This is a genomic window from Streptomyces sp. NPDC019937 (assembly GCF_040631655.1).
In the GTDB taxonomy this organism is placed as follows: domain Bacteria; phylum Actinomycetota; class Actinomycetes; order Streptomycetales; family Streptomycetaceae; genus Streptomyces.
In genome coordinates, this window is record NZ_JBEYAL010000020.1 from 57,672 (window position 1) to 115,342 (window position 57,671).

Genomic DNA, 57,671 nt, shown 5'->3' on the forward strand with positions numbered 1-57,671 from the left:
CCCTGCGCCGGGCCAGCAGCGCCTGGCGGCGCTCGTCGAACTTGGTGGCCTGGTCGTCCAGTCCGCCCATGTAGAGGCCCAGTTCCTCCTGCGCCTTGAGTCCTTCCGGACCCAGCCCGCCGATCTGCAGCACCTTCAGGAAGCGCAGCACCGGCTGGAGGACGTCGTCGTGGTGGATGCGCAGGTTGTAAATGCCGCCGATCGCTATCTGCGCGGCGGCTCGCTCGAAGCCGGGCATGCCGTGGCCGGGCATGCGGAAGCCGACGACGACATCGCGGACGGCGCACATGGTCTGGTCCGGCGCCAGCTCGAACGCCTTCGCGAGCAGGTTCCGGTAGAAGATCATGTGCAGGTTCTCGTCGGTGGCGATGCGCGCCAGCATCCGGTCGCAGACCGGGTCGCCGGAGTGGTGGCCGGTGTTGCGGTGCGAGATGCGGGTGGCCAGCTCCTGGAAGGCGACGTAGGCCACGGTGTGCAGCATGCTGTGGTTGTTGTCGGACTCGAAGCCCTCACCCATGTGCGTCATGCGGAACCGCTCCAGCTGCACCGGGTCGACGGCGCGGCTGGTGAGCAGGTAGTCGCGCATGACGATGCCGTGCCGCCCCTCCTCCGCCGTCCAGCGGTGCACCCAGGTGCCCCAGGCGCCGTCCCGGCCGAAGAGGGTCGCGATCTCGTGGTGGTAGCTGGGGAGGTTGTCCTCGGTGAGGAGGTTCACCACGAGCGCGATCCGGCCGACGTCGCTGACCTTGGACTGGTCGGGCGCCCAGGCCTCGCCGCCCATCACGCCGTCGAAGTTGCGGCCGTCGCTCCACGGCACGTACTCGTGCGGCATCCATTCCTTGGCGACCTTCAGGTGCCGGTTCAGCTCGGTCTCGACGACCTCTTCGAGCGCGTAAAGGAGCTGGGCGTCGCTCCACACGGCCTGACCGTTGCGGCTGGAGGGGGCGAGGGTCACTACGAAGCTCCTGGGGACGGGGACGGGGACGGGTACAACGAGCTTTACCTACGGCTCCGTAGGTTACGACACCGTAGGTTAAAGCGAAAATAAACGGGCCCGGTTCCGCGTGTGGCGGCCGCGGATATGGGACGGATACGCGCATACGACGAGGGCGCCCCCGGCCGGTTCGGCCAGGGGCGCCCTCGCAGCGCCGTTCAGCGCTTTCGTCTTTCGCTCGTCCGTCGTCAGTCGGCCTGGTGACGGGACTTCTTGTCACCCAGCATGACGAGGCCCGCGATCACCAGGAACAGAAGGATCGGGGCGACGACGAAGAGGCCCAGCGTCTCGGCGACGCTCAGGCCCGGACCCGGGTCGTCACCGTCGTCGCGGGTGAGCGCGAACGCGGGGGACGACATCAGCTGCATCACCGTCGTCGCGGCGATGACGGCACCGGCGCGCACGGCGTTCTTTTTGACCTTGTTGCTCACACGCTCAAGCTATCGGACGTCCGTACGGGGTGCGTGCGCGGGGTGCCCCTTAAGGCCGTTCCGCCCCGTGGGCGGCCTGACCTTGGGGTTTCTGCGCCCGGTGGACGGTCACCGGCAGCAGCCGGGGCGTCGCGCGGGACTCCTGGACCCGCACCCGCACCGCGTCGGCGGTCACGGCCGCGGGCAGCGCCAGGATGCGACGCGCGCCGATGGTGGTGCCGGAGGCGATGTCCCGCCAGGCCCCCGCCGTCCGCGCCTGCACGGTGAACGCCTCGACGCGCTGCCCGTACCGGATGTCCTCGCCGAGCCTCACCCGGTCGAACGTCACGGGCCCGCCGCCGGTCGACAGGCCGGGGCCGTAGGTCTTCGTCACGGCCGCGCCGAAGGCGGTCAGCGAGGCGACGTCGGCGTCGTCGATCCGGCCGTTCCTCGCGGGCGGGACGTTGAGCAGCAGCGAGGCGTTGCGGCCCACGCTGCGCTCGTACAGCGACATCAGCTCCGCGGCCGTCTTGGGTCGCTCGGCGGAGTGGTGGAACCAGCCGGGGCGCAGCGAGACGTCCGCCTCGGCCGGGTACCACTGCAGGTACTTCACGCCGGGGGCGGTCAGCTTCGCCCGGGAGCCGATGTCGGCGTCGGTCGAGTCGTTGGGCAGCCCTCCGCCGATCACGGTCCAGGGATCGACCGCGGACGGGGTCACCGACCACTCCGTCTCGCGGGCCACGCCGCCCTCGTTGCCGACCCAGCGCACGCCCTGGGCGCCCTGGAAGACGACGGTGTCCGGGGAGAGGTCCTGGATCAGCCGGAACCAGTTGGTGACGTTGTACTTCTGCGTGACCCCGGCGCCCGACCAGGGGTTCGCGCCGTCCAGCCAGAACTCGTCGACCGGGCCGTACTGGGTGAGGATCTCGTAGATCTGGTTGAGGTAGTACGCGTCGTAGTCGTCGGCGGTGAAGCGGAAGCTGGGCAGCTTGCCGGAGGCGACGTCGGCAGCGCGGTCGTCGCCGGGCACGAGGGTGGGGATTGTGCGCTCGGTGGGCGTGCTGCCGTTGCCGTACCTGCCCTGCCCGGCGGGCGCGCGGCCCGCGTCCTCCAGCGCCATGCGCTCCGGCAGCGACAGCTGCTCGCCGTTCGCCTGCTTCTGTCTGACCTTCTCGACCCACTGGGCGTGCCAGGCGTGCGGCAGCTCGGCCCCGTCGGCGGGCGAGAGGTACACCCCGACCTTGAGCCCCGCCGCCCTCGCCGCCTTCACGTACGCGCCGAGCACGTCCCCGTCGGGGTTCTGGCCCCCGGGGCCGCGGGTCCACCAGGGGCTGGCGGCCACGTCGTGGTCCGTGTAGCGGCTGGGGTAGAGCACGAAGCCGTCGTGATGCTTGGCGGTGAGCATGACCTGCCGGGCGCCGGCCGCCTTGTACGCGCGCATCCACTGGCCGAAGTCGAGCGCGGCGGGGTCGAACAGCTTCTCGTCCTCGGTGCCGGAGCCCCATTCGCGGTCGGTGAAGGTGTTCATGCCGAAGTGGGTGAAGGCGGTGACCTCCCGCTGCTGCCAGGCGAGCTGGCCGGGGGTGGGGACGGTGTGGACGGCCTTGTCGATGATGCGGGCGGGGGTGTCGCAGGCCTCGATGACGTGCTGTGACGCGTTGGCGATGGGGGCGTCGCAGCCGTCCTGGGCGGCGGCGCCGCCCATGGGTATCAGCGTGGCTGCGGCCGCCATGGCGGCGAGGGCGAGGGTGCGGAGTCGTCCGGGCATGGGTCCCCTCTGCGGTCGCGGCTGTGTCCATGACAGCAATCCCCCACCCCGCCCCTCCCCAACCGGGGCCACAGGCCGCCCACGAACCGGCGCCAAGGGCGAAGCCCCGCGGTCGGGGGTCCGGGGGCTAGTGCCGCGTCAGTCAAGGTGTGCTAGCGAGGCGTCCTGGTGCGGTCGGATGCAAGGCGCCGGATCGGCCTCGCGGCCGCACCTCCCGGACGGAGTCCGGGGGCGGGCCTACTCGGTCGATCCGGCAACGCCACAGATGGCCGTGCCAGGGCGGCGAGCGGGGTGAACCTTGGCTGACGCGGCGCTAGGCGCGCTCGGTGAGGGTGGCCATCAGGGCCCGCAGGCGGGGCGAGGACGCCAGGGCCTCCAGGGTCATCGGCCGCCCCGCCGCGTCGGCGATCGGCAGCCGCCAGTTCGGGTACTGATCCCACGTGCCCGGCAGGTTCTGCGGTCGCCGGTCCCCCACCGCGTCCGGGAGCCACACCCCCACCATCCGCGCGGGCGTCCGCAGCAGGAAGCGGTGGACGGCCCTGATCGCGGCCTCCTCGTCGCCCGGGCCCTCCGGCAGCAGGCCGAGCCGCCCCAGCAGCTCCGTCCACTCGGCGACCTCGGCCGCCTCGGCGGCCCGCTCGGCGTCGAGCGGGCGGGTGAGCAGGCCCAGCCGGTGGCGCAGGGCGACGTGGTCGCCCGTGAGCCGGGCCGCGGTGCTGGGGAGGTCGTGCGTGGTGGCCGTGGCCAGGCAGTCGGCGCGCCACTCCTCGGGGGCGAGCGGACGGGCCGGGCCGTCGCCGTTCCAGTCGCGCTCGAACCACAGCACCGACGTCCCGAGCACGCCCCGCCCGGCCAGGGTTTCCCGTACGCCGGGCTCGACGGTCCCCAGGTCCTCCCCTATGACCGCGGCCCCCGCCCGGTGCGCCTCCAGGGCGAGCACGCCGAGCATCGCGTCCGCGTCGTACCGCACGTACGTGCCCTCGGTCGGCGGGCGGCCCTCCGGGACCCACCACAGCCGGAACAGCCCCATCACGTGGTCGATGCGCAGCGCGCCCGCGTGCCGCAGCAGGCCGCGCAGCAGCTCGCGGTACGGGGCGTAGCCGGTGGTGGCGAGGGCGTCGGGGCGCCAGGGCGGGAGGCCCCAGTCCTGGCCTCGGGAGTTGAAGGCGTCGGGGGGCGCGCCGACGGACATGCCGGAGGCGAAGACGTCCTGCAGGGCCCAGGCGTCGGCGCCCGAGGGGTGCACCCCGACGGCCAGGTCGTGCACCAGCCCGATGCCCATGCCCGCGTCGAGGGCCGCGCGCTGGGCGGCGGCGAGCTGGTCGTCGGTGAGCCAGGCGAGCCAGGAGTGGAAGTCGGCGCGGTCCAGGTGCTCGTCCCGGGCGCGGGCGGTGCGGGCGGAGCGCGGGTCGGCCAGGCCGTCGGGCCAGCCGCGCCAGTCGGGGCCGTAGGTCTCGGCCAGGGCGCACCACAGGGCGTGGTCCTCCAGGGCCCGGCCGCGCTCGGCGAGGAAGCCGCGGTAGGCGGCGTGGCGGCCGGGGCTCAGGGGGACGGCCCGGACCAGCTCCAGGGCCTCGCGCTTGAGGGCCCAGACCGCGTCCCGGTCGATCAGGGCGCCGTCGCGCAGGACGGACGTACGCAGCGCGGCCGCGGCCTCCAGCAGCCGGTCGGCCCGCGCGCGGGCGGCGCCGCCGAGGTGGGTGTATTCGGGCACGTTCTCGACCCGCAGGTGGACGGGGTCGGGGAAGCGGCGCGAGGAGGGCCGGTACGGGGAGGGGTCGGTGGGGGCGGCCGGGGTGCCGGGCACCGCCGAGTGCAGCGGGTTGAGCTGGATGAACCCGGTGCCGAAGGCGCGCCCGGACCAGGAGGCGAGGTCGGCCAGGTCACCGAGGTCGCCCATGCCCCAGGAGCGGGCGGACAGCAGCGAGTAGAGCTGGACGAGGAAGCCGTGGGTGCGGGCCGGGGGCGAGGGCATCCGGTCGGGGGCCACGATGAGGGCGGCGGTGGCGGTGCGCCCGTCGGGGGCGTACGCGGTGAGGGTATGCGTGCCCAGGGGCAGTTCGGTGCCCGGAGGGAGTCCCGTACGCAGGGACAGTTCCGCGCCCGGAGGGGGTTCCGCGCCCGGGCGCGCGTCAGGGGGTAATAACGGGCGCTCGGCGGCCGCCGGTCCCCACCCCCCGCGTGGCGCGCCGTCCTCGGTGCGCACGCGCAGCTCCGTGCCGTCGGGCAGGGCCTCGGCCAGGCCGTCGGGCAGGGCCTGGCGCGGCGTTCCGCCGGGGCGCAGGACCACGCAGGGGGGCAGCAGCCGGTCGCGCTGTCGGCGTTCGTGCCGGTCCAGCGCGTCGTTCACTGATCGGGGGGTGGAGGCGTCCACGCCCAGCGCGGCGAGTACGGCCACGACGGTGTCCTCGGGCACCTGGACGGTGCGGCCCGGTGCGGGCTCGTAAGAGGTGGCGACACCGTGCAGCTCGGCGAGCCGCGCTCTGCCCATCAGTACTCCATCGGCTCCATGGCCGCGCCCGCGCCGGTCCCGGCGGCGGTCGGCTCACTGGTCAGAGGCAGTTCGGTGGCGAGCGGGGGCTCGCTGGTCAGGGGGATGTTGTCGGCGAGTGGGGGTTCGCTGGTGAGGGGCGCCTCGGTGGCGACACCCGACCCGAAGCCGTCCAGGCCGCACAGACCGCAGTCGGGGTCGGAGACCCCGGCGAACGGGTCCGGCTCGCGCACGACGACCTCGGGCACGGGTTTGGACAGGGCGGTGGGGAGAAGAGCTGACGCGGCCACACGGACCTCCGTGGGGTGTCGGCAGTGTGTCAATGACGAGGCCTACCCACTCAATCCGGCCGCAGACGTAAACGATGCCTGGACGTGCCGTACGTCACACCCCCGGGACAGGCGATTTCGCGGCTGGGAGGGGTCGGGAACACAGAGCTTACGGACAGAGGCCGCCTTCATCCGTCAGACTTGCGGGGGCGACACGACGGCGCGCAGGGGGGGCGGGCCGCAGGGGGCGCACAACCGTCGGCACCACCGCGGTCACGGCAATGCCGACAGTTCGGTCATGCGCGTTGACACCCTCACCGGCGTACTGGTGGGCTCGTCGCCGATTGGCGCCATTTGTGGCCGATGCGACGGGGCCAGCTATCTGAATCGAGGAGACGCCCGTGCACTTCCGGGGGAAGAAGCCGAGGGCAGTGGGGGCGACGGCCATGGCCGCCGCGGTCATCGGCGGATTGCTCGGCGGCGCCCAGGGGGCGAGCGCCGCACCCGTGGATCAACCCGGTACCGCCGGGACCTCCACACCGGACCGGAACGGCGCCGGAGCCGTGCCGCCGGTCTGGCCGCGGCCCCAGTCGCTGCGCGCGCAGGGGACGGATGTGGCGATATCCGGCGAGGCCACGCTGATAGCCGACGGCGACGCCGATCCGTACGCGCTGGACGCGCTGCGCTCCCTGCTGCACGACGCGGGGGTGCGTACGGTCACCGAAGCCACCCCTGGGGGGACGCCCCCGGCGCGCGGGCTCGTGGTGCACGCCGGAGGCAAGGGCGCGCAGACCGCGTTGCGCGCGCTGCGGGCGCCGGAGCGCGGCGATCTCCCGTCCGGCGGCTACCGGCTGGCCACCGGCCGGGTGGACGGTCGGGCCACGGTCGCGCTGGACGGCGTCGGGCCGGACGGCCTCTTCCACGCCGTCCAGACGCTGCGCCAGCTGCTCGTCCAGCGGAAGGGCGACCAGGACGCCAAGGCGTTCGCCGGGGTCACCGTCCGCGACTGGCCCGGTACGGCGGTCCGGGGCACCACCGAGGGCTTCTACGGCTCCCCCTGGTCGCACCGGGACCGGCTGGCCCAGCTCGACTTCATGGGCCGCACCAAGCAGAACCGCTACCTGTACGCGCCCGGTGACGACCCGTACCGCCAGGCCCGCTGGCGCGATCCGTACCCGGCCGAGCGGCGGGAGGAGTTCCGCGAGCTGGCCACCCGCGCCCGCGCCAACCATGTGACGCTCGGCTGGGCGGTCTCCCCCGGCCAGGAGATGTGCTTCTCCTCCGACAGCGATCTGAAGGCGCTGCTGAAGAAGGTCGACGCCATGTGGGCGCTGGGGGTGCGCTCCTTCCAGCTCCAGTTCCAGGACGTCAGCTACAGCGAGTGGCACTGCGGCAAGGACGCCGACACCTTCGGCTCCGGCCCCGAGGCGGCGGCGAAGGCGCAGGCCAGGATGGCCAACGCGGTCGCCCGCCACCTGGCCGGGCGGCACCCGGACGCGGCGCCGCTCTCGCTGATGCCGACCGAGTACTACCAGGACGGCGACACCGACTTCCGGCGCGCGCTGGCCGCCGATCTCGACACCGCCGTCGAGGTGGCCTGGACCGGCGTCGGGGTGGTGCCCAGGACGATCACCGGCGGTGAGCTGGCCGGCGCCCGGGCCGCCTTCGGGCACCGGCTGGTCACCATGGACAACTACCCGGTCAACGACTACGCCCAGGACCGGATCTTCCTGGGCCCCTACACCGGCCGGGACCCGGCCGTGGCCACCCAGTCCGCCGCCTTACTGGCCAACGCCATGGAGCAGCCGACCGCGTCCCGCATCCCGCTGTTCACGGCGGCCGACTTCGCCTGGAACCCGCGCGGCTACCGCCCCCAGGAGTCCTGGCAGGCGGCCATCGACGACCTGGCCGGGCCGGACGGCAAGACCCGCGCGGCGCTGCACGCGCTCGCCGGGAACGACGCGTCCTCGGTGCTCGGCGGCGACGAGTCCGCCTATCTGCGCCCCCTGACCGACGCCTTCTGGTCGGCGGTCGGCCGTACGGACGTGGGGCGGCTGGACCGGGCGGCGGACCGGCTGCGCGCGGCGTTCCGCACCATGCGGGACGCCCCCGACCGGCTGTCCGGGACGCTGGGCGACGACGTACGGCCCTGGCTCGACCAGCTCGGGCGCTACGGCGATGCGGGCGTGCAGGCGGTGGACATGCTCACCGCCCAGGCGCACGGCGACGGCGACAAGGCCTGGACGGCGCGGCTGGCGGTGGAGGGGCTGCGCGAGAAGATCGCGGACAGCCGGGTCACGGTCGGCAAGGACGTGCTGGACCCCTTCCTGAAGAAGGCCCTGGCCCAGGCGGACGACTGGTCCGGCGTGAAACGGTCCGGCAAGGAGAAGCTCCGTACGCGCGAGGCCGATCAAGCGGCCGCGGACGGCAAGGCGACCACCACGGTGGCCTCCCCGGGCAGACCGGTCACCGTGCGCTTCGGCCGCACCCGCCCGCTGTCGTCGGTCTCCGCGCTCACCGGACGGCCGGCGGAGGGCTCGGGCACCGTCGAGGCCCATGTGCCGGGCGAGGGCTGGCACCGGCTCGGCGCGCTGGCAGCGGACGGCTTCACGCAGGTCGGCGGCAAGGGCATACGCGCCGACGCGGTCCGGCTGAGCTGGGCGGCGGGCACCACGCCGCCCACCGTGCACGAGATCACCCCCTGGTTCGCCGACACCCCGGCCGTCGAGCTGCGGCTGTCGCGGGAATCCGTGGACGCCGAGGTCGGCGGCCGGTCCGCGACCCTCAAGGCCGAGCTGACCTCGCTGCGCCCGGGCGATGTGAACGACGACCTGACGCTGCGCACCCCGCGCGGCATCACGGCCCGGGCCCCCGAGGGAGTGACGGCCCCGCGCGGGGCCACGGCGACCGCCCGGATCGAGATTTCCGTCGACAAGGACACCAAGTCGGGCACGTACGCCGTCCCGGTCCGCTTCGGGTCGGAGCAGCGCATGCTGACCGTCCGGGCCCTGCCCCGCACCAGCGGCCCCGACCTGGCCCGCGCGAAGGGTACGAAGGCGACCTCGTCCGGCGACGAGACCCCCGACTTCCCGGCCTCCGCGGCCGTCGACGGCGACCCCGGGACCCGCTGGTCCTCCCCTGCCGAGGACGGCGCCTGGCTCCAGCTCGAACTGGCCCGCCCGACCCACCTCGGGCGGCTCGATCTGCGCTGGCAGGACGCGTACGCCTCGCGCTACCGGGTCCAGGTCTCGGCGGACGGACGCACCTGGCGCACGGCGGCGACCGTCACCGACGGCAAGGGCGGCCTGGAGATGGTGGGAGTGGACGCCCCGGACACCCGGTTCGTCCGGATCCAGGGCATCGAGCGCGGCACCCGCTTCGGCTACTCGCTCTGGTCGGTAGCGGCGTACGCGGCGGAGAAACCGGGGAAACCGAAGAGGTAGGTCCCATCGCCGGGCGGTGCCCCCACCTCAACGGTCGGGGGCACCTGCCGGCGGAACCCGGTCCCCAAAAACCCGGTCCCCAAAAAAGGCGAGCCCGGTATCTCAGGCGGATTTGCCGTCGATCCGGGCCATCGCGTCGTCCGCGCCGAATGCCTCCAGGTATGGCAGCCAGCGCGGGTCCCTATGGCCGGTGCCGATGATGCGCCAGGCGAGGCCGGACGGCGGCGCGGGTTGATGGCGCAGCCGCCAGCCGATCTCGGCGACGTGTCGGTCGGCTTTGACGTGGTTGCACCTGCGGCAGGCGGCGACCACGTTTTCCCAGGTGTGCTGCCCGCCACGGCTGCGCGGGATGACGTGATCGACGCTGGTTGCGACGCCACCACAGTAGGCGCATCTGCCGCCGTCGCGGGCGAACAGGGCGCGGCGGGTGAGCGGGACGGGCCCGCGAAAGGGCACCCGCACGAAGCGCTTCAGCCTGACGACGCTGGGAGCGGGGATCGCACGGGTTGCGCTGTGCATCAGGGCGCCTGAGTCCTCGAGGCTGATGGCCTTGTCGTTGAGGACGAGAATGAGCGCGCGGCGGAGCGGTACGACGCCGAGCGGCTCGTACGACGCGTTGAGGACCAGGACATGCGGCACGGATGCCTCCTTGTACGCCGGCGGCGCGTGGCTCGCGCCGGGACGATCTCCCCCAGTTTCCCCTGAACCCTGGCCGGAACGCCACTATCACCGGGTTAACGGTTGAGAGGCATTTCCGCGTACCGCGCGTATACGACCCGCCCACGACCCATCCACACTGCACACGAGGCTCACTAGAGCTTCGCTGGAGTGGCAAGAATCACGGCCCCGGGCGACCTCCGGGGCACCCGGCGGACGACCGGGCCCCGGGCGGCGGCGGAAACCGCGAGCTGAGGCCGTTCCCCCTGCCTTCGTGCGCCCCCCGGGCGCGCTCGCGCGCTCTCGAACACAGGAACGGCACTTTCCCGCGCCCGGCTACTGTGTGAAGGAATTGCGCGTGCGCCATCCGCGCGGGCATGCCGTAGACGAAGGGTTTCCGCTGTGTTCTGGTCCGCTGCTCTGGCCGCTGACTCGACGCCTCGTCCCACGACCCCGACTCTGGACGATGCGCACAGGAGCGCCACCAACGCCGCGGGCTGGGTGGAGGAGAACTGGTCCACCTGGCTCAGCGTCGGGCTGCGCATAGCCCTGATCCTGGTGATCGCGTTCGTCCTACGGTCCGCCGTGCGGCGGGGGATCACCAAGCTGATCGAGCGCATGAACCGCACGGCCCAGGCCGTGAACGGCACCGCGCTCGGCGGGCTGCTGGTCAATGTCGAACGGCGGCGGCAGCGGTCCGCGGCCATCGGCTCGGTGCTGCGCTCCGTCGCCTCGTTCGCGATCATGGGGACCGCGGGGCTGATGATCCTCTCCGCCCTGCAGATCAATCTGGCGCCGCTGCTCGCGAGCGCCGGTGTGGCGGGTGTGGCGATCGGTTTCGGCGCCCGCAACCTGGTCACCGACTTCCTCTCCGGCGTCTTCATGATCCTTGAGGACCAGTACGGGGTGGGCGACTCGATCGACGCGGGGGTGGCCTCCGGCGAGGTGATCGAGGTCGGTCTGCGGGTCACCAAGCTGCGCGGGGACAGCGGGGAGATCTGGTACGTCCGCAATGGCGAGGTCAAGCGGATCGGCAACCTCAGCCAGGGCTGGGCGACGGCCGGGGTCGACGTCCAGATACGCGCCGACGAGGACCTGGACCGGGTCCGCGAGGTGATCAACCAGGTCGGTGTGGACATGGCCAAGGACGAGCCGTGGAACGAGCGGCTGTGGGAGCCGATAGAGGTGCTGGGGCTCACCGCGGTCTACCTGGACTCCATGATCGTCCGGGTCTCGGCCAGGACCATGCCGGGCAAGTCCCTCGACGTCGAGCGTGAGCTGCGCTGGCGGATCAAGAAGGCGCTGAACGAGGCGGGCATCCAGCTGGTCGGCCGCCCGGCCGAGGGCGATCCGGCGGGCGAGGCGGCCGACCCGACTGCCTCCATGACCGCGCCGTCCGCGCTGGCCAACCCCGAGTCGCCGCAGTCCGCCGCGGCCAGCCCCCTCGCGCCGCCCACGACGACCCCGTCCGCCCCCTCGAAGTGAACCGCCCGTCCCCTCGAGGCGAGGGGACGGGCGGCACGGCGGGCGCAGGGTGTGGATCAGCGGCGGATCAGCGGCGGTGCGCGCCGAAGGACGCCAGGTATCCGGCGGCCGGGGTGCCCACCCCGGTCACGTCGTCGTAGCCGACGACCGCGCTGAGCGAGCTGTCGCGGCCGAGGCTGCGCAGCGAGGTGACCAGGCCGTCCGAGGCGTCATGGCTGTTGACGTAGTCGACCCGGACCACGCCCAGCGAGACCCCGGCGCCCAGCGGATGGTCGGTCACATCGTGGTACGAGGCGGTGCCGTACCGGCCGTACAGCGACGGGTTGGCGAAGCCGAGCGGCCGTCCGCCGCCCGCCTGCTGGGCCAGCGCCTGGACGCCGGCGATCACCGGGGCGGCCAGCGAGGTGCCGCCGATGCGGTATTCGCCGTACTGGAGCGATCCGTCGGGGAAGGTCTGGGTCTGCCCCACCAGGAAGCCGGTGTTGGGGTCGGCGACGGCCGCGACGTCCGGGGTGACGCGCTGCTTGGCGGTTCCGCCGTTCGCCCGGGCGAGCGCGTCGGGCACCACACCGCGCTGGTAGAACGGCTGCGGCACGGTCTTGCTGGTGCCGCCTCCGGCGCCCGAGGTGTACGCGCCGGGCAGCGAGTCCCAGTTGCTGCCGTCCGCCGTGAGGGTGGTCTTGGTGGTGCCCCAGCCGGTCTCCCACTGATACGTGTTCTTCTTGCCGACGGCCAGTGAGGTGCCGCCGACGGCCGTCACCCACGCCGAGTTGGCGGGGGTGTCGACCTGCTTGGTGCCGGTGGAGGCGACGTTGTCGCCGTTGTCGCCGGAGGAGAAGTAGAAGCCGATGCCCTCGACCGCGCCCTGCTGGAAGATCTGGTCGTAGGCGAGCGCCAGGTCCGGGGTCTGGTTGGCCTCCACATCGCCCCAGGAGTTGGAGACGATGTCGGCCAGCCGGTTGTCGACGACCTTGGCGAGCGCGTCCAGCAGGTCGTCGTCGGTGCAGGACGCGCCGCCGACGTAGACGACGTCGGACGCGGGGGCCAGCGCGTGCACGGCCTCGACGTCGAGGGTCTCCTCGCCGTACCAGCCGCTCGCGTCGCAGTCCTCGGTGTGCCGGTACTCGGCGGGCAGCACCTGCGTCAGCTGGCCCTTGCGGTAGCCGGGGTCGCCGTTGCGCTTCGCGTAGCGGGCGGCGTCGGCGGCGATGGTCGGCGAGGCGAAGGCGTCGGTGATGGCGACCGTCACGCCCTTGCCGGTGTTGCGGGACGTGGCGCCGTAGGCCGCGCGCAGCTGCTTGCCGGTGTAGCCCTTGATGGCGTACGGCTGCTTGGCGCCGTACGCGGAGGGCAGGCTCGTGTCGGTCCGGGAGCCGTAGTAGCTGGAGAAGGGCCCGGCGTTCTTGAAGACCGCTCCGGGTGGCGGCAGCGTCTCCCCCTGGGTGGCCATGTGCCTGGCCCGCTTGGGCGCGTTGTCCAGGCCGACGACGGTGAGGACGGCGCCGTTCAGCGAGGCGGGCACGGTGGCGGCCTTGGCCGGGGCCCGGTAGACCTGTCCGTCCTTGGTGTAGTTGTGCAGCTGGGTGCCGAACGCCTTCTCCGCGGCGGCCACCTGACCGGTCACCGAGACGTAGTGCTCGTTGCGGCCGGTGACGGTGAGTCCGGCGCCGCGCAGCCAGTCGGTCACGGCGTCGGTCTGCTGCCGGGTCGGCCCGAACCGCTCCCGGGTCTGCCGGGCCGTCAAGTACTTGCCGTGGGCGGACGAGGAGGGGTCGGACACGGCGGCGGCGTAGTCCGCGAGCCCCTTGGCGTCCCGCCCGGCGAGGTAGACGCGCGCGGCGACCTTACCGCTGTCGGCGGCGGCCCCCCGGTCCGAACTCGCGGTCGCCCAGGCGGGCTTGGTCGCGCTCAGGGTGTCCCGTCCGGACGGTGCGGAGTCGGCCTGAGCGACGGGTATGCCCACCGTGAGCGGCAGTGCCGTCGCCACCACCAAGGCCGCGCGCATGCGGAAGGAAGACGACCTGAAAGAAGACGATCTCACCTGACCCCCTGTGAGTGATCCATATGGTCGATAGGCCACTCTCTCGGTGACTTGTCCATGCCAGGTCCATGGCTTCGCCAAGAAGACACCAAATCCGGACGCTCACACCCATTGACGTCGCCCCGGAAGCGTCTTACCTTCCTCTTCATCAATAGGAAAGTTTCTTAACAGAGTGAGGCGGGGCACCACCATGGCCGCACCACCCCCCGGCAACACCCCCAACGGCACGCCCGGGACCCCCCGGGTCCTGCGCGCCATGAACGACCGGGCCGCGCTGGACCTGCTGGCCGCGCACGGCCCGCTGACCCGCACCCGGCTCGGGGAGCTGACCGGGCTGTCCAAACCGACCGCCTCACAACTGCTGACCCGCCTGGAGTCCGCCGGGCTGGTCCGCCCGACCGGCAACGTGACCGGGCGGCCCGGACCCAACGCCCAGCTGTACGAGATCAACCCGGCCGCCGCCCATGTCGCGGCGCTCGCCGTCGACCAGGAGGGCATCACCGCCGCCGTCGCCGACATCACCGGCCAGGTGGTCGGCGAGCACCGGGTGACCGCCCCCACCACCGACGAGTCCCTGACCGGCCGCACCGCGGAGCTGGTGGCCGAGGCCGTCGACGGCGCCCTGGCCGCGGCCGGGCTCGACCGGTCCGATCTGCACGGGACCGTCATCGGCACCCCCGGCGCCCTCGACCCGCGCACCGGGAAGCTGCGCTACGCGCCGCATCTGCCCGGCTGGCAGTCGCGCGCCCTGCGGGACGAGCTGGCCGAGGTGCTGCACACGCCGATCGTCATCGAGAACGACGTCAACCTGGCGGCCGTCGCCGAACAACACCACGGCACCGCCCAGGACTTCGACGACTTCGCCCTCGTCTGGGCCGACGAGGGGGTCGGCGCGGCCATCGTGCTCGGCGGCACGCTGCTGCGCGGGGCCACCGGCGGAGCCGGGGAGATCGGCTACATGCCGCTGCCGGGCGCGCCGCTCGCCCGCGGCGGACCGGACGCGGCGGCCGCGCCGGACGGAGGCGGCGGGTTCCAGAAGCTGGTCGGCTCCCCCGCCGTCGTGGAGCTGGCCCGGGAGCACGGCATCGAGGCGCCCACGGCCACCAAGGCCCTCGCCACCGCGCTGCGTACCCCGGGGGCGGGCGATCAGGTGCTGACCGAGCTGGCCCGGCGGCTGGCCACCGGGCTCGCCTCCGTCGTCGCGGTGGTCGACCCGGAGCTGGTGGTGCTGTCGGGGGAGGTCGCGCAGGCCGGTGGGGAGCGGCTGCGCGAGCTGGTCGAGACCGAGCTGACGGGGCTGGCACTGCCCCGGCCGGAATTGCGGATCAGCGATATCGAGGGGGATCCGATACTCATCGGCGCGCTGCGTCAGGCGGTCGCCGATGCGCGTAACACCGTTTTCGACACCGCCTGAGAATCACCGCCTGAGACACCGCCTCAGAGCGCCTGAGAATCACCGCCTGAAATTCACTATCCATCCGGCGCCCGTACCGCCGCTTCCCCTGCCGTCCCCCGCAGTAAAGGAAGTACCCCCATGCCCCGAATGCCGGCCGTCCTCGTCCCGGTACTGAGCGCCGGTGCCCTGCTGCTGACCGGTTGCGCCAATCCCAGCACCGGCAGCGCGACCGACGATCCGTCCAAACCCGTCACACTGAAGTTCTGGCACGGCTGGTCGGACAAGAACGAGGTCAAGGCGATCGACGCCGGCATCGCCCGGTTCGAGAAGCTCCACCCCAACATCAAGGTGAAGGCGACCGGCAATGTCACCGACGCCACCTTGAACCAGGCGCTGCGGGCCGGCGGGGACGACGCTCCGGACGTGGCCTCGTCGTTCACCACCAACAACGTCGGACAGTACTGCTCGTCCGGGATGTGGGTGAATCTCGACCCGTTCATGAAGAAGACCGGCCTGGACAAGAACAAGGTCTTCCCCAAGACGCTGCTGGACTACACCAGCTATGACGGCGACCAGTGCGCCCTGCCGCTGCTCGCCGACGCGTACGGGATGTACTACAACAAGGACGCGTTCCGGGAAGCCGGGATCTCCCGCCCGCCGCGCACGATGTCGGAGCTGAAGCGGGACGCCGTCAAGCTGACCAAGCGCACCAAGAACGGCGGTTACGAGCGGGTCGGCTTCATGCCGAACTTCCGGCTCTACCAGAACAGCCCGGACCGGCTTTTCGCCCAGTGGGGGCCGACCTACTTCGGCAAGGACGGAAAGGCGCGACTGGCGAAGGGCGGCGCCGCCAAAAACTTCTTCGCCACCACGCGGGATCTGGTGCGGCGCCAGGGCGGCTACCGTCCGCTGGAGAAGTTCCGTACCACCTTCGGCGACGAGATGTCCTCGCAGAACGCCTTCCTCACCGGCAAGCTGGCCATGCACATGGACGGCGAATGGCGCGGCCTGTTCATGAAGGGCGCGAAATTCAAATGGGGCACGGCTCCCCTGCCGGTGCCCGACGACAAGCCCGAGACCTACGGCCGGGGCTATCTCACCGGAACGGTGATCGGCATAGGGCACAGCAGCAAGCACCAGAACGCGGCATGGGAACTGGTGAAGTTCCTGACCGCCGACACCGACCAGGTCGTCTCCTTCGCCAACGCCATCCACAACGTACCGTCCACCAAGGCGGCGCTCACCTCCCCCAAGCTCGACCCGGACCCCACCTTCCGCGCCTTCCTGGACATCGCGCAGAACCGATACAGCACCGCGCTGCCCGCCTCGATCAACGGCGGACAGTACGTGGTCTCCCTCCAGGACTTCTCCTACGGCGTCGAGGGGGGCAAGGTGCACGACCTGGACAAGGGGCTGAAGGAACTCGACGAGGAAATCGACGCCGACAACCTCCAGGCCCAGAACTGACGGAGCGCGACATGGCCACAGTGATGAACTCCCCCGCCCTGCGCCGTAAGGCCGTGCGCCGGCGGCTGCGCACCCTCGGTTTCCTCTCCCCCTGGCTGGTCGGATTCACCGTCTTCTTCGGCTATCCGCTGATCGCCACCGTCTATTTCTCCTTCATGCACTACAACCAGATCGAGGCCCCGACCTTCGTGGGCCTGCGGAACTGGCGGTACGTATTCGAGCAGATGCCGCTGTTCGGCCCGGCGCTGTGGAACACGCTCTGGCTGGTCGCGGTGATGGTCGCGCTGCGCGTCGTCTTCGGTCTCGGGATCGGCCTTCTGGTGACCAAGGTCAAGGCGGGGGTCGGCTTCTTCCGCACCGCGTTCTACCTTCCCTATCTGGCTCCCCCGGTGGCGGCCACGGTCGCCTTCGTCTTTCTGCTCAACCCCGGCACCGGCCCGGTGAACGACATCCTCGGAAGCGTCGGGATCTCCGCCCCCAACTGGTTCAACGACCCGGCATGGGCCAAGCCCTCGCTCGTCCTGCTGTCCCTGTGGGGCATCGGCGACCTCATGGTCATCTTCATGGCGGCGCTGCTGGACGTGCCGAAGGACCAGTACGAGGCGGCCGAGCTGGACGGCGCCGGGGCGCTGCACAAGTTCCGCTATGTGACCTGGCCGTCGATCACCCCGATCGTGATGTTCGCGGTCGTGACGGGCGTCGTCCAGACCATGCAGTACTACACCCAGGCGCTGGTGGCCGGAAAGCTCGCCTCCGGCGTCACCATCGGGCCCGGTTCGGTCATCCAGCCCGGCTATCCCGACCACTCCACCCTCACCGTGCCGCAGCTCGTCTACTCGCTCGGCTTCCAGAACTTCAACACCGGAGCCGCCTGCGTGCTCTCGCTCGTGCTCTTCGCGATCGCCATGGCAGTGACGACGCTGCTGATGCGCCGGCGCGCCGGCCTGCTGTCGGCCGAGGACTGAGAGGACCGTCCGCCATGACCGCGACCACCACCACTCTCACGGCGCCCTCCGCGCCCGTCCGCCCCGGGACCCGGCGCTCCCCCGCCCCGGCCGCCCGCCGCCGCGCGGCGCTCCACTGGATCGCCGTGCACACCGTCGCCATCGCCGCGGCGCTCTTCTTCCTGCTGCCGTTCGTCTTCGTCTTCCTGACCGCCGTGATGAGCGACAGCCAGGCGATGAGCGGCGCCCTGTGGCCCACCGAATGGCACTGGTCGAATTACGCCGAGGTCTTCCGGACCCCCGGGTTCCTCGACTGGTGGCGCAATTCGCTGATGTACGCGGTGCTCGGCACCCTGTTCACGCTCTGCTCGTCCATTCCGGTCGCGTACGCGCTCGCCAAGTTCCGCTTCCGCGGCCGCCGTACCGCCATGCTGCTCGTCATCTCGACGATGATGCTGCCGCCGCAGGTCGTCGTGGTGCCCATGTATCTGGTGTGGGCCCAGCAGTTCCATCTGTCGGGCTCGCTGTGGCCCCTGATCATCCCGATGGCGTTCGGGGACGCGTACTCCATCTTCCTGCTGCGCCAGTTCCTGCTGACGATTCCGAAGGAATACCTGGAGTCGGCGAGGGTCGACGGCTGCGGTGAGTTCCGTACCCTGCTGCGCATCATCGTTCCGATGGCCAAGCCGGGCATCGCGGCCGTCGCGCTCTTCCAGTTCTTCTACTGCTGGAACGACTACTTCGGCCCGCAGATCTACGCCGCGCAGAATCCGGGCGCCTGGACGCTCAGTTACGGGCTGGAGAGCTTCAAGAGCGCGCACAGCGTCAACTGGAATCTGACGATGGCCGCGACGCTGCTGGTCATGGCCCCCGTCATCATCGTCTTCTTCTTCGCCCAGAAAGCCTTCGTCGAAGGCGTCACACTGACAGGAGTCAAGGGTTGAAACTCGCAGTCGTGGGGGGCGGGTCCACCTACACCCCCGAACTCATCGACGGGTTCGCCCGGTTGCGGAACGCGCTCCCGATGGAGGAGCTGGTCCTGGTCGACCCGGCCGCGGACCGGCTGGAGCTGGTCGGCGGGCTCGCCCGCCGGATCTTCGCCAAGCAGGGCCACCCCGGGAAGATCTCCTGGACCGACGACCTGGACGCGGGCGTGGACGGCGCCGACGCGGTGCTGCTCCAGCTGCGCGTCGGCGGCCAGGCCGCGCGCGAGCAGGACGAGACCTGGCCGCTGGAGTGCGGCTGCGTCGGCCAGGAGACCACCGGCGCGGGCGGGCTCGCCAAGGCGCTGCGTACCGTACCCGTCGTGCTGGACATCGCGGAGCGGGTGCGCCGCCGCAATCCGGACGCGTGGATCGTGGACTTCACCAACCCGGTCGGCATCGTGACCCGGGCGCTGCTGACGGCCGGGCACCGGGCCGTCGGCCTGTGCAACGTCGCCATCGGCTTCCAGCGCAAGTTCGCGAAGCTGCTGGGCGTGGCGCCCGGGGAGGTGACGCTGGAGCACGTCGGCCTCAACCACCTCACCTGGGAGCGGGCGGTGCGCGTCGGCGGACCCGACGGGGAGGACGTGCTGCCCAAGCTGCTCGCCGAGCACGGTGCGGCGATCGCGGACGACCTGCGGATGCCGCGCGACCTGGTGGACCGGCTGGGCGTCGTCCCGTCCTACTACCTGCGCTACTACTACCAGCACGACGCGGTCGTACGGGAGCTGCGCACCAAGCCGTCACGTGCGGCGGAGGTCGCGGCGATCGAGCGCGAGCTGCTGGAGATGTACGGCGACCCCGCGCTGGAGGAGAAGCCGGAGCTGCTGAGCCGGCGCGGCGGGGCGTTCTACTCGGAGGCGGCGGTCGATCTGACGTCGTCGCTGCTGCGCGACAGCGGGGAAGTGCGCATCGTCAACGCCTTCAATGACGGCACCCTGCCCTTCCTGCCCGACGACGCGGTGATCGAGGTCCCGGCGACCGTGGACGCGCGGGGCGCGAAGCCCCTTCCGGTGCGCCCCCTGGAGCCGCTGTACGCCGGGCTGGTCTCCCATGTCACGGCGTATGAACACCTGGCGCTGGAGGCAGCGTTGAAGGGCGGGCGGGAGCGTGTCTTCCAGGCGCTGCTCTCCCACCCCCTCATCGGCCAGATCGACTACGCCGAGAAGCTGACCGACGACCTGATCGCGCACAACCGGGAGCACCTGGCGTGGGCCTGACGCAGTCCGAACCGGCCGGTTCCGCACCGGCCTCCACCGCCTCCGCACCGGCCTCCTCCGCCGTGCCGGGGCCGTCCGTGCTGGCGATCGACGCGGGCAACAGCAAGACCGACGTCGCGCTCGTCGGCCCGGACGGCACCGTGCTCGGCACGGCCCGCGGCGGCGGCTTCCGGCCGCCCGTCGTGGGCACCGAGCGGGCTGTCGGCGGGCTGGCGCGGCTGGTGGAGGAGGCGGCACGGCAGGCCGGCGGCTCCGGTCCGCCGCGGGTCGGGCACGTCTCCGCGTGCCTGGCCAACGCCGATCTGCCGAGCGAGGAGGAGGAGCTGACGGAGGCGCTGACCGGCCACGGCTGGGGCGACACCGTCACGGTCGCCAACGACATCTTCGCGCTGCTGCGGGCCGGGGTCGCGGACGACGGCGAGCCGACCGGCGTCGCCGTCGTCTGCGGCGCGGGTATCAACTGCGCCGGTCTGGGCCACGGCGGGCGCACCGCCCGCTTCCCCGCCATAGGGCGGCTCTCCGGCGACTGGGGCGGCGGGGGCTTCCTGTCGGAGGAGGCGCTGTGGTGGGCGGCCCGCGCGGAGGACGGCCGGGGCGAGCCGACCGAGCTGGCCCGAGCCCTCCCCGCGCACTTCGGCCTGAGCACGATGTACGAGCTGATCGAGGCCGTCCACCTGGGGCGGCTGGAGCCGTCCCACCGCTATGCGCTGACCCCGGTGCTGTTCGCGGTGGCCGCGGGCGGCGACGAGGTCGCGCGCGCGATCGTCGACCGCCAGGCGGAGGAGGTGGTCACGATGGCCACGGTCGCGCTGGCCCGGCTGGACCTGCTGGCCGAGGAGACGCCGGTGATCCTGGGCGGCGGGGTGCTGGCGGCCCGGCATCCGCAGCTGGACGACCGGGTCCGCGCGCTCCTCGCGGAGCGCGCCCCGAAGGCCGCGCCCCGGGTCGTCACGGCCCCGCCCGTGCTCGGCGCGGCGCTGCTCGGCCTGGACCGCACCGGCGCGCCACCGGCGGCGTACGCCCGGCTGCGCGCGCACTACGACGGGGCCGAGGGAGCGGCAGCGCAGGCGGCAACGCAGCGTGCGCGAAAGGGTGTCACGGAAACTGACGGTGACGAAAGGGGAACCGGAAGTCCCTCCCGAGCGTAGTCAGAGTGGGAGGGGAGATCGCGATCCGAGCAAGATCCAGGCACGACCGGTGACCTGGTCGGGGGGCGCGGTCCATACTTCTGCGGACAGTGACCGTGGGGTCCGGACCAAGGGGGAGGTCTTGTGTCACATCTGTCGGCCATCGGCAGACCCGCACCGCCGCCCGCGCCCGCGGCCCCGCCGCCGCGGACAGCGTGGCGGGAGGGCCTGGACCGGGCGCGGACCGCGGCCACGACGGAGCCCGGGCGGCTGCGGATCATCGGAGCCGTGCTGGCCGCGCTGGTGGTGGCGTTCGGGGCGGTGACGGCCTGGCAGGTCTCCGACCGCGAGACCGCGGCCGACGCGGTGGCCGAGCACAGCCAGCCGCTGAGCGCGGACGCCGCGCGGATCTACCGTTCGCTGGCCGACGCCGACACCACGGCGGCGAGCGGCTTCCTGGCGGGCGGCCAGGAGCCCGCCGCGGTGCAGCGGCGGTATGAGCGGGATATCGGCACCGCGTCCGAGCTGCTGGTGCGGGCCGCGGCCAACACCGACGGTTCGGCGTCGGCGCGCGCCGAGATACGGAAGATCAGCCAACTGCTGCCCGTCTATACGGGCCTGGTCGAGTCCGCGCGCGCCAACAACCGCCAGGGCCTGCCGCTGGGCGGCGCGTATCTGCGGTATGCGAACGACACGATGCGCACCCGGCTGCTGCCCGCCGCCGACCGGCTGTACGAGGTGGAGACCGCCCGGCTCGGCGAGGACTACGGGGACGCGAAGTCCTGGCCCTGGGTGGCGATAGGGGTGGGGGTGGCCGCGCTGGCCGCCCTGGGCTGGGCCCAGCGCCGCAACTACCGGCGGACCAACCGGGTGTTCAACCACGGTCTGCTGGGGGCGTCCGCCGCCGCCGCGGTGGTGCTGGTGTGGCTGGTGGCCGGCCATGCCATCGCCCGCGCCGATCTGGACGAGTCCGACGACCACGGGGCGAAGTCCGTGCGAGTGCTCAACGAGGCGCGGATCGCCTCGCTTCGCGCCCGCGCCGACGAGAACCTGACGCTGGTCGCGCGCGGCGCGGTCGTCGTCGACAAGGACGGCGCCGACAAGGGCAAGGACGCCTACGAGGTCAGCTACGCCTCCCGGATGGCCGGGCTCGTCGGCCGCGAGCCCGGCGGCCGTCCCGCCAAGGGCAGCCTGCTGGGCCGGGCGCGGCAGCTCGCGGACGACGGCGGGGGCCGGGAGCCGGTGGAGGCGGCCGCCACGGCGGTCCGCGCGTGGCAGGCCCGCCACAAGGCGGCGCGCGGCGCCGACGACGCGGGCGACTACAAGGGCGCGCTGGAGAAGGTCATCGGCGCCAAGGACAGCACGGGCGAGTCCTTCGACCGGGTCGACGACGAGCTGGCGAAGGCGCTGGACCATGAGCAGCGGCAGTTCCGGCAGGCCGCCGACAGCGGGCGCGGGACGTTCACCGGGATGGCGGCCGGGGCCGGGACGCTGGCGGTGCTGGGCGCGGCGGGCGCGGTCCTGGGCATAGGCCGCAGGCTGTCGGAGTACCGGTGACGGCGATGGGGGGCGGAGACATGCGACCGGCACGGCTGCGATGGACACGACCGCGATCGACACGGCTGCGCTCGGGCCTCGCCGCGGTGGTGTGCGCCCTCGGGGTGACCACGGCCATCGTGGGGCCCGCGCTGGTGGACGGCGGGGGTGACACCCGGCAGTCCCGGCCGTCCGACCGCTCCCGCCTGGGGCCGCACACCCTGGGCGCCGGTTCCGAGACGGCGGCGGAGGACTGTGAGAAGCCGGAGGCGAGCCTGCGGCCGTCGAGCGCGAGCGGTAAGGCCATCGAGCGGATCAAGGACCGGAGGATCCATGGGCACAAGGTCGGCAAGCTGATCGCGGGCGTCGACCAGAACAGCTACCGCTGGGGCTATCGCGACCCGGCCACCGGCGAGCTGACCGGGTTCGACATCGACCTCGTGCGCGCGATCGCCAAGGACATCTTCGGCGATCCGGACGCCGTCATCTACCGGACCATCCCGACCAGCCAGCGCATCAAGGCCCTCCAGCAGAACAAGGTGGACATCGTGGTGCGCACCATGACCATCAACTGCGACCGGATCAAGGACGTGGCGTTCTCCACCGCCTACTTCCAGGCCGGACAGCAGGTGCTGGTCCCCGATGGCTCGTCCATCACCGGCTACAACACGACCCTGCGCGGCAAGAGGGTCTGCACGGCGCAGGGTTCGACCGCCGAGGGCGTGCTGGACGACCCGGAAAAGGGCGCCAAGGCGCTCGGGGCGATCAAGGTGAAGCCCGTTCCCAACCAGCTGGACTGCCTGGTCAGACTGCAGATGGGACAGGTGGACGCGGTGATCACGGACAACGCTCTGGCGGCGGGCCAGGCCGCCCAGGACCCCTCCGTCAAGCTGGTCGGCCCCCGATTCACCGACGAGCTGTACGGCGTGGCGATGAACAAGAAGGACGACGACCTGGTACGCCGGGTCAACAAGGTCCTGGAGGACTACCGCAGAGGTGGCTCCGACAGCCCCTGGCAGCGCGCCTACCGCACCTGGCTCGCGGAGGATTTCGGCAGGACACAGCGGAACCCGGCACCTCCGGATCCCCTGTACAAGGATTGAGGGCCAAGGATGGAGAGCCAAGGACCGGCGGCCTGGTGAGGAGGGCCAGGAGTTGAGGGACCGGCAAGGATTAGCGCCCGGTCCCCACGCGTAGGGATGTCGGCAGCAGACGGATCACGCCTGACGGATACGGACACGGACTCGGAGAGGTGATCGATGGGGGTCCCGGGACCCTTCCCCGGCTCCACGGGGACACCCGAGGGGCCGGCCATGGGCCGCGAAGAGGTGGACCGTGCGCTGGCGAGGCTCGGCGCCGAGCACGAGGCGATCGAGACGTCGCTGCTCGCCCTCCAGGACCACGCGGGCAGAAGGCTGCTCGAGGGCGCCGAGCTGACCGGCGTCACCAAGGACCGATGGGCCACCACCGAACAGGCCATCTCCCTGCTGTGGAGCTATTTCGACGCCTACACGGACGCCCTCCAGCGGGCCCGCGAGGTGCGCTCCCGGCACCGCTGGTCCACCCCTGGCGAGCTGGCCGAGCTGACCGAGCTGCTGCGCGGCCCCGGTATCACCCTGCCCAGCACCGCCACGCTCACCGGCACGCCGCTGCTCAGCGAGCAGTTGAGCCTGGAGCAGCTGACCGACCGGATGAACCGCTGGTATGCCGAGGCGCTGGACGTCATCGTCACGGCCGACGCCGTGTGGTCCGCGTTGCCCGCCCGGATCGACATGCTCTCCGCCGAGCTGCACCGCACTCGTTCGCTCGCCCACTCGGTCGGGGTGCGGCCCGGGGAGCACCCCTCGGGCGACGATCTGGAGCAGATCACCGCCGAGCTGACCGCGCTGCGCGCCGAGGTGGTCTCCGATCCGCTCGCCTTCTGGAAACCGGCCGCCGGAAGTTCGGCGCCCGGCGGCGGCAGCCCCGACACCGTCCGCTACGACCGCGCCGCCCGCGCCCTGGACGACGTGCGGCGCGAGATCGAGGCCGTCCTGGACGTCCGGCAGGACGCCGAGCGGCGTCTGATGCGGCTGCGCGATGTGCTCTCCCGCGCCGATCGCACCCTCGCGGAGGCCCGGCAGGCGCGCGGTGAGGTGCTGGCGAAGATCGCGGCGTCCGAGGTGCCCGCGGTCAGCGGCCCGCCGACCGCGCTGCACGAGCAGCTGGTCGCGGCCGCCGACTACCGCCGCCGCTCCCAGTGGCACCGGCTCTCCCCGCTGCTGGACAGCCTGGAGCAGCGCGCCGACGACGAACTGCTGCGCGCCCGCGAGTCGTTGACGGCGGTGACGGCGCCACTCGCGGTCCGCGCAGAGCTGCGCGGCCGGCTGGACGCGTACAAGGCGAAGGTCGACCGGCACGGTATGGCGGAGGATCCGCTGCTGGTGGAGCGGTATGACATGGCGCGCCGGATGCTGTGGAGCGCCCCGTGCGATCTGCGCGCCGCCGAGCAGGCGGTCCTGCGCTATCAGCGGGCGGCCGCCGAGGCGTTCGCGCCCCGGCAGCAGGACCCCGCCGATCGCAGCACCGCCGATCACGGCGGCGAGGGGGAGCGCTATGAGTGACATCGTCACCTGCCAGCGGCGCGAGTGCGGCGGGTCGTACGAGGACGTGGGCGGCGGCGAGCTGTACTGCGACATCTGTGGGATGGCCCCGGTGGTCTCCCCGCGGGGCATGGTGAGTTCGCCGCCCACCGGCGTCGCGGGCGGCGGGGGCGGCGGGGGCCGTGGCTCCTCGTCGTCCCGCTCCTCGGGCGCGTCCCGGCCGTCGCGGTCCTCGTCGTCCCGGCGCTCGGTGTCCGGGCGGCTGTCCCGCTCCGTCTCAGGGCGCTCCTCGCGTTCGGTCTCGGTGCGCGGCTCCGGCCCCTCCTCGTCCGCCTCGGGGCGGAACGCGCTGGGCGCGGGTCTGGTCAGCGTCCCCGGAGTGCCGCGCCCCGATCCGCGTTCGGCGGTGCTGGCCAACCCCGAGGTGCCGGAGCGGAAGCGCTTTTGCAGCCGGGGCGACTGCGGGGCGCCGGTGGGCCGCGCCCGCGGCGACCGGCCGGGCCGCACCGAGGGCTTCTGTACCAAGTGCGGTCACCCCTACTCCTTCGTGCCGAAGCTCGGCCCCGGCGACATCGTGCACGGGCAGTACGAAGTGGCGGGCTGTCTGGCGCACGGCGGGCTCGGCTGGATCTATCTGGCCATCGACCGCGCGGTGTCGGACCGCTGGGTGGTGCTCAAGGGCCTGCTGGACACCGGCGACGAGGAGGCGCTGGCGGCCGCCGTCTCCGAGCGCCGCTTCCTCGCCGAGATCGAGCACTCCAACATCGTCCGGATCTACAACTTCGTCGAGCACCTGGACCAGAACACGGGCAGTCTCGACGGTTACATCGTCATGGAGTACGTCGGCGGCAAGTCCCTCAAGGACATCGCCAACGAGCGGCGTGCCCCGGACGGCAGGCGCGATCCGCTGCCGGTCGAGCAGGCGTGCGCGTACGGGATCGAGGCGCTGGAGGCCCTGGGCCATCTGCACAGCCGCAATCTGCTCTACTGCGACTTCAAGGTCGACAACGCCATACAGCAGCAGGACCAGCTCAAGCTCATCGACATGGGCGCGGTCCGGCGGATGGACGACGTGGACAGCGCCATCTACGGCACGGTCGGCTACCAGGCCCCGGAGGTCGCGGAGCAGGGCCCCTCGGTCGCCTCCGACCTGTACACGGTGGCGCGCACGCTCGCGGTGCTCACCTTCGACTTCCAGGGCTATACGAACGTCTTCGTGGACAGCCTCCCGGACCCCGAGCACATCGAGGTCTTCCGGCGGTACGAGTCCTTCTACCGGCTCCTGGTGCGGGCCACCGACCCCGACCCGGGGCGCCGGTTCTCCTCCGCGCGGGAGATGGCCGACCAGCTGACCGGTGTGCTGCGGGAGGCCGTGGCGCTGCAGACCGGGCGGCCCCGGCCAGCGCTGTCGACTCTCTTCGGGCCGGAGACCCGCGTGGTGGACACGGTGCTGTTCGCCGAGCAGGGCCAGGACCCGTCCCTGCTGGGCGGGCGGGCGGCGGGCCGGGGCGCGCCGCCGAGCGGCCCCGTACCGGCGCAGGGCCCACCGGTCCTGGCGCTGCCCGCGATCGCACCGCTGGACACCCGGGCGACCGCGCTCGCCCTGCCCGTGCCGCTGGTGGATCCGTCCGATCCCAACGCCGGGTTCCTGGCCGGGCTGCTGTCCGCGCCGCCCGCCGAGGTCGGAGCGGCGCTGCACACCGCGCCCTTCGACTCCCCCGAGCTGCGGCTGCGCGGGGTGCGTGCCCTGCTGGAGCTGGGGCAGACCCATGAGGCGGGTGTCGCGCTGACCGCTCTGGAGGCCGCGTACCGCGACGACTGGCGGATCGTCTGGTACCGGGGGGTGCACGCGCTGGCCATCGGTGACCACGAGACGGCCGCGCTGTCGTTCGACGCCGTCTACGACGCGTTCCCCGGGGAGCCCGCGGCGAAGCTGGCGCTCGGCGTCTGCGCCGAGGTGCTGGGCCAGCTGGACAACGCGGCGGAGTACTACCGGCTCGTGTGGGCGACCGATCCGAGCTTCGTGAGCGCCGCCTTCGGGCTGGCCCGGGTGCGGCTGTGCTCCGGGGACCGGGCGGACGCGGTGCGGGTGCTGGAGTCCGTCCCGGAGTCCTCGATCCACTACACGGCGGCCCGGGTCGCCGCGGTGCGGGCCCGGCTGCGCCAGCGCGCCGCGCGGGAGGCGCTGCTGGCCGATCTGACGGCGGCCGCCCTCCAGGTGGAGCGGCTGGGAGAGTTCGGCCTCGACGCGGTGCGGCGCGAGCGGCTGTGCACGGAAGTCCTGGGCAGTGCGCTGGATTGGGTACTGTCCGGCAGCAGCGGCGCGCCGCCGGGCCGGACCCGGCCGCCGCTGCTCGGCAGCAGCCTGGACGAGCGCGGGCTGCGATTCGGACTCGAGCGCTCGTACCGGGTACTCGCCAGGCTCGCGCAGCGCGGCGAGGAGAGGATCGAACTGGTGGAGCGGGCCAACCGCTACCGCCCCAGGACGTGGGTGTGATCGATGTCGCAGATGCCGCAGCTGCCCCAGCTGTCAGCCTGCCCGACCTGTGCAGAGCCGCTGGAGGCGGGAGACAACTACTGTGGCGGGTGCGGGGCCGAAGTGTCGGCGGCCGTGCCGTCCGCGCGGCAGGAGCCGGAGGACTACCGGCTGGCGGCCCCGGTGCCGGTGGCCGATCCGCGGGCCGCGGCGGCCCTCGACGCCCCGACACCGCCGGGCCCCGCGACGCCCGGCGCGCAGCCGACCACCCCCGCCGGCGCGTCCGCCGGCCCGCACCCGCACACTCGGACGCACACCAGCACCAGCACAGGCACCAGCACAGGCACAGGCACAGGCACGGCAACGAGCGCGGGCACCGGCACCGGGGCTGACCCCCGGCTGCCCGGCGGCGACAGCCGCCCCCGGTGCGCCGCGTGCCAGGAGGGCACCATCGACAGGGACGGATACTGCGAGCACTGCGGGCACGCGCAAGCGCGTGAGCGCGACCATATGGAGCGGGAGTTGGCGGGCGTCGCCGCGGCCAGTGACCGCGGGCTGCGCCACCACCGCAACGAGGACGCGTTCTCCGTGGCCACGGTGGCGCTCCAGGACGGCTCACCGGCCGTCGTCGCGGTGGTCTGCGACGGGGTCTCCTCGGCCACCCGCCCCGACGACGCGTCAGCCGCGGCCGCCCACGCGGCGGAGGTGTCGCTGCTCACCTCGCTCCCCCGCGGCGCCCACCCCCGGCAGGCCATGAGCGAGGCGATCGTGGCCGCCGCCGACGCGGTCACAGCGCTCGCCGTGGAGACCGGCGCGCCGGTCCCGCACGAGGAGCCCCAGCAGCGCCATCAGAACGCTCCAGCCTGCACCATCGTCAGCGCCGTCGTCACCGGCGACCTGCTCACCGTCGGCTGGATCGGCGACAGCCGCGTCTACTGGGTGCCCGACGACCGTACGACCCAGCCCTCCCGGCTCACCGAGGACGACTCGTGGGCGGCCCAGATGGTGGCGGCGGGACTGATGTCGGAGGCCGAGGCGTACGCGGACGAGCGGGCGCACGCCATCACCGGCTGGCTCGGAGCGGACGCCTATGAACTGGAGCCGCACGCCGCCTCGTTCAAGCCCGACCGGCCGGGGGTCGTGGTGGTGTGCACCGACGGGCTGTGGAACTACGCCGAATCGGCGGAGGAGATGGCCCGCGCGGTGCCGCCGGACGCCCGGGCCCGGCCGCTGCAGAGCGCGCGGGTTCTGGTGGGCCACGCCCTCAACGGCGGGGGCCACGACAACGTAACAGTGGCCGTGGTGCCGTTCCCCGCCGCGCCGTGAGGGGCAGGATCCGCCTGACGGCCCGAGGGGGACGGGCTCCGGCCCGGGGGCGGTAGCCGCGCGCCATCACTCGCCCACGCTCTCGCGGCACGACGCGATGTGCCCGAACGTCCCTGTGGAGCGCCAAGGAGCGGATCAGATGGCCAATTTCTCCAAGTCCCACGCGCCGCGGTTCTCGGTCGACGTCTACCAGAACGAGTACCTCCCGGAGGGAGGCCGTGAGGTCAACGCGATCGTCACGGTCACCTCGACCGGCGGCGGGACGACCGGAGGGATGCCGATCCCCGCTCCCGTCGCCGCCCCGGGCGGGTACGCCGGGGGCGGCGGCGCGGCCGTGGTGATCATGTTGGACTGCTCCGGCTCCATGGACTATCCGCCGACGAAGATGCGGCACGCCCGGGAGGCGACCGCCGCCGCCATCGACACGGTGCGCGACGGGGTCGCCTTCGCCGTGATCGCGGGCACCCACAAGGCGGTCGAGGTCTTTCCGGGCAACGGGCAGCTGGCGACCGCTGATCCGGTCACCCGCGCCGAGGCCAAGGACGCGGTGCGCGGGCTCCGCACGGGCGGCGGCACGGCGATCGGCACCTGGCTGAGGCTCGCCGACCGGCTGCTGGGCGCCGCCGATGTCTCGATCCGGCACGGCATCCTGCTCACCGACGGCCGCAACGAGCACGAGAAGCCGGAGGCGCTGCGGGCCGCGCTCGACGCCTGCGCGGGCCGCTTCACCTGTGACGCCCGCGGGGTCGGCACGGACTGGGAGGTCAAGGAGGTCACCGGGATCGCCTCCGCCCTGCTCGGGACGGCCGATATCGTGGCGAATCCGGTCGAACTGTCCGCGGACTTCACGCGCATGATGGAGACGGCCATGCGGAAGGAGGTCGCGGACGTCCATCTGCGGCTGTGGACCCCGGCGGGCGCCGAGGTGCTGTATGTGAAACAGGTCGCACCCGCGGTCGAGGATCTGACCGGGCGGCGCGCCGAGGCCGGACCGCGCTCCGGTGACTACCCGACGGGGTCATGGGGGGACGAATCCCGCGATTACCACGTGTCCCTGCGGGTTCCGGTGGCGGAAATCGGCCAGGAAATGCTCGCGGCCCGGGTCTCCCTCGTCCTGCCGCAGCCGGATGGCCAGAGCCCGCCGCCCCCGCTGACCCAGGGGCTCGTCCGGGCCGTGTGGACGGCCGACATGACCGCCTCCACCTCGATGAATCCGCAGGTCGCGCACTATACGGGTCAGGCCGAACTGGCACAGGTCATCCAACAGGGCATGGATGCGCGCAAGTCCGGCGATGTCGAGGGAGCGACCGCCAAGCTGGGAAGGGCCGTACAGCTGGCGAACACCTCGGGGAACACGGACACGGCGAAACTGCTTGCGAAGGTGGTGGACGTCGTCGATGCGGCGACAGGTACTGTGCGACTGAAAGCGAAGGTCGCGGAGGCAGACGAGATGACACTCGAAACTCGCTCAACCAAGACGGTTCGCGTCAAGAAGTAGCAGGAAAAGATCGCGTTACGGCAGAAATGCCAAGAACGGCACAAGAGGGGGATCACCGACATGCCGACTTGCCCTAACGGCCACCAATCGGCGGCCGACGACTGGTGCGAGGTGTGTGGCCACCGGATGTCGGGGACACCCATGCCCTCCGGTCCCGTCCCGCCGCCTCCGCCCCCTCCGATGCCGGGCGGCCCCGGCGGCTATGGCTACCCGGCCCCGGGCGGCCCGCCGCCCCCGCCCGGCACGCCCCCGGGCGGGTACGGCTACCCGGCCCCGCCGCAGCCGGACGCCGCCTACCAGCCGGAGGTGTGCCCGCAGTGCCGTACGCCGCGTGAGGCGCAGGCGCCGTTCTGCGAGGAGTGCCGCTACAACTTCCTGACGCAGCAGCCCACCTCGTACGCTCCGCCGCCCCCCGGACAGGGCGGCTTCCCGCCGCCGCCCGGGCCGCCGCAGCCGCACGGGCAGCCGCCGCAGGGTCCGCCGTCGCCCGGACAGCCACTGCCGCCGCACGGTCAGCAGCCGCCGCCCCAGACGCACGGCGGCGACTACCAGGCCTCGCGCCCGTCCCAGATCAACCGCCCGGCCGAGCCGCTGTCCCCGTCGGACCCGAACCAGCCCTCCGGCCCGGCCTTCGGCGCCGCGGAGGACGACTGGCCGCTGGCGCCGCCGCAGGCGTCCGCGGGCGCCGCTCCGCCGCCACCGGCTCCGGCCCCGCCGCAGCCGCAGCAGCAGCAGGGTTACGGCTACGGCTATCCCCAGGCGCCGCAGCCGCCGGCTCCCCCGGCCCCGTCCTACGGCAACGAGGCGTACCAGGGCCCCGGCACGCCCCCGCCGCCCGGTCCGTACGGCCAGGGCGGAGGGCACACGCCCCCGCCCCCGGCCGGGCCCGCGAACTGGGTCGCGGTCGTCGCGCCGGACCGTGACTACTTCATGGCGATGATGAACCGCAGCGGCCCGGAGGCCGCCGGGCTGAACCTCCCGGCGTACTCCCCCGAGCAGCAGCTGCCGCTCAGCGGCCGCCAGCAGATCACCATCGGCCGCCGCCGCCACAGCACGGGCGAGGCCCCCGACATCGACCTCGGGCGCGCGCCCGAGGACCCGGGCGTCTCGCACCAGCACGCGGTCCTCGTCCAGCAGCCGGACGGCGGCTGGGCGGTCGTCGACCAGGACTCGACGAACGGCACGACGATCAACGGCGGCGAGGAGCCGATCCAGCCGTACGTCCCGATCCCGCTCCAGGAGGGCGACCGCGTGCACGTCGGCGCCTGGACGACGATCACCGTCCGCCGCGGCTAGGAGGTGTCTGTGGATCATGCCGGGCTCCCGCCTGATCCACAAGACACCCGATAGAGCTGTACCCGGGCCGGGGCGCTGCGCCCCGGCCCGATCCCGGTTGGCCGGGCTCTGTCAGGTGCGCTCCGCGCCCAGCGGCCAGGCGTACGGGCCCTCCGCGTCGTCCAGCCAGGCCCACTGCCGCTCGCCCCGCACCGTCACCCCGTAGCGCTCGCGCCCCGGCCGGCCCTCGTGCTCCCACAGCGCCAGCACCTCGACCGGCTCCAGCCGGCCCGCGGCCACGTGCAGCAGGAAGCGGAACGACTCGTCCAGCAGCGGCCACGACGGCAGCCCGTGCGCGGACACCGGACCCGGCGTCCCGCTGCCGCGCAGTGGGACGAAGTAGGCGGGCGTGGTCAGAAAGCGTCCCTCCGCGTGCCGGGCGCCGCGCACCCGCAACAGCACCAGCCCGGTGGCCAGCGGCATCAGCATCAGCGCCCCGGGGCGGCACTGTTCGAGCCACGCGGGCGGTACGGACGGCACCGCGCACGTCGCGATGATCCGGTCGTAGGGGGCGCGGGCGAGACAGCCGCGCGCCCCGTCACCGGTGACGACCGCCGGGCGGAACCCGGCCGCGGCAAGGTGTCTGCGGGCGGCCTCGGTGATCTCCGGGTCGAGATCGACGGTCGTCACCCTGCCGTCGCCGAGCCGATGGGCGAGCAGCGCCGCGTTGTAACCGCTGCCCGCGCCGATCTCCAGCACCCGGTCCCCGTCGCGCACCCGCAGCGCCTCGAGCATCCGCGCCATCAGGGACGGCTGGCTGCTGGAGGAGATCAGCTCGCCGTCGCGCACCCGCGTGGCGAGCGGCGCGTCGGCGTACGCCCCGGCCAGCCAGCGGGCCCGGCGCAGCGGGTTCCGGTCGTCCCGCCACAGCCGCGTGGTGAGCCCCGCCCCGCCCTTGCCGCCCGCCACGCCCGCTTCGTAGTAATACGGCACGAAAAGATGGCGCGGCACCGCCTCGAACGCCCCCCGCCACCGCGGGTCGGTCAGCCCGCCGCCCGCCGTGATCTCCCGGACGAGCCCGGCCCGCGCCACGGCGGCCGCCTCGGCGTACGGATCGGGCCCGTCGCCCGTACATCCGCGCCCGCCGCCGGTCTCCGTCACGCCCGCGCCGCCCATGCCTCCACTGTCCTGCGCCCGCTCCCGGCCCGCGACCTCCGGCCGCCGGGCAGGGCATGCCCCACGCCCCCTTACCCGGGCCGGACGGTCTGAGAGCATGGAGGCGTGAAAGACATTCCGCGCGGCACACTTCAGGAGCAGACCTTCTACGAGTTGGTCGGCGGCGAGCAGACCTTCCGGCGCCTGGTTCGACGCTTCTACCAGGGGGTCGCGGAGGACCCGCTGCTCCGGCCGATGTACCCCGAGGACGATCTGGGCCCGGCGGAGGAGCGGCTGGTGCTCTTCCTCATGCAGTACTGGGGCGGGCCCCGCACCTACAGCGACAACCGCGGCCATCCGCGGCTGCGCATGCGCCACGCGCCGTTCACCGTGAACCGGGCGGCCCATGACGCCTGGCTGCGCCATATGCGGGACGCGGTGGACGAGCTGGAGCTGGCGCCCGACCTGGAGCGCCAGCTGTGGAACTACCTCACCTACGCGGCCGCCTCCATGATCAACACGGAGGGCTGAGAGCGCACCCCGGACGCCCGCCGGACAGGCCCTCCGACAGAAGCGGCCGGTTCTAGGCGGGCGTCACCGACAGCCCGAGCAGCCCCGACGTGCGCACCGCGATCGAGCCGTACGGGGTGCGCAGCCGCAGCCAGCCGCCCGCGGCGAGCAGGGCCGGCGGCTCGTCCGCCGGGGCGAGGGCGGTGGCACCGCGGGAGCCGGTGGCGGCGGCCGCGCCCGCCCGCGCGGGGCGCAGGAAGCCCAGCGACTGGGCGGCGTGCACGGCGCGCAGCGGCAGCCCGGTGTCCCCGAGGGTGCGGGACCAGATCTCGTGGCCGATGCGGTCGCGCTCCGCGCGCGTACGGCGCTCCTCGGGAAGCGCCTCGTCGCGGGCCCGGAATTCGGCGACCGCGGCCGCGACCGCCCTGCGCGCCTCGTCCGCGCCGGGCAGCCCGGGGACCCGGCGCCAGCCGCCGCGCGGCGGCAGCAGCCCGGCCCAGGGCGGGCCGGTGACGGCGTCGGGCACGGCGACGGTGAGCCCACCGGACGCGCCCGGTGCGGTCCGGCCGGAGGCCGCCGCGTCCAGCGCGTCGGCGAACTGACCGGCCGAGACGGTGGTGTCCAGCGCCCCCGGCCCGCCGGGGGTCCCGGCGTCCGTGGCGCCCGCGGTGACGACGGCTTCCAGCCGTGCCGTACGGATGGCCAGCACCTCGAAGGACGGCGGCCGGCCGAAGACGGCCAGCACCCCGCCGCCCGCCTGCAGCCGCACCGCCGCGGCGCGGTCGTAGTGGATCAGCCGGGCCAGGAAGGCGGCGAGATCGGCCGCCTCCCCTGCGTCGGCGAAGTGCAGTTCGTGCCGGAAGGCCGTCATACCCTGACGGCCCCCTCGGCGGACTTCCCGGGTGCCTTCCTGGCCGCTTGCCGGGTGCCGGGCTCGGGCTCCAGGTAGTCGGTCAGGAAGCTCTCCTCCTCGGAGGTGACCCGCCGCGGCCTGCCCGCCGCGAGGTCGAAGGGGACGATGCGGGTGGCGGCCCGCACGTACACGGTCTCCTCGTCCTTGATCTCGTAGCGGAGGGTGATGTAGGAGGCGCGGATCTCCGTCGCCCAGGTCTCGATGGTCACCGGCGCGTGCCGGTGGACGAGGGGCTTCAGATAGTCGATCTCGTGCCGGGCCACGACCACCCCGCCGGTGAACGCGTCACTTCCGTTCCCCGGCGCCAGCCGCCACATGAAGTCGACGCGCGCCTCCTCCAGATAGCGGAGGAAGACCACGTTGTTGACGTGGCCGAACGCGTCCATGTCGGACCAGCGCAGGGGGCAGGAGTAGATGTGCCGGGCCATTCCCTCAGCCCCGGGTGAGCTTCTTGTAGGTGGCGCGGTGCGGACGGGCGGCGTCCGGGCCGAGCCGCTCGATCTTGTTCTTCTCGTACGACTCGAAGTTGCCCTCGAACCAGAACCACTTGGAGTTGCCCTCGTACGCCAGGATGTGGGTGGCGACGCGGTCGAGGAACCAGCGGTCGTGGGAGACGACCACGGCGCAGCCGGGGAAGTCCAGCAGCGCGTTCTCCAGGGAGGACAGGGTCTCGACGTCGAGGTCGTTGGTCGGCTCGTCGAGGAGCAGCAGGTTGCCGCCCTGCTTGAGGGTGAGCGCGAGGTTGAGGCGGTTGCGCTCACCGCCGGAGAGCACCCCGGCGGGCTTCTGCTGGTCCGGGCCCTTGAAGCCGAAGGCGGAGACGTAGGCGCGGGACGGCATCTCGACCTGGCCGACGTTGATGTAGTCGAGCTCGTCGGAGACGACCGCCCACAGCGTCTTCTTGGGGTCGATGTTGGCGCGGCTCTGGTCGACGTAGGAGATCTTGACGGTGTCGCCGACCTTGATCTTGCCCGCGTCCGCGGTCTCCAGGCCCTGGATCATCTTGAAGAGCGTGGTCTTGCCGGCGCCGTTGGGGCCGATGACGCCGACGATGCCGTTGCGCGGCAGGGTGAACGAGAGGTCGTCGATGAGGACCTTCTCACCGAACGCCTTGGAGAGGTTCTCCACCTCGACCACGACGTTGCCCAGGCGCGGGCCCGGCGGGATCTGGATCTCCTCGAAGTCCAGCTTCCGGGTCTTCTCGGCCTCGGCGGCCATCTCCTCGTAGCGGGTCAGCCGGGACTTGGACTTCGCCTGGCGGCCCTTGGCGTTGGAGCGGACCCACTCCAGCTCTTCCTTGAGGCGCTTCTGGCGCTTGGCGTCCTTCTGCCCCTCGACCTTGAGGCGGGCCTGCTTCTTCTCCAGGTACGTGGAGTAGTTGCCCTCGTAGCCGATGGCGCGGCCGCGGTCGAGCTCGAGGATCCACTCGGCGACGTTGTCCAGGAAGTACCGGTCGTGGGTGATGGCCACGACGGTGCCCGCGTACTTGGCGAGGTGCTGCTCCAGCCACTGGACCGACTCGGCGTCCAGGTGGTTGGTGGGCTCGTCGAGGAGCAGCAGGTCGGGGGCCTCCAGCAGCAGCTTGCAGAGCGCGACCCGGCGCTTCTCACCACCGGAGAGGGTGGTGACCGGCGAGTCGCCGGGCGGGCAGCCGAGGGCGTCCATGGCCTGCTCCAGCTGGGCGTCCATGTCCCACGCGTTGGCGTGGTCCAGCTCCTCCTGGAGCTTGCCCATCTCCTCGAGCAGCGCGTCGCTGTAGTCGGTCGCCATCTGCTCGGCGATCTCGTTGAAGCGGTCGAGCTTGCCCTTGGTCTCCGCCACGCCGTCCTGGACGTTCTCCAGCACGGTCTTGGACTCGTCCAGCGGGGGCTCCTGCAGCAGGATGCCGACGCTGTAACCCGGCGAGAGGAAGGCGTCGCCGTTGGACGGCTGCTCCAACCCGGCCATGATCTTCAGCACCGTCGACTTACCGGCGCCGTTGGGACCCACGACACCGATCTTCGCGCCGGGCAGGAAGCTCAGCGTGACGTCGTCGAGGATCACCTTGTCGCCGTGCGCTTTGCGCGCCTTGCGCATGGTGTAGATGAACTCAGCCAAGAGAAACCGTCCGGCAATCTGGTAGGTATCGATGTGCGGCCGCGCCGCATGGGTGCATGCGGGCTCCGCCGCGTCCAGGGCAGAGACACCCCACCCCATCTTGCCGTACGGCGGCCCCGAGGCGGAAACCCATAGTTCCGCCGTCCGGGGCGGCCGCCCCGGCAGGAAGGGCCGGAACCCTGCTTTCCGGGTCCGGCCCTTCCTCACCGTCCGTCGTTCGGCGTCACCGACGCCGGGCGGTCACTCGCCCGAGGAAGCGTTCTTCTTGCGGACGAAGAGGATCGCGCCGCCGCCGGCCACGACGAGGGCGATGGCGATGCCCGCGATCAGCGGGGTGGAGCTGCTGCTGCCGGTCTCGGCGAGGTCACCGCCATCGGTGGCGTCGACGGCGGTGGTGTCACCGCTGACGATCTCGCCGCCGCCGGCACCGCCGGCCGACGCCGGACCCGCCTTGGTGGAGGGGACGTCGCTGTCGCTGCCCGCGATCTTGCAGTCGAGGACGCCGGAGAAGGTCTTGCTGAACCCGTTCGGCCCCTGGACGCCGAACTCGTAGCTGCGGTCCTCGTTCACCGGGACGCTCACGGTCTTCGACTGACCGGCCTCGACCGTGTACTTCTGGTTCAGCAGCGTGAAGGTGAACGCCTCGTCGCCCTTGTTGGCCGCCGTGACGTCCACGGCGCCCTCGGCGCAGTTCTTCTCGGCGGTGACGGCCGGGACCGCGCCCTTCTCCGCCCAGTGGGCGCTGGCCGAGGCGGAGACGGTGCTCTCGCTGGAACCGGCGAGTATCTGGGTCTGGCTCTTGGTGTCACTGGAGAACGCGCGGCCGACCGGAACCTTCGTGGCGGCCTGGGCGGTCAGCGAGGCGGAGCCGTCGGCCGCGTCGGCCGGCACGTCGACATAGACCTCGCCGCCGTTGGCGGCGCTGGTGATCGTCTTGCCGCTCTTGTCGACGAGCCTGACGCCGGAACCGGCGGCCTCGGTGCCCGGGGCGAGGGTGACGCTTTCGGCGTTGGTGCGGACCGTGACCGGCCCCAGCAGCTCACCGGCCTTACCGGAGACGGCCGGCGGGTCGAGGCTCAGCGAGGCCTTGGGCTCGGCCAGGTTCCGCGCGCTCCTCTCCAGGTAATCGGCGAGCTTCTCGGCCGCCGGGTCGACCGCGTCGACCTTCGCCCGGTCGGAGAAGCGCCAGATGGCGACCTGTGTACCGGCGGCCGCGGTCTTCTCGGTGAGGGCACCGGAGCCCGCCTTCGAGGCGAGTTCGGCGAGGTCGTTCACCTGGGGGTAGGAGTTCTGCAGAATCCAGTTGATTTTGCCCGCTTCGCGGTTGTTCGCCAGCGAGGTCTGACTCCAGGACTTCTCTTCGTACTTCGCCTTGCTCTGCGTCGGGTTGTGCAGATCGATGCAGTACGTCTGAATACTGCCGCCATTGTCGACCGCCATCTCGAAAAGACCGGCGCCGACTTCCTGGTCACCCTTGTCGTGAATGACCGCCCTGTCGAAGGTCTTGAGGCCGCTCAGCGTGGCGGTGGCTCCACCGTTTCCCGAAGGCACGTCGTCCGCGGCGGCGGGCCCGGCACCGGCCATCGCACCCACGGCGACCAGCCCTGACACCAGAACGGCGGCCGCAAGGCGGGCGGCACCCCGCCTCTTCACAGAAAGCATGGTTTCCCCTCCGGGCGAGCGCCAGTCAGTTGGTGCGCCTCGCCAGCGAACTCAAAACTCAGTAACCCCCGTTGGGCACTCAGGGATCCTAGGGAGCGAAAAGCCGCACGCTCCCCCATTGGACCTGACCCCAACCGATCCGAATCGGAATTGTTATCTCCCCCACAGACCCCGCATGACCTGGGTTTATCGATAAATCGCCCCTGGTCACGGCGATGTTGTCCCGGTCGGTGTGCTCACGAGGGGTTTGGCCTGGGAAACCCGCCGGAAGGCGGAGGTGCCGCGCGTGAGATCGTGCCCGACCGCCACCGCGTCGATCTCCGCGGTGATCCACCGCTTGGGGCCGCTCTCCCCCTCCACCGCGCCCGGCTGCGCCTTCTCCCGCTCCCGGTCCTTCTCCCGCTCACGCACCCGCAAGGTGCCGTGGACCAGCAGCGGTTCGCCGAGCGACACCGAGGCGGCCAGATTCGCCGCGAGGGTCCGCCAGGCCCAGACCGTGTAGAAGCTCGTATACGCGTCCACCCACCCCTCGGTCTTCCGGTCCCAGCGGCGCACCGTCGCCGCCAGCCGGAACCGGGCCACCGCGACCCCGGCCGCCGTCTCCCAGAAATCCGGCCGCGTCGCGGCGTTCCCCACCACCGTCGTCCAGGTCTCGTTCATGCCCTGCTCCCCCCCGGTCTCCCGCTCTCCCCCGGCGGCCCACCGGACCGCTGACCCCCATGCTGCCCGCGATCCCCGGCCCTCGCCGGGCCCTGTGCACAACCCCCGGGCTGTGGACAACCCGCTCCCTCGTTCCGGTGAACCGCCGTTCCGGTGAACCGCGGCCGGACGGCGGGGCCGCCTCACCTCATCCCTCCCCCGCCGCGATCACGTACTGCGCCCGCACCTCCCGGTACCGCGCCAGCTCCGCCCCCACCGGCCCCAGCACCCGCGCCCGTCCGCAGCCCACCGCCGCGTCCCGCAGCCGCGCCTCCGCCGCCCGGCCGTACCGCCGCGCGGGTCCCCGCGCCGCCAGCCCGCACGCCCACGCCAGCCCCGTCCCGGCCAGGGCGCCGCCCGCCACCAGCGCCGCGGGCGCCCACCACCGCGGCCCGCCGGACAGCCCCGCCACGGCCCCCACCAGCCAGACCACCCCCACCACCTGGAGCACCAGCAGCACCACCTGCGTCGCCGCCACCACCGACCACCACGCGGGCCGTGTCAGTCGCTGTCCGCGCCGCGCGGCCGCCACCGCCTCGTCCACCGCCTCCGGCAGCCCCCGGCCGCCCCAGCCCGCCGCCTCCCGCACCGCCTGGGCCCAGGGTCCGGGAAGCCCGGACGTGGCCTCGTCGGCGAGCGTGCGCACGGCCTCCTCCACCGCGGGCCGGGCCGTGACCGCTTCCATCGCAGCCGCCTTCGCCCGCGCTCCCGGGACCTCCCGCTCGTCCTCCGCCCACCGGCTGCCACCCCGCCGCGCCCCCGACCGCCCGGCCCCCGCCGAGGACGCCGATCCCGCCGCACTCTCCGGGTCCGCCGAACCCCACGTCCCCTCCGCCCGCCCACCGGCCGGCCTGCGGCCCCGCACCAGCCGCCCCCACGGCGTGCCGCACGTCCACCGCGCGTCCCGCAGCCAGGCCCGCTCCGCGGCCTGTCCGGCCGCCGCCGCGCCCGCCGCCTCCGCCAGCCGGTCCTCGAACTCCGCCCGCGCCCGGGCGGTGAACCCGGCCGGTGCCCCGTCCGCCACGTACTGCGGCCGCAGCCGCGCCGTCGTGCCGTCCACGTCCGCCGCCAGCCGTCGCTCCGCCGCGCCGCATTCGGCCGCGAGCCCGCCCAGCATCTCCCGCAGTTCCCCGACGCCCTCCCCGGTGAGCGCGGACAGGGCGAGCACCGCCGCGCCCGGCTCCCCGTGCTCGCCGAGCGCCAGCCCGTCCTCGTCCAGCAGCCGCCGCAGATCGTCCAGCACCTGGTCGGCGGCGTCGCCCGGCAGCCGGTCCACCTGGTTGAGGACGACGAAGGTCACCTCGGCGTACCCGGCGAGCGGCCGCAGATAGCGTTCGTGCAGCACCGCGTCCGCGTACTTCTCGGGATCCACCACCCACACCACCGCGTCGACCAGCCCCAGCAGCCGGTCCACCCGGTCCCGGTGCCCCGGGGCGGCCGAGTCGTGGTCGGGCAGGTCGAGCAGGACCAGGCCGCGCAGCGCGGGATCGTACGGATACGCCGGGCGGCGGCGGTCCGCGTGCGGGATGCCGAGCCGGTCCAGCAGCCCGTCGGCGTGGTCGGTCCAGGCGCAGGAGAGCGGCGCGGCGGTGGTCGGCCGGCGGATCCCGGCCTCCGAGAGCGGCGCCCCGGCGAGCGCGTTGAAGAGTGTCGACTTACCGCTTCCGGTCGCTCCGGCGAGGGCGACGACGGTGTGCCCGAGCGGATGCCGTCCACGCGCGGCGGCCTCGTCCAGGACCCGCCCGGCCCCGGCGAGGGTGCGCCCGTCCAGCCGGGTGCGGGACAGCCCGACGAGCTGGCGCAGGGCGTCGAGGCGCGGCCGCAGGCTGCCCGCGGCGAAGTTGCGGGCGCCGGGCCCGAAGGGCCGCTCGAACGACGCGTACGTCTCGTAGGCCTCGTACGTCTTATAGGTGTCGCCGGAGCCCTGGGAGCCGTAGGAGTCGTACGACGGCTCGCCGGCCCCATACGCCTCACCAGCCCCATATGCCTCACCGGTCCCGTACGGCTCGTGCGGCCCCTCCAGCTCCTGCGGCTCGTATCCCGCAGCGGTCCGGGCCGTCTCCGGGCCGGGCGCCTCCCGGGGGGCGCGCGGGGCGCGGCGGGCGGTGCGGCGCCCGGCGCGCCGGGCGATCAGCCCGTCGTCCCAGGTCTGTCGCGCCCGCACCGCGTCCTCCGGGCCCGCGTCGTCCCCGCGCCCGCCCCCATCCCCGCCGTCGAGACCGGCAGCAGTGGCCGTCACCTCGGTCACCTCTCCTTCTGCAGTAGGGACAGCGCGGCGATCAGCTGGACCTGGTGGTCCGGGGTCGCGTCGAGGGCGTCGAGGGGCGCGAGCCGCCGGTCGCGCTCCGTCTCCAGGGCGCGCGTGACACAGCCGTCGAGCAGCCGTCCGCCGCGGTCACCCAGCCGCAGCGCGCGGTGGGCGCCCAGCGCCTCGGCGAGCTTCTCGCCCGCCTTACGGGCCCGGCGTCCGCCCAGCAGGGAGGCCACCAGCAGGGCGGCGACCTCGTCGGACGCACCGGTTCCGCCATCGTCGGGGACGTGGGCGCGGGTCTCCTCCTCGGCCAGTTCCTCGACGCAGCGCCGCCAGCGCCGTACGGCCACGCCGATCCGTTCCCCGGCGGCTCGCGCGTCGGCCGGGGCGAGCCCGGTCCGTGCGGCGGGGTCCCGTTTCCCCGCCTCGGCGACGCGCTCGTCGGCGGCGGCCGCCGCGCTGCGCAGCAGGGTGGCGAGGGAGTCGGTGAGCGCCGTGAGAAGTTCACCGGGGGTGCTGTCGTGCGGCTGGCCGTACCAGTGGGTGAGCGCGCTGCCCGCGAGCGCCGCGCCCGCGTCGATCTCCCGCCGCACCCGTTCGGCCGCCTCCGTGTACGCGCCCTCGACCCGCTGGACCAGCCGCACCGCCGCGGCGTGCTGGGCCGCCGCCGCACCGGCCAGCGCGGGCATCCGGGACTGGAGGGAGGCAAGGACACCGGCCGCGGTGCGGGCGGCGGCGACGGTACGCGCCTGCGGGTCCTGGGCGTGCCGGGTGAGCCAGTCGCGCAGCGCGGCGACGGCGGTGGCCGGGAGCAGGCCGCTGCCGCCGCCCGCCGACTCGGGTAGCTCGGGGATGGTGAAGCGGGGGACGTCGCCGAGCCCGGCCTCGTCGAGGAGCGCGGCGTACTGCCGGGAGACCTCGGCGGCGACCTGGTGCGGCACCCGGTCGAGCACGGTGACAAGTGTCACGTCGTACTCCTTCGCGGTCCGCAGCAGATGCCAGGGGACGGCGTCGGCGTAGCGGGTGGCCGTGGTGACCAGCACCCAGATGTCGGCGGCGCAGATCAGCTCGGCGGCCAGATCGCGGTTGCGGGCGACGAGCGAGTCGATGTCGGGCGCGTCGAGCAGCGCGAGCCCCCGGGCGAGCCCCGGGTCGGTCTCGATCCGCAGCGCGGCGGGCCCCTCGCCCTCCCGGGCCCGTTCCTCCTCGTCGTACGGGCCCTCCGCCCGGTCGCCCTGGGCCGGCACCCATACCCTGGTGAGCTGGGGCAGCACCCGTTTCCCGGCGAACCAGGAGTGATCGTCGGGGTGGCACACCAGCACCGGTGTACGGGTCGTGGGCCGGAGCACGCCGGCCTCCGTCACCCGTCGTCCGACCAGCGAATTGACCAGAGTGGACTTCCCGGCTCCGGTCGATCCCCCGATCACTGCCAGCAGGGGTGCTTCGGGGGCACGCAACCGGGGCACGAGGTAGTCGTCCAGTTGAGCGAGCAACTCGGCACGGCTGCGGCGAGCGCGGTCGGCGCCGGGAAGGGGGAGCGGAAACCGTGCGGCGTCAACGCGGTCGCGCAGTGCGGTCAGCGCGTCGAGCAGCCGGGGCCGTACGTCCAAGATCGCCACATGCGAAGAATGCCCGGTTTTGATGTCTTTTTGAAGCGTATGGTCATTCGTGTGCGTCGAAGAGACCCACCCGGATCACCCCAGATCGGACACGAGGCGGACGTGACGGACGGGGCTCAGGCATAACGAGTAGACAACACCCGCCGTTTGAGGCGTGAAAAACGATGCAAGTTTCGTACCTGCCTGCGATTATCGGACCGCTTCACCGAACCTCCACAACGTGCCACGGAGGTGAAGCAACCGGGGCGAGGCGCAGGGAGCCCTATCCTTGTCCCCGGCAAGGTCACGGATCCGCCGCGCCCGGCCACCGGCACCACGGCCGCACCGCGGGCCCGTCGGCACCCGGGGGCTCAGCAGTTCCAGGCCCACCACCGGCCCCCGTAGCTCAGTGGATAGAGCAGGCGCCTTCTAAGCGCTTGGCCGCAGGTTCGAGTCCTGCCGGGGGCGCCACTGGCTCACCGCCAGCGGGCCGCACCGCCCGGCCCGGAGCCCCGGGCCGACGTGAACTCCTCGCGAAATGTGACGCGCTGCCGAGTGTCCCCGGAGTTCACACGACACCCCCTAGTCGGCCCGCGGGGGAGCCGCGTCGCCGAGGGAGAGCAGCAGCTTGCGCATCAGGTGCGACAGCTGCTCCTGTTCCCCCCGGTCCAGGGCGCTGAACAGGCGTTCTCCGTTGAGGACATGCCCCTCCACCGCGCTGTCCAGCAGTTCGAACCCCTCCGGGGTGAGTGAAATCACCATGCGGCGCCGGTTGGTGGGGTCGAGTTCGCGGTCGACCAGGCCGCGCTCCACCAGCCGGTCGACCCGATGGGTCAGCGCCGGAGGCTTGATCATCATGGTCGCCGCCAGGGCTTTCGGGGACAGCGCGTACGGCGGGCCACTGCGGCGCAGGGTGGCCAGGACGTCGAATTCCCAGCGCTCCATGCCCTCCTCGGCCAGGTACCCCACCACACCCCGCTCGACCAGCCGGGCCGCCCGGAAGAGCCGCCCCATCATCCCCATGGACCACGCGTCCAGCTCGGGGCGGCATTCCGCCCACTGCTGAAGGATGCGGTCGAGGGCGTCTTCGCCCTGCTCAGGGGCCTGCCCGGGGACATTGTCGCGTTGCTCGTTCACCTCTCCGGTCCCGCCTCTTCGGGGCGAGTTCAACATCGAACTATTTGACATGAACCGAGCCTACTTTCTACGGTCAGTGGCTGTTAGACAGCTCTGGGTACGCAAACGGTGGTCACTTCCAGGCGCGCCCTTGAGCACACCAACCCTCGTCCATGCCCATCGCCGGCGCCAGGCCCGGGGCGCCTTCCGGCCGAAGGCCCCGGCGGGGCCATGCCTGGGACGACCCACCGAGGACCTGAACAGACCAACTCTCGTCAGCACTGCTTGATCTCATCCGACGCCATTCGTGCCCGAAGCCATCGCCGGAAGCCATCAACAGAGATACGAGGAAGGTTTTTCATGCCTGTCGGAAACCACTCCACCCTGCCTGGGCTCCTCCGAGCACAGGCCACGTCACGACCCGACGACATCGCCGTCGTCTCCGGGGACGCCCACCTCACCTATGCCGGCCTCCTCGACCGAAGCGCCCGCTTAACCCGTCGGCTCCAGGAGTCCGGCGTGCGGCACGACCACCGCGTGGGGCTCTTCGCCGATCCGTCCCTCGACCTCCTCGTCGGCGTGTGGGGCATCCTCGGCGCCGGCGGCGCGTATGTGCCGCTCTCCCCGGACTACCCCGAGGAGCGGCTGCGCTTCATCATCGACAACGCCCGCGCCCAGGTCATCGTCTGCCAGTCGCATCTGGCCGACCGCCTGCGCCAACTCACCCCGGCCGGCACCCGCGTCCTCACCGTGGACGAGGCCCTGGCCGAGCAGCCGACCGGGCCCCCGCCGCCCCTGCCGGACGCCCCGGAGGAGCCGCGGCCGGACGGGCTCGCCTATGTCATCTACACCTCCGGGAGCACTGGCAAGCCCAAGGGGGTGATGGTCGAACACCGCAGCATCGTCGCCCAGCTCGACTGGCTCCGGGAGTCCGGTCACCTGGACACCGGCACCGTCATCCTCCAGAAGACACCGATGAGTTTCGACGCCGCCCAGTGGGAGATCCTCGGCTCGGCGTGCGGCGCCCGCGTGGTGATGGGCGCTCCGGGCGTCTACCGCGACCCGGAGGGGCTGATCGAGACGATCGACCGCCACCGGGTGACCACGCTCCAGTGCGTCCCGACGCTGCTCCAGGCCCTGGTGGACACCGAGCGGCTGGGCGGGAGCACCAGCCTGACCCGGGTGTTCAGCGGTGGTGAGGCGCTCACCAGAGCCCTGGCCGCCGAGTTCTTCGCGACGCTGCCGACCGCGCGGCTGGTGAACCTGTACGGGCCCACCGAGTGCACCATCAACTCCTCGTCGTACGAGGTCGACGCGGCCACCGTGGACGACGAACCGAACGTCATCCCCATCGGCACCCCGGTCGCCCACACCGGCTACCACGTGCTGGACGAGCACCACCGGCCCGTGCCGTACGGCGAGACCGGTGAGCTGTACGTCTCGGGTGTCCAGCTCGCCCGCGGCTATCTGCACCGGCCCGAGCTGACCGAGGAGCGCTTCCCGCACCTCGCGCCGGAGCCCGGGCAGGACCCGGTGCGGCTGTACCGGACCGGCGACCTGGTGTCCCAGGACCCCGACGGCACCGTCCACTTCCTCGGCCGGACCGACAGTCAGGTCAAACTGCGCGGCTACCGCGTCGAGCTGGACGAGATCGCCCGCACCATCGAGAACCACGACTGGGTCAAGCGGGCCGCCGTCCTCGTCAAGGACGACGCGCGCACCGGCTCCCAGAACCTCGTCGCCGCCGTGGAGCTGAACCCCAAGGAAGCCGCCCTGATGGACCAGGGCAACCACGGCTCCCACCACCAGTCCAAGTCCAACAAGCTGCAGGTCAAGGCCCAGCTCTCCAACCCCGGGCTGCGTGACGCCGAACAGCTCGCCGGGTGCACCCGGGTGGACCTGCCCGGCCGCGAGGCGAGCCCGGAGCTGCGCCGGGAGGCGTTCGCCCGCAAGACCTACCGCTTCTACGAGGGCGGGGACACCAGCCGCGCCCGCGTCCTCAAGCTGCTCGACCACGGCGTCGACCCCCTCTCGTCCCGGCCGCTCGGCGATCTGAGCCTGGAGGGGCTGGGCGCGATCCTGCGCTCCTTCGGGCAGTTCCACAGCGAGGAGCGGCTGCTGCCGAAGTACGCGTACGCCTCGCCCGGCGCGCTGTACGCGACCCAGATGTATCTGGAGATCGCGGGCATCGGCGAGCTGCCGGCCGGTGTCTACTACTACAACCCGCTGGACCATCAGCTCGTCCGGATCCGCACCGCCGAGGGGAGCGGGTCCCCGCGGCTGAAGGTGCACTTCGTCGGCAAGCGGCAGGCCATCGAGCCCGTCTACAAGAACAACATCCTCGAAGTCCTGGAGTTCGAGACCGGCCACATGGTCGGCCTGTTCGAACAGGTGCTGCCCGCCCACGGGCTGGCCATCCATCCGGACGGGTTCCGGCCGGAGCTGATGCCGCTGTTCGACGTGGCCGAGGACGACCACTACCTGGGCACCTTCGACATCCGGCAGAGCGACGGCCGGCAGCCGGAGGACCCCACCGAGATCTACCTCCAGGTCCACCCCGGTAAGGTCACCGATCTGCCGGGCGGTCTGTACCGCTACCAGGACGGCGATCTGGAGCGGATCTCCGACGAGCTGGTGGAGAAGAAGCATGTGATCGCCATCAACCAGGCGGTCTACGAGCGCTCCAGCTTCGGCATCAGCGCCGTCAGCCGGGCGGCCGAACCGTGGCTGGAGTACATCGCGCTCGGCAAGAAGCTCCACCACCTCCAGGCCAACCAGCTGGGACTGGGCCTGATGTCCTCCGGCTACAGCTCCAAGACCGGCAACCCCCTGCCCGCCGCACGGCGGCTGGACGCCATCCTGACCGCGTGCTCGATCCCGACCGGCGCCTCCTACTTCTTCGTCGGCGGCCGGATCTCGGCCGAGCAGGAGGCGAGCGAGGGCATGGGCGAGGACATCGTCCACATGAAGGGCCCGACCGAGGTGATCCGGGACGACCTGGCGGCCTATCTGCCGGACTACATGCTGCCCAACAAGGTCGCCGTCCTGGACGCGCTGCCGCAGACGGCCAACGGCAAGATCGACGTCAAGACGCTGGCCACCTTCGAAGAGCTGACCCAGGGGCTGGAGAGCCGCCCCTTCGTGGCGCCGGGGACCGGCACCGAACAGGCCCTCGCCGAGCTGTGGGGTGCGGCGCTGAAATACGAACCGGTCTCCATCGAGGACAACTTCTTCGAGGCCGGGGGCAATTCGCTCATCGCCGTGACCCTCGTCAACCGCCTCAACAAGCGGTTCGGGACTCAGCTGCCGGTTCAGGTGCTCTTCGAGGCGCCCACGGTCGACCGGCTCGCCCGCCATATCGACGGCACCGCCACCGGGGAGATATCCCGCTTCCTGCGGCTGCACGCCGAAGGCACCAAGTCGCCGGTCTTCTGCTGGCCGGGCCTCGGCGGCTATCCCATGAACCTCCAGCAGCTCGCCACGAGCGTGAATCTCGACCGGCCGTTCTACGGCATCCAGGCGCACGGCATCAACGACGGCGAAACGCCGTACCCGACGATCCGGGAGATGGCCGCGGCGGATGTGGCCGAGATCCGGAAAATCCAGCCGGAAGGCCCGTACACCCTGTGGGGCTATTCCTTCGGCGCCCGGGTCGCCTTCGAGACCGCATGGCAGCTGGAGGACGCGGGGGAACAGGTGGAGAACCTGTTCCTGATCTGCCCCGGGAATCCCGAGGTCCGGGAGACGGACGGGAAGAATTACGGCCGTGAGGCGACGTACCGCAATCCGGCGTACCTCACGATCCTCTACTCCGTCTTCACCGGCGGCATCAGCGGGCCGGACCGCGATCGCTGCCTTCAGACGGTCCGGAACGAGGACGAGTTCGTGGCGTTCATCCATGATCTCCTCCCGCAATTGGACGGAGCGCTCATCCGCCGGATCACCCGGATCGTGGAGGCGACGTACGAATTCGAGTACAGCTTCCGTGAGCTGGCCGAGCGCACGCTGAACGCCCCCGTGACCATCTTCAAGGCCACGGGTGACGACTATTCGTTCATCGAGGGCAGTTCGGGCTACTCCGCGACGCCTCCGACCATGGTGAAGCTGGCCGGAGACCACTACAGCGTGCTGAAGGAGAAGGGGGTCGGCGAACTCGTCTCGGCGATCCACACCCGCCTCGACAGCTGAGATCCAGGGAGGAAGACATGCCTCACGTCACCATCAAGCACTTTCCCCGGGACGTCGGCGAACAGCAGCGGACGCAGCTCACCGAGGAACTCACCGCGCTGGTGGTGCGGCACTTCGAGGTCCCCGAGGGCGCCGTCTCGATCGCACTGGAGCAGGTGGACCAGTCGTCCTGGAACGACGCCGTGATCGTTCCGGAAATCATAGGGCGGGGGCACCTTCTCATCAAGGCCCCGAACACCTGAGAAACGTTCCCAAGTCCCCATCCCAGCAAGGCACAAGGAGCGCGTTATGACCGACTGCCTCGGACCGCGTCTCAAAGTCGGCGTGGTCCTCCCGGCGACCAACACCTCCGTCCAGCCGGAAATGGAAGCGATGCGCCCCGAAGGGGTGACCAACCACACCGGACGCATGCAGACCGAGGACACCTCGCTCACCGGCGGAATCGACGATCTGGTCAGCAGTTACCGGGAGGCCACCCACCGGGCGATCGGCAGTCTTCTGCCGTGCAAACCCGACTGCTTCGTGGTCGCTTTCTCCCCCGAGATCTACTGGGACGGGCCCGGCTCCCAGGACGAGGTGGTGGCTTCGATGAAGTCCGCGAGCGGGGGGCTTCCGGTCACCATGAGCCCCGACGCCTTCACCACGGCGCTGTCCCTATACGGTGCCCGGCGGCTCGGCGTCATCACCCCCTACGTTCCGGCCGGTGACGACTCGGTGAGCCGGTTCTTCACCGAATCCGGATATGACGTGGTGTCGATGACGGGGCTGGGATGCAGCAGCCCGGAGCGGATCGCCCATGTGCCCGAGCCGGAACTGCGCGAAGCGGTGAAGGCCGTCGACACCCCGGACGTGGACGCGATCGTGCAGGTGGGCACCAATATGGCCATGATGCGCGTCGCGGCCGGAGCCGAGGAATGGCTCGGCAAGCCGGTCATCTCCAACAACACGGTGCTCTATTGGCGGGCGCTGCGGCAGAACGGCATCGCCGACCGCATCAGGGGATTCGGCTCCCTGGCCGCCTCGTACTAGAAACGGCCGGTCCGGAACACAGCCGGGCCGGGACACAGCCGGGCGGGGGCCGAAATGCCTCCGCCCGGCGCCCCGATATGGAAAAACAGGAGACCTACGTGAGCACTACCGGCAGTACGCACACTGCCACGGACCCGCAGCGGGTCATCGACAACGACCGGCTCCCCCTGGGGAAACTGCTGGCGCTGACCACGGCCGGATTCCTGGCCATCATGACCGAGACGACGCCCGCGGGTCTCCTCCCGCAGATCGGCGACGGCCTCGGCGTCTCCGAAGGGCTGGCGGGCCAGCTCGTCACGCTCTACGCGATCGGCTCCGTGGTGGCCGCCATCCCCGTCATCGCCGCCACCCGCAGCATGCGCCGACGGCCGCTGCTGCTCCTCGCGGTCGGCGGGCTGCTGGCCTTCAACACCGTCACGGCCCTGTCCACCAGCTACGAACTCACCCTCGCCGCCCGCTTCATCGCCGGGATGGCGGCCGGGGTCGTCTGGGGGCTGCTCGCCGGATACGGCCGACGGCTGGTCCCCGAACACCTCCAGGGGCGGGCGCTGGCCATCGTCGGGGTGGGCCAGCCGGTCGCGCTGACCCTCGGGGTCCCACTGGGCACCTGGCTCGGGTCGCTGTTCGACTGGCGCGGGGTGTTCTGGATCATGTCCGGTGTCGCGCTGCTGCTGATGCTCTGGATCCGCGCTCTGGTCCCGGACTTCCCCGGCCAGAGCGCCACCGAGCGGCTGCCGATCCGCAAGATCTTCGTCATGCCGGGCATCAGCGCCGTGCTGGCCGTGGTGCTCCTGTGGATCCTGGCGCACAACATCCTCTACACCTACATCGCCCCCTTCCTGGAGCGGTCCGGCCTCGGTGAGCGCGTCGACCTCGCGCTGCTGGTGTTCGGCGCCTCGGCCATCGTGGGGATCTGGCTCACCGGAGTCCTGGTCGACCGCAAGCTGCGCCCGGTCACCCTGCTCAGCCTGGCCGGGTTCGCGCTCGCGTCCCTGGTGCTGGGGGTCGCGGGCACGTCCGTACCGCTGGTGTTCCTCGGCATCGTCGTCTGGGGCGTGACGTTCGGCGGCGCGCCCACGCTGCTCCAGACCGCCAACGCCGACGCGGCCGGGGACGCGGCCGATGTCGCGCAGTCGATGTTCGTCACCGTCTTCAACCTCGCGGTCGCGGGCGGCGGGGTGTTCGGCGGTCTGCTCCTGGAGTCGGCCGGTGCAGGGTCCATCCCCTGGGTGCTGCTCGGGCTGACCGTCCTGGCCACCGCCGTCGTCGCCCTGGCCCACCGGCACGGCTTCAAGCCCGGCCCGCGGGTCACCGACGGCTGAAATCCCGACGACCGGCGCCTGGGGAGCCGCCGATGGCGGCTCCCCAGGTGGCCTCAGGCCGGAGACGAGCGGGGCTCAAGGCCCCGCCGGGCCGGTCAGGGGGCGTCCGACGCCGCCTCCCCCACCAGCTCCTCCAGCACATCCGTCATGGTCACGAAGCCGAGCACCGAGCCGTCGTCGCCGGTCACCGCCGCCAGGTGGGTACCGGCGCCGCGCATCGCCGTCAGCGTGTCGTCCAGCGGGGTGTCGGCGGGCACGCGGGTGACGGTGTGCAGGGCGCTGCGGGGGAAGGGCCGGTCGCGGTCGGTCACGCCGAGGGTGTCCTTGATGTGGAGGTACCCCAGGACCGTGCTGCCGGGGCCGGTGACCGGCAGCCGGGAGAAACCGGAGGCGGCCGCGGTGCGCTCCAGCGCGCCGGGGGTGACCCGGTGGTCGACGGTGACCATCTCGCCGAGCGGGACCAGGATGTCGCCCGCCCGCCGGGTGCCCAGTTCCAGGGCGTCGCGCAGCCGCTCGCTGCCGGAGGCGTCGAGGAGTCCCGCGTCGCTGGAGTCCCGTACCAGCCGGATGAGTTCGGCGTCGGTGTAGACCGATTCGACCTCGTCCTTGGGCTCGACCTTCAGCAGCCGCAGCAGCCCGTTGGCGAAGGCGTTGATGCCGAAGACGACGGGGCGCAGGGCGCGGGTGACGGCCACCAGGGGCGGGCCGAGCAGCAGCGCGGTGCGCTCCGGGGCGGCGAGCGCGATGTTCTTGGGGACCATCTCGCCGATGAGCATGTGCAGATAGGTGGCCGCGGTCAGGGCGAGGACGAAGGCGATCGGGTGCACCAGGGCCTCGGGGACGCGGGCCGCCGCGAACACCGGCTCCAGCAGATGGGCGATGGCCGGTTCGGCGACCGCGCCGAGGACCAGCGAGGAGATGGTGATGCCCAGCTGGGCGGTGGCCAGCAGGGCGGACAGGTGCTCCAGCGCCCACAGCACGGTGCGGGCGCGCTTCCCGCCCTCCTGGGCGCGGGGTTCGATCTGGCTGCGGCGCACGGAGATCAGGGCGAACTCGGCGCCGACGAAGAAGGCGTTGGTGAGCAGGGTGAGGGCGCCGATGGCCAGTTGCAGCAGGGTCATCGGGCGTCCTCCGTCGTGTCGGCGGACGTCGCCGCTTCGGCGGAGGCCGGGGCGGTGATCCGTATGCGGTCGGCCCGGTGGTGGTCCACCTTGAGCACGGTGAGCTGCCAGCCGTCGGTCTCGATGGCGTCGCCCGCCCGGGGGATGCGCTCCAGGGCGGTGGCCATCAGGCCCGCGACGGTCTCGTAGGGGCCCTCGGGCACGGTGAGGGCGATGGCGGACAGCTCGTCCAGCCGTACGGCGCCGTCCGCCTCCCAGACGCCGGGGCCGGCGGGCACCAGGGCGGGGGACTCCTCGGGGTCGTGTTCGTCGCGTACGTCGCCGACGACCTCCTCGACGATGTCCTCCAGGGTGGCGACACCGGCGGTGCCGCCGTACTCGTCGATGACGACGGCCATGGTGTGCGCGCCGCGCAGCCGGTCCAGCAGCCGGTCCACCGGGAGGCTGTCGGGGACCAGCAGCGGCGCGGTGGCCAGCTCGGTGACCGGGGTGGTGGCCCGGCGGGCGGCGTCCAGCGCGAGGATGTCGCGGATGTGCACGGTGCCGACCACCTCGTCCAGGGTGTCGCGGTAGACGGGGAACCGGGACAGGCCGGTGGCCAGGGTGAGGTTGGCGGCGTCGGCGGCGGTCGCGTGCGCCTCCAGCGCCTGGACGTCCACCCGCGGGGTCATCACGTTCTCCGCGGTCAGCTCGCTCAGGTGCAGCGTACGGACGAACAGCTCGGCCGAATCGGCCTCCAGCGCGCCCTCGGCGGCCGAATGGCGGGCCAGCGCGACCAGTTCGTCCGGGGTGCGGGCCGAGGCCAGCTCCTCGGCGGGCTCCAGGCCGGCGCGGCGCACCAGGCGGTTCGCGGTGTTGTTGAGGTGGTGGATCAGCGGCGCGAAGGCGGCGGTGAAGCCGCGCTGGGGGCCCGCGACCACCTTGGCCACGGCCAGCGGCCGGGAGATCGCCCAGTTCTTGGGGACCAGCTCGCCGATCACCATCAGGACGACGGTCGACATCGCCACGCCCAGCACCGAGGCCACGGACGGGGCGGCCGAGCCCAGCCCCGCGGCGCGCAGCGGGCCCCGCAGCAGAGCGGCCAGCGAGGGCTCGGCGAGCATGCCGATCACCAGCGAGGTCACGGTGATGCCCAGCTGGGCGCCGGACAGCTGGAACGTCAGCCTCCGGGCGGCCTTGAGCGCGCTTCCGGCGCCCCGCTCGCCCTGTGCGGCGGCGCGCTCCAGCTCACCGCGCTCGACCGTGGTCAGTGAGAACTCCGCGGCGACGAAGACCGCGCAGGCCACGGTCAGCGCCAGGGCCAGCAGAACCAGCAGCGCTTCGGTCAGCATGCCGGGCCCCTTCCCGCGCGCTCGACGGACAACTCGTGGGCGAAATCCGGCGCGTGCGCGTCGGGAAGGGGGAGGGGGGTACTTGGAGGCTCGTCCATCGCGGCGACCGCGACTCCTTCATGACTCGAGGGGCTGTCGGTAAAGAAACGGCAAAGCGTGATCGAAGGTTCCCGACCGGTCGCCCGTGACCTCTCCCTGGCAAGAGCCTCGGGGATGTGCGGGCGACACCCGGCCACATGGCCGGATTGATCCACCCATGACGTGGGCGTGGGAGTTGCTTTACCCGGCCGGAGCGTTCGGTCCGGCGAGAACAGTGAACGGCGCACAGAGAAGGAGTGAACGCCGCGATGGTGTTCAAACGACTGCCTGGTCGATTAGGTGCCGACGGACCCACAGCGCCCCCGGCACCGGCCGCCGGCCCGGTACGGTCCGCCGGGCCACCGCGGGGCGAGGGGCGAGAGACCCAGCTCACACCGGCGCCGACGTGCGCCCCGGCGACCCGGAAGATCGAGGCGAACTTATCGGCCAACCCGGACGGCCCGAATGGCGTCTTGAAGAACGAGAGGCATGGCGGGCTGTTCACGGAGGGGCGCACTCCCTCCGCGAAAGCGGAGGTGGAGGCATGGTTCGGGCAGGTGACCGGCCCTCACGCCGGGACCGTCGCACCGCCGGCCGCGACCCGGAACCGGGTCGGAGGTAATGGAATTGCGCGGGCGGTGTGACGTACTTCATGCTGGCACAGATCTGACATAACAGCGCGTAGCGAGACTCCTACCAATTTAGTACGTATTGTTGTGTGTTGGTGAAGCTCATCTCGAATCAAGCGAATCCCGTGGAGCATTAGAGGTCAGTCATGCAGCCCTTCGCCTTGAACCATGCGGTCCCGGCCGATCAATCACCGGCTGTCATTCCGTACTCGTACAACGTGGCCTTGCAGTTGAATGTGCTGCCCGATGGACGCCCCGCCATCTCCGACCGGGGGGTGCTTCTGGAATGCGGCACGACGACCTCCACCGCGGGCTCCAAGACGCACTTCGACGACTGACCGACCCCGCCTGCCTCCCACGTCGATGACGGTACTCATCCTGACCAGCCAGGAGGATGTGACAGCGGACCTGGTGGTGGCCGAATTACGGGAGCGGAATGTCCCTCTGATCCGCTTCGATCCCGCCGACCTTCCCGGAACGGCGGGGATCTCGACCGAATTCGAGCGCGGTGACTTCACCGGCTATCTGTCGACCGACGGCCGCCTGGTCAGCGTGCACAGCCTGCGGTCCATCTGGGTGCGCCGCCCGGGTCAACCGGCGGCACACGCCCCCGAGCCTTCCGAGTGGCTGAGTGCCGAGTGCGGCCAGGCCCTGTACGGAATGCTGTATTCCACCGAGGCGCGCTGGATGAACCATCCCAGCGCCGCCCTGTTGGCGCGCTCCAAACCGTGGCAGTTGCGCACCGCGCACCGCAGCGGATTCGCCGTTCCCCCGACGCTCATCACCACCTATCCGCGCGCCGCCAAGGAGTTCGCCGGGCAGTTCCAGGACATCGTGGTGAAGACCGTCTCGGGCCCCCCGCCGGTCAATCCCCCAATGGCGCTGCCCACCACCCGCATCGCCCCCGACACGGATTTCTCGGGCGTCGCGGCAGGTGCCACACTTCTTCAGCGGTACATTCCCAAATCGGCCGATATCCGGCTCACCTGCGTCGGCGGCCGCATGTTCGCCGCCCGCAAGACCACCGCTTCCGGACAGGTCGATGGGAGGTATGGTTTCTATGGCCATTCATGGGACGCGGTGGACGTTCCCCACCGGATCGACCAGGCCGTACGGGAATACATGACCCTCGCCGGTCTCGCCTACGGAGCTTTCGACTTCGCCGAGGACGAGGACGGCACCTGGTGGTTTCTGGAGTGCAATCAGGGCGGCCAGTTCGGGTTCATCGAGCTGGAGACCGGCCAGCCGATCTCCGCCGCCATCGCCACCTGGCTCGCCGCGCCCCGCCCCGCGTGAGCGGGTGCCGCCCGCTCACGCTCAGGCGACGCCCGTCAGCACCGCGACGCCGTTCACCCGGTCATGACCGAGGTCATCCAGGGCGGTGTCGGCATGGGCGAAGGGGTAGGGGGTGACCGTGGCGCGGATGTGGTGGGCGGCGGCCGCGGTGAGGAACTCGCGGCCGTCCTCACGGGTGTTGGCGGTGACGCTGCGCAGGGTGCGTTCATGGAACAGATGGCGCTCGTACACCAGCGCGGGGATGTCGGAGAGGTGGATTCCGGCGACGCTCAGGGTGCCGCCCGCGTCCAGCGCCTCCAGGGCCACCGGCACCAGCTCGCCCGCCGGGGCGAAGAGGATCGCGGCGTCGAGCGGTTCGGGCGGCCGTTCGTCGGCGCCCCCGGCGGAGGCGGCGCCGAGTTCGAGGGCGAGGGCCCGGGCGGCGGCCGAGCGGGTCAGCACATGGACGACGGCGCCGCGCGCGATGGCGACCTGCGCGGTGAGGTGCGCGGAGCCGCCGAAGCCGTAGATGCCGAGCCGTCCGCCCGCGGGGAGGTCGGCGCGGCGCAGCGCGCGGTAGCCGATGATGCCCGCGCACAGCAGCGGGGCCAGCTCCTCGTCGGCGTACCCGGCGGGCAGCTCATAGGCGTACGCGGCCGGTACGGTGACGTACGGAGCGTAGCCGCCGTCCGCGTCCCATCCGGTGTAGACGGACGAGGGGCACAGGTTTTCATGGCCGCGCACGCAGAAGCGGCAGCGGCCGCAGGTGCGGCGCAGCCATGGGACGCCCACCCGGGTGCCGAGCGCGGGCCCGGCGGCCCGGTCGCCCGCCGCGATCACCTCGCCGACGGCCTCGTGCCCGGGGACGACGGGGGTGCGGTGCGGCGGCAGGTCGCCGTCGCGGACGTGGAGATCGGTACGGCACACTCCGCAGGCCCGGACCCGGACCAGCAGCTCGTCGGCCGCCGGGCGCGGAATCGGCAGCTCCACCTGGTCGATCCGGCCCGGCGTGCGAACCACCCAGGCCCGCATGGTGCCCGAAGTGTCAGCATTCGCACCCGTCACACGCCCAACGTAACGCCGTGACGGGACCGCCCGCAGTCGGGGCCGGTCAGGAACCGGCGGGAGCGTCCATCGCGGTCGCGAGGCTCTTCGGACGCATGTCGGTCCAGTGCTCCTCGACGTAGTCCAGGCACGCCTGGCGGTCGTCCTCGCCGTGCGCGACGGTCCAGCCCTCGGGCACCTCGGCGAAGGAGGGCCACAGGGAGTGCTGCCCTTCGTCGTTGACGAGCACGACGAAACGGCCGTCGGGGTTGTCGAACGGGTTACTCATGAGCTGTCTCCTCGGTGTCTCAACTCGTTCTCCAGCACGCCTCACGATCTTTTCCGGGCCTGACGGTACCGGCCGGGGCCGGACGGAGTGAAGTGGTGCCCGCACCACTAACCTGAGCGGTATGGCGCAGGGCACCAGGCGATCGTGGCGCGGGCAGGGGCCGGTGGTCGGCGTGGTCGCGGTCGGCGGCGGCATCGGCGCGACCGCCCGGTACGGGGCGTCCCTGCTGTGGCCGACCCCCACGGGCACCTTCCCCTGGACGACGCTGCTGGTGAACGTGGTGGGCTGCGCGCTCATGGGCGTCCTCCTGGTACTGATCGCCGAGGTGTGGACGGCCCACCGGCTGATGCGGCCCTTCCTCGGCACGGGGGTGCTGGGCGGGTTCACCACCTTCTCGACGTACGCCGTGGATTTCCGGCGGCTCGTCCTGGAAGGCCACGCCGCGAGCGGGGCCGTCTATCTGGTGGTGACGCCGCTGGCGGCGATGGCGGCGGTAGGGGGCGCGGTGGCGGGCACCCGTCGGGTCATCGGGGTGGCGGGGGCGTACAACGGGAGCACGGGATGAACGCGAACGGGCTGAGGCTGACCGTCTTCGTCGGCGAGAACGACACCTGGCACCACAAACCGGTCTTCGCCGAAATCGTGCACCGTGCCCACCGGGCGGGGCTGGCGGGCGCGAGCGTGTTCCGCGGGGTGGAGGGCTTCGGCGCCTCGTCCCTGGTGCACACCTCGCGGCTGCTGTCGCTCGGCGAGGACCTGCCCGTCTGCGTGGTGATCATTGATGCGGAGGAGCGGGTGAGGGCCTTCCTGCCCGAACTGGAGGAGATCATCGGCGACGGACCGGTGGTCCTGGACCCGGTCGAGATCGTCCGCTTCCCGGGGCGCGACCGGTGAACTGGCTCCTGGTGATCGCCGGCGGGATGGTCGGCGCCCCGCTGCGGTATCTGACCGACCGGATGGTGCAGGCCCGGCACGACTCGGTGTTCCCCTGGGGGACGTTCGTGGTGAACGTGGTGGGGTGCGCGATGCTGGGCGCGCTGACCGGGGCGGTGGCGGCCGGGGCCGCGTCGTCGCGGGTGCAGTTGCTGCTGGGGACGGGGCTGTGCGGTGCGCTCACCACGTACTCGACGTTCTCGTACGAGACGCTGAGGCTGGCGGAGGACGGGGCGCGCGGTTTCGCCGTCGCCAATGTGGTGGGGAGCGTGGTGGCGGGGGCGGCGGCCGCCTTCGCGGGCGGCGCGGCGGCCACGGCGCTGTGGGGCTGACTCCACCCGCTGTGGGGCTGGCCCCACCGCGCACACGTCAGGGCAGCAGGCGGGTGCCGGGCGGCAGGCCCGGAAGGTCGTCGGCGTCGGCCGAGCGCAGATACTCCAGCAGCACCCGGCGCAGCTCGCGCGCGGCCCTCGGCGGGGCGACGTCCTTGCGGTGCGCGACGGCGATGGTGCGCCGCATCGCGTGGCCCGCGAAGGGCGTGACCCGCAGTCCCGAGCGCGCCGCCACCATGCCGGGGAGGACGGCGATGCCGAGGCCCGCCCGGACGAAGCCGAGCACCGCGTCCATCTCGCCGCCCTCGACCGTGAACGAGGGCTCGAAGCCCGCCGCCCGGCAGGCAGCGGTGGTGAATTCCCGCAGGTCGTAGCCTCGGCGGAACATCACCATCGGCCGGTCGCGCAGATCCTCGACCCGGATCCGGCGGGCCTTCGTGGGCGGCGGAGCCGCGGGTGAGGAGGCGACCACCAGCTCCTCGCGCAGCAGCTCGGTGGCGGCGAGCGCGGGGGCCTGACCGGGCAGCGGGGTGATGATCAGGGCGAGGTCCAGCTCACCGGCGGCCAGGGTGCGGACCAGGTCCTGGGAGCCGCCCTCGTCGATGATCAGCTCGATGCCCGGGAACTCGTCGTGGAAGCGGCGCAGCACATCCGGGACGAGGCTGGCGCACAGGCTGGGCGGGGCGCCGAGCCGCACCCGGCCGCGCCGCA

46 protein-coding genes and 1 tRNA gene (2 of these 47 cut by a window edge) are annotated in these 57,671 nt (G+C 72.2%); 26 read left to right on the plus strand and 21 right to left on the minus strand.

The features are described from left to right. From ABZ562_RS21175 to ABZ562_RS21195, 5 genes are all read right to left on the minus strand, one after another. Positions 1 to 955, minus strand: the 5' portion of a protein-coding gene (locus ABZ562_RS21175) for an acyl-ACP desaturase (protein WP_361481742.1). Its footprint begins 20 nt before the window's first position; 955 of the gene's 975 nt are visible here — the first part of the coding sequence; the start codon lies at positions 953 to 955; its stop codon lies off the left edge, out of view. A gap of 227 nt (positions 956 to 1,182) precedes the next feature. Then, complete coding sequence (locus ABZ562_RS21180) at positions 1,183 to 1,425, minus strand: hypothetical protein (protein ID WP_361481745.1); 243 nt, start codon at positions 1,423 to 1,425, stop codon at positions 1,183 to 1,185. A 49-nt stretch (positions 1,426 to 1,474) separates the two neighbouring features. Then, positions 1,475 to 3,136, minus strand: a complete 1,662-nt coding sequence (locus ABZ562_RS21185) for an alpha-L-fucosidase (RefSeq protein WP_361481897.1) — start codon at positions 3,134 to 3,136, stop codon at positions 1,475 to 1,477. A 349-nt stretch (positions 3,137 to 3,485) separates the two neighbouring features. Beyond that, positions 3,486 to 5,663 carry a 4-alpha-glucanotransferase gene (gene malQ / locus ABZ562_RS21190; RefSeq protein ID WP_361481748.1) on the minus strand — a complete coding sequence of 726 codons (2,178 nt, stop codon included), beginning with the start codon at positions 5,661 to 5,663 and terminating at the stop codon, positions 3,486 to 3,488. After that, a complete protein-coding gene (locus ABZ562_RS21195) occupies positions 5,663 to 5,953 on the minus strand; it encodes a hypothetical protein (protein ID WP_361481750.1) in 291 nt (96 codons plus the stop codon). The genes malQ and ABZ562_RS21195 overlap by 1 nt, the downstream gene beginning before the upstream one ends. A 425-nt stretch (positions 5,954 to 6,378) precedes the next feature. Here ABZ562_RS21195 and ABZ562_RS21200 point away from each other — a divergent pair, with 425 nt between their 5' ends. After that, positions 6,379 to 9,375, plus strand: a complete 2,997-nt coding sequence (locus tag ABZ562_RS21200) for a beta-N-acetylglucosaminidase domain-containing protein (protein ID WP_361481900.1) — start codon at positions 6,379 to 6,381, stop codon at positions 9,373 to 9,375. A 102-nt stretch (positions 9,376 to 9,477) separates the two neighbouring features. Here ABZ562_RS21200 and ABZ562_RS21205 read toward each other — a convergent pair whose 3' ends face one another. Continuing rightward, positions 9,478 to 10,014, minus strand: a complete 537-nt coding sequence (locus ABZ562_RS21205) for an HNH endonuclease (RefSeq protein ID WP_361481753.1) — start codon at positions 10,012 to 10,014, stop codon at positions 9,478 to 9,480. 420 nt (positions 10,015 to 10,434) lie between these two features. Here ABZ562_RS21205 and ABZ562_RS21210 point away from each other — a divergent pair, with 420 nt between their 5' ends. Next, on the plus strand, positions 10,435 to 11,517 hold the full coding sequence (locus ABZ562_RS21210) for a mechanosensitive ion channel family protein (protein WP_361481756.1): 1,083 nt from the start codon (positions 10,435 to 10,437) through the stop codon (positions 11,515 to 11,517). Positions 11,518 to 11,584: 67 nt separating this feature from the next. Here ABZ562_RS21210 and ABZ562_RS21215 read toward each other — a convergent pair whose 3' ends face one another. After that, complete coding sequence (locus ABZ562_RS21215) at positions 11,585 to 13,522, minus strand: S53 family peptidase (protein WP_361481759.1); 1,938 nt, start codon at positions 13,520 to 13,522, stop codon at positions 11,585 to 11,587. Between the two features lie 226 nt (positions 13,523 to 13,748). On the opposite strand from ABZ562_RS21215, the gene ABZ562_RS21220 reads away from it, so the two are divergent. The 13 genes from ABZ562_RS21220 to ABZ562_RS21280 all read left to right on the plus strand — a co-directional run bounded on the left by ABZ562_RS21220 (position 13,749) and on the right by ABZ562_RS21280 (position 31,409). Next, a complete protein-coding gene (locus ABZ562_RS21220) occupies positions 13,749 to 14,972 on the plus strand; it encodes an ROK family transcriptional regulator (protein ID WP_361481762.1) in 1,224 nt (407 codons plus the stop codon). 120 nt (positions 14,973 to 15,092) lie between these two features. Continuing rightward, the gene (locus tag ABZ562_RS21225) at positions 15,093 to 16,421 is read left to right on the plus strand and encodes an ABC transporter substrate-binding protein (protein ID WP_361481765.1); all 1,329 of its coding nucleotides are present in this window, start codon (positions 15,093 to 15,095) and stop codon (positions 16,419 to 16,421) included. An 11-nt stretch (positions 16,422 to 16,432) separates the two neighbouring features. After that, positions 16,433 to 17,386, plus strand: coding sequence for a sugar ABC transporter permease (locus tag ABZ562_RS21230; RefSeq protein WP_361481768.1), 954 nt, complete (start codon positions 16,433 to 16,435; stop codon positions 17,384 to 17,386). A gap of 14 nt (positions 17,387 to 17,400) precedes the next feature. Continuing rightward, on the plus strand, positions 17,401 to 18,309 hold the full coding sequence (locus ABZ562_RS21235; protein WP_361481771.1) for a carbohydrate ABC transporter permease: 909 nt from the start codon (positions 17,401 to 17,403) through the stop codon (positions 18,307 to 18,309). Continuing rightward, positions 18,306 to 19,568 carry a 6-phospho-beta-glucosidase gene (locus ABZ562_RS21240; RefSeq protein WP_361481774.1) on the plus strand — a complete coding sequence of 421 codons (1,263 nt, stop codon included), beginning with the start codon at positions 18,306 to 18,308 and terminating at the stop codon, positions 19,566 to 19,568. Before ABZ562_RS21235 ends, ABZ562_RS21240 begins: the two co-directional genes overlap by 4 nt. Before the next feature lie 62 nt (positions 19,569 to 19,630). Then, the gene (locus tag ABZ562_RS21245) at positions 19,631 to 20,716 is read left to right on the plus strand and encodes a BadF/BadG/BcrA/BcrD ATPase family protein (protein WP_361481903.1); all 1,086 of its coding nucleotides are present in this window, start codon (positions 19,631 to 19,633) and stop codon (positions 20,714 to 20,716) included. Between the two features lie 132 nt (positions 20,717 to 20,848). Beyond that, the gene (locus ABZ562_RS21250) at positions 20,849 to 22,252 is read left to right on the plus strand and encodes a hypothetical protein (protein ID WP_361481906.1); all 1,404 of its coding nucleotides are present in this window, start codon (positions 20,849 to 20,851) and stop codon (positions 22,250 to 22,252) included. 20 nt (positions 22,253 to 22,272) lie between these two features. Further along, positions 22,273 to 23,334 carry a glutamate ABC transporter substrate-binding protein gene (locus tag ABZ562_RS21255; RefSeq protein WP_361481777.1) on the plus strand — a complete coding sequence of 354 codons (1,062 nt, stop codon included), beginning with the start codon at positions 22,273 to 22,275 and terminating at the stop codon, positions 23,332 to 23,334. Between the two features lie 156 nt (positions 23,335 to 23,490). Next, entirely contained in the window at positions 23,491 to 24,834 is a 1,344-nt protein-coding gene (locus tag ABZ562_RS21260) for a hypothetical protein (RefSeq protein ID WP_361481780.1), read from the plus strand. Next, positions 24,827 to 27,310 carry a tetratricopeptide repeat protein gene (locus ABZ562_RS21265; protein WP_361481783.1) on the plus strand — a complete coding sequence of 828 codons (2,484 nt, stop codon included), beginning with the start codon at positions 24,827 to 24,829 and terminating at the stop codon, positions 27,308 to 27,310. Before ABZ562_RS21260 ends, ABZ562_RS21265 begins: the two co-directional genes overlap by 8 nt. Before the next feature lie 3 nt (positions 27,311 to 27,313). Next, on the plus strand, positions 27,314 to 28,615 hold the full coding sequence (locus ABZ562_RS21270) for a PP2C family serine/threonine-protein phosphatase (RefSeq protein ID WP_361481786.1): 1,302 nt from the start codon (positions 27,314 to 27,316) through the stop codon (positions 28,613 to 28,615). Between the two features lie 139 nt (positions 28,616 to 28,754). Continuing rightward, the gene (locus ABZ562_RS21275; protein WP_361481789.1) at positions 28,755 to 30,113 is read left to right on the plus strand and encodes a VWA domain-containing protein; all 1,359 of its coding nucleotides are present in this window, start codon (positions 28,755 to 28,757) and stop codon (positions 30,111 to 30,113) included. Between the two features lie 60 nt (positions 30,114 to 30,173). Further along, positions 30,174 to 31,409, plus strand: coding sequence for an FHA domain-containing protein (locus ABZ562_RS21280; RefSeq protein ID WP_361481792.1), 1,236 nt, complete (start codon positions 30,174 to 30,176; stop codon positions 31,407 to 31,409). Positions 31,410 to 31,520: 111 nt separating this feature from the next. On the opposite strand, the gene ABZ562_RS21285 is transcribed toward ABZ562_RS21280, so the two are convergent. After that, a complete protein-coding gene (locus ABZ562_RS21285) occupies positions 31,521 to 32,564 on the minus strand; it encodes a methyltransferase domain-containing protein (protein ID WP_361481795.1) in 1,044 nt (347 codons plus the stop codon). 105 nt (positions 32,565 to 32,669) lie between these two features. Between ABZ562_RS21285 and ABZ562_RS21290 the strand changes: the two genes are divergently transcribed. Further along, positions 32,670 to 33,074 (plus strand): globin, encoded by a 405-nt coding sequence (locus tag ABZ562_RS21290; protein ID WP_055552793.1) that lies wholly within the window; start codon positions 32,670 to 32,672, stop codon positions 33,072 to 33,074. Positions 33,075 to 33,126: 52 nt separating this feature from the next. Here ABZ562_RS21290 and ABZ562_RS21295 read toward each other — a convergent pair whose 3' ends face one another. The 7 genes from ABZ562_RS21295 to ABZ562_RS21325 all read right to left on the minus strand — a co-directional run bounded on the left by ABZ562_RS21295 (position 33,127) and on the right by ABZ562_RS21325 (position 42,285). Then, positions 33,127 to 33,924 (minus strand): hypothetical protein, encoded by a 798-nt coding sequence (locus tag ABZ562_RS21295; RefSeq protein WP_361481798.1) that lies wholly within the window; start codon positions 33,922 to 33,924, stop codon positions 33,127 to 33,129. Further along, on the minus strand, positions 33,921 to 34,394 hold the full coding sequence (locus tag ABZ562_RS21300) for a thioesterase family protein (protein WP_361481801.1): 474 nt from the start codon (positions 34,392 to 34,394) through the stop codon (positions 33,921 to 33,923). Before ABZ562_RS21300 ends, ABZ562_RS21295 begins: the two co-directional genes overlap by 4 nt. 4 nt (positions 34,395 to 34,398) lie before the next feature. Continuing rightward, on the minus strand, positions 34,399 to 36,063 hold the full coding sequence (ettA, locus tag ABZ562_RS21305) for an energy-dependent translational throttle protein EttA (RefSeq protein ID WP_361481803.1): 1,665 nt from the start codon (positions 36,061 to 36,063) through the stop codon (positions 34,399 to 34,401). Between the two features lie 240 nt (positions 36,064 to 36,303). Beyond that, positions 36,304 to 37,725: a Cys-Gln thioester bond-forming surface protein gene (locus ABZ562_RS21310; protein WP_361481806.1), complete on the minus strand. Its 1,422-nt coding sequence runs from the start codon at positions 37,723 to 37,725 to the stop codon at positions 36,304 to 36,306. A gap of 207 nt (positions 37,726 to 37,932) precedes the next feature. Further along, on the minus strand, positions 37,933 to 38,385 hold the full coding sequence (locus tag ABZ562_RS21315; RefSeq protein WP_361481809.1) for a single-stranded DNA-binding protein: 453 nt from the start codon (positions 38,383 to 38,385) through the stop codon (positions 37,933 to 37,935). 187 nt (positions 38,386 to 38,572) lie between these two features. Further along, positions 38,573 to 40,672: a GTPase gene (locus ABZ562_RS21320; RefSeq protein ID WP_361481812.1), complete on the minus strand. Its 2,100-nt coding sequence runs from the start codon at positions 40,670 to 40,672 to the stop codon at positions 38,573 to 38,575. After that, a complete protein-coding gene (locus ABZ562_RS21325; protein ID WP_361481909.1) occupies positions 40,669 to 42,285 on the minus strand; it encodes a dynamin family protein in 1,617 nt (538 codons plus the stop codon). The genes ABZ562_RS21320 and ABZ562_RS21325 overlap by 4 nt, the downstream gene beginning before the upstream one ends. 383 nt (positions 42,286 to 42,668) lie before the next feature. Here ABZ562_RS21325 and ABZ562_RS21330 point away from each other — a divergent pair. After that, positions 42,669 to 42,744, plus strand: a tRNA-Arg gene (locus ABZ562_RS21330). 111 nt (positions 42,745 to 42,855) lie between these two features. Here ABZ562_RS21330 and ABZ562_RS21335 read toward each other — a convergent pair. After that, positions 42,856 to 43,410 carry a MarR family transcriptional regulator gene (locus ABZ562_RS21335; RefSeq protein WP_361481815.1) on the minus strand — a complete coding sequence of 185 codons (555 nt, stop codon included), beginning with the start codon at positions 43,408 to 43,410 and terminating at the stop codon, positions 42,856 to 42,858. A gap of 339 nt (positions 43,411 to 43,749) precedes the next feature. Here ABZ562_RS21335 and ABZ562_RS21340 point away from each other — a divergent pair, with 339 nt between their 5' ends. From ABZ562_RS21340 to ABZ562_RS21355, 4 genes are all read left to right on the plus strand, one after another. Continuing rightward, positions 43,750 to 47,577 carry an amino acid adenylation domain-containing protein gene (locus ABZ562_RS21340; protein WP_361481818.1) on the plus strand — a complete coding sequence of 1,276 codons (3,828 nt, stop codon included), beginning with the start codon at positions 43,750 to 43,752 and terminating at the stop codon, positions 47,575 to 47,577. Between the two features lie 17 nt (positions 47,578 to 47,594). After that, a complete protein-coding gene (locus tag ABZ562_RS21345; RefSeq protein ID WP_361481821.1) occupies positions 47,595 to 47,819 on the plus strand; it encodes a tautomerase family protein in 225 nt (74 codons plus the stop codon). Positions 47,820 to 47,865: 46 nt separating this feature from the next. Next, complete coding sequence (locus ABZ562_RS21350) at positions 47,866 to 48,606, plus strand: arylmalonate decarboxylase (RefSeq protein WP_361481824.1); 741 nt, start codon at positions 47,866 to 47,868, stop codon at positions 48,604 to 48,606. Positions 48,607 to 48,704: 98 nt separating this feature from the next. Then, a complete protein-coding gene (locus ABZ562_RS21355; RefSeq protein WP_361481827.1) occupies positions 48,705 to 49,928 on the plus strand; it encodes an MFS transporter in 1,224 nt (407 codons plus the stop codon). 95 nt (positions 49,929 to 50,023) lie between these two features. Here ABZ562_RS21355 and ABZ562_RS21360 read toward each other — a convergent pair whose 3' ends face one another. Together ABZ562_RS21360 and ABZ562_RS21365 are read right to left on the minus strand one after the other, a co-directional pair. Beyond that, a complete protein-coding gene (locus tag ABZ562_RS21360) occupies positions 50,024 to 51,049 on the minus strand; it encodes a hemolysin family protein (RefSeq protein WP_361481830.1) in 1,026 nt (341 codons plus the stop codon). Beyond that, positions 51,046 to 52,377: a hemolysin family protein gene (locus ABZ562_RS21365; protein WP_361481912.1), complete on the minus strand. Its 1,332-nt coding sequence runs from the start codon at positions 52,375 to 52,377 to the stop codon at positions 51,046 to 51,048. Before ABZ562_RS21365 ends, ABZ562_RS21360 begins: the two co-directional genes overlap by 4 nt. 856 nt (positions 52,378 to 53,233) lie before the next feature. On the opposite strand from ABZ562_RS21365, the gene tgmA reads away from it, so the two are divergent. After that, a complete protein-coding gene (gene tgmA, locus ABZ562_RS21370) occupies positions 53,234 to 53,425 on the plus strand; it encodes a putative ATP-grasp-modified RiPP (RefSeq protein ID WP_361481833.1) in 192 nt (63 codons plus the stop codon). Between the two features lie 25 nt (positions 53,426 to 53,450). Next, complete coding sequence (gene tgmB / locus ABZ562_RS21375) at positions 53,451 to 54,383, plus strand: ATP-grasp ribosomal peptide maturase (protein ID WP_361481836.1); 933 nt, start codon at positions 53,451 to 53,453, stop codon at positions 54,381 to 54,383. Between the two features lie 21 nt (positions 54,384 to 54,404). On the opposite strand, the gene ABZ562_RS21380 is transcribed toward tgmB, so the two are convergent. Together ABZ562_RS21380 and ABZ562_RS21385 are read right to left on the minus strand one after the other, a co-directional pair. Beyond that, complete coding sequence (locus ABZ562_RS21380; protein ID WP_361481839.1) at positions 54,405 to 55,394, minus strand: zinc-binding alcohol dehydrogenase family protein; 990 nt, start codon at positions 55,392 to 55,394, stop codon at positions 54,405 to 54,407. Between the two features lie 79 nt (positions 55,395 to 55,473). Further along, positions 55,474 to 55,695, minus strand: coding sequence for an MbtH family protein (locus ABZ562_RS21385; RefSeq protein ID WP_055552767.1), 222 nt, complete (start codon positions 55,693 to 55,695; stop codon positions 55,474 to 55,476). 121 nt (positions 55,696 to 55,816) lie between these two features. On the opposite strand from ABZ562_RS21385, the gene ABZ562_RS21390 reads away from it, so the two are divergent. The 3 genes from ABZ562_RS21390 to crcB are packed head-to-tail and all read left to right on the plus strand — an operon-like array spanning position 55,817 to position 56,960. Then, a complete protein-coding gene (locus ABZ562_RS21390; protein ID WP_361481842.1) occupies positions 55,817 to 56,260 on the plus strand; it encodes a CrcB family protein in 444 nt (147 codons plus the stop codon). Continuing rightward, on the plus strand, positions 56,257 to 56,589 hold the full coding sequence (locus ABZ562_RS21395; RefSeq protein ID WP_361481845.1) for a DUF190 domain-containing protein: 333 nt from the start codon (positions 56,257 to 56,259) through the stop codon (positions 56,587 to 56,589). The genes ABZ562_RS21390 and ABZ562_RS21395 overlap by 4 nt, the downstream gene beginning before the upstream one ends. Further along, positions 56,586 to 56,960, plus strand: coding sequence for a fluoride efflux transporter CrcB (crcB, locus tag ABZ562_RS21400; protein ID WP_361481848.1), 375 nt, complete (start codon positions 56,586 to 56,588; stop codon positions 56,958 to 56,960). Before ABZ562_RS21395 ends, crcB begins: the two co-directional genes overlap by 4 nt. Positions 56,961 to 56,997: 37 nt before the next feature. Here crcB and ABZ562_RS21405 read toward each other — a convergent pair whose 3' ends face one another. Further along, positions 56,998 to 57,671, minus strand: partial view of a LysR substrate-binding domain-containing protein gene (locus ABZ562_RS21405; RefSeq protein ID WP_361481851.1) — the 3' portion only. It continues 262 nt past the right edge of the window; 674 of the gene's 936 nt are visible here — the last part of the coding sequence; the start codon falls outside the window, past its right edge; it ends in the stop codon at positions 56,998 to 57,000.

Bases quoted from the DNA above. Each gene is read 5' to 3' on its own strand.
- ABZ562_RS21260 (WP_361481780.1), top strand. From the start codon at position 23,491: ATGGGGGTCCCGGGACCCTTCCCCGGCTCCACGGGGACACCCGAGGGG.
- ABZ562_RS21235 (WP_361481771.1), top strand. From the start codon at position 17,401: ATGACCGCGACCACCACCACTCTCACGGCGCCCTCCGCGCCCGTCCGC.
- ABZ562_RS21265 (WP_361481783.1), top strand. From the start codon at position 24,827: ATGAGTGACATCGTCACCTGCCAGCGGCGCGAGTGCGGCGGGTCGTAC.
- ABZ562_RS21200 (WP_361481900.1), top strand. From the start codon at position 6,379: ATGGCCGCCGCGGTCATCGGCGGATTGCTCGGCGGCGCCCAGGGGGCG.
- ABZ562_RS21185 (WP_361481897.1), bottom strand. From the start codon at position 3,136: ATGGCGGCCGCAGCCACGCTGATACCCATGGGCGGCGCCGCCGCCCAG.
- ABZ562_RS21285 (WP_361481795.1), bottom strand. From the start codon at position 32,564: ATGGGCGGCGCGGGCGTGACGGAGACCGGCGGCGGGCGCGGATGTACG.
- tgmB (WP_361481836.1), top strand. From the start codon at position 53,451: ATGACGGTACTCATCCTGACCAGCCAGGAGGATGTGACAGCGGACCTG.
- ABZ562_RS21220 (WP_361481762.1), top strand. From the start codon at position 13,749: ATGGCCGCACCACCCCCCGGCAACACCCCCAACGGCACGCCCGGGACC.
- ABZ562_RS21300 (WP_361481801.1), bottom strand. From the start codon at position 34,394: ATGGCCCGGCACATCTACTCCTGCCCCCTGCGCTGGTCCGACATGGAC.
- ABZ562_RS21345 (WP_361481821.1), top strand. From the start codon at position 47,595: ATGCCTCACGTCACCATCAAGCACTTTCCCCGGGACGTCGGCGAACAG.
- ABZ562_RS21280 (WP_361481792.1), top strand. From the start codon at position 30,174: ATGCCGACTTGCCCTAACGGCCACCAATCGGCGGCCGACGACTGGTGC.
- ABZ562_RS21215 (WP_361481759.1), bottom strand. From the start codon at position 13,522: ATGCGCGCGGCCTTGGTGGTGGCGACGGCACTGCCGCTCACGGTGGGC.
- ABZ562_RS21295 (WP_361481798.1), bottom strand. From the start codon at position 33,924: ATGACGGCCTTCCGGCACGAACTGCACTTCGCCGACGCAGGGGAGGCG.
- ABZ562_RS21350 (WP_361481824.1), top strand. From the start codon at position 47,866: ATGACCGACTGCCTCGGACCGCGTCTCAAAGTCGGCGTGGTCCTCCCG.
- ABZ562_RS21385 (WP_055552767.1), bottom strand. From the start codon at position 55,695: ATGAGTAACCCGTTCGACAACCCCGACGGCCGTTTCGTCGTGCTCGTC.
- ABZ562_RS21275 (WP_361481789.1), top strand. From the start codon at position 28,755: ATGGCCAATTTCTCCAAGTCCCACGCGCCGCGGTTCTCGGTCGACGTC.
- ABZ562_RS21380 (WP_361481839.1), bottom strand. From the start codon at position 55,394: ATGCGGGCCTGGGTGGTTCGCACGCCGGGCCGGATCGACCAGGTGGAG.
- ABZ562_RS21390 (WP_361481842.1), top strand. From the start codon at position 55,817: ATGGCGCAGGGCACCAGGCGATCGTGGCGCGGGCAGGGGCCGGTGGTC.
- ABZ562_RS21315 (WP_361481809.1), bottom strand. From the start codon at position 38,385: ATGAACGAGACCTGGACGACGGTGGTGGGGAACGCCGCGACGCGGCCG.
- ABZ562_RS21230 (WP_361481768.1), top strand. From the start codon at position 16,433: ATGGCCACAGTGATGAACTCCCCCGCCCTGCGCCGTAAGGCCGTGCGC.
- ABZ562_RS21310 (WP_361481806.1), bottom strand. From the start codon at position 37,725: ATGCTTTCTGTGAAGAGGCGGGGTGCCGCCCGCCTTGCGGCCGCCGTT.
- ABZ562_RS21225 (WP_361481765.1), top strand. From the start codon at position 15,093: ATGCCCCGAATGCCGGCCGTCCTCGTCCCGGTACTGAGCGCCGGTGCC.
- ABZ562_RS21255 (WP_361481777.1), top strand. From the start codon at position 22,273: ATGCGACCGGCACGGCTGCGATGGACACGACCGCGATCGACACGGCTG.
- tgmA (WP_361481833.1), top strand. From the start codon at position 53,234: ATGCAGCCCTTCGCCTTGAACCATGCGGTCCCGGCCGATCAATCACCG.
- ABZ562_RS21360 (WP_361481830.1), bottom strand. From the start codon at position 51,049: ATGACCCTGCTGCAACTGGCCATCGGCGCCCTCACCCTGCTCACCAAC.
- malQ (WP_361481748.1), bottom strand. From the start codon at position 5,663: ATGGGCAGAGCGCGGCTCGCCGAGCTGCACGGTGTCGCCACCTCTTAC.
- ABZ562_RS21340 (WP_361481818.1), top strand. From the start codon at position 43,750: ATGCCTGTCGGAAACCACTCCACCCTGCCTGGGCTCCTCCGAGCACAG.
- ABZ562_RS21270 (WP_361481786.1), top strand. From the start codon at position 27,314: ATGTCGCAGATGCCGCAGCTGCCCCAGCTGTCAGCCTGCCCGACCTGT.
- ABZ562_RS21395 (WP_361481845.1), top strand. From the start codon at position 56,257: ATGAACGCGAACGGGCTGAGGCTGACCGTCTTCGTCGGCGAGAACGAC.